This is a genomic window from Aquamicrobium defluvii, assembly GCF_004363725.1.
Classification (GTDB): domain Bacteria; phylum Pseudomonadota; class Alphaproteobacteria; order Rhizobiales; family Rhizobiaceae; genus Mesorhizobium; species Mesorhizobium defluvii.
This window is the reverse complement of the sequence record NZ_SNZF01000013.1, coordinates 1-54,041: the sequence shown is the minus strand read 5'-3', so window position 1 is coordinate 54,041 and position 54,041 is coordinate 1. Positions and strand designations below refer to the sequence as shown.

Annotated in this window: 62 protein-coding genes and 1 pseudogene (1 of these 63 running past the window's edge); 32 read left to right on the top strand and 31 right to left on the bottom strand. The window is 62.7% G+C overall.

What is annotated here, in order from left to right:
- Positions 1-1,036, top strand: partial view of an alanine--tRNA ligase gene (gene alaS / locus DES43_RS11560; protein ID WP_035025548.1) — the final stretch only. 1,625 nt of this gene lie to the left of the window's left edge; the window shows 1,036 of its 2,661 coding nt (coding positions 1,626-2,661); the start codon falls outside the window, past its left edge; the stop codon is at positions 1,034-1,036.
- 333 nt (positions 1,037-1,369) lie between these two features.
- Here the strand turns inward: alaS and aqpZ are convergent, their stop codons facing one another.
- Together aqpZ and DES43_RS11550 are read right to left on the bottom strand one after the other, a co-directional pair.
- Positions 1,370-2,056 carry an aquaporin Z gene (aqpZ, locus tag DES43_RS11555; RefSeq protein ID WP_035025547.1) on the bottom strand — a complete coding sequence of 229 codons (687 nt, stop codon included), beginning with the start codon at positions 2,054-2,056 and terminating at the stop codon, positions 1,370-1,372.
- 336 nt (positions 2,057-2,392) lie between these two features.
- A complete protein-coding gene (locus tag DES43_RS11550; protein WP_035025545.1) occupies positions 2,393-3,604 on the bottom strand; it encodes an NADP-dependent isocitrate dehydrogenase in 1,212 nt (403 codons plus the stop codon).
- A 224-nt stretch (positions 3,605-3,828) separates the two neighbouring features.
- Here DES43_RS11550 and DES43_RS11545 point away from each other — a divergent pair, with 224 nt between their 5' ends.
- Genes DES43_RS11545 through DES43_RS11535 form a run of 3 tightly spaced genes read left to right on the top strand, consistent with a single transcriptional unit; the run spans position 3,829 to position 5,721 of the window.
- Positions 3,829-4,689: an RNA methyltransferase gene (locus DES43_RS11545; RefSeq protein WP_051520495.1), complete on the top strand. Its 861-nt coding sequence runs from the start codon at positions 3,829-3,831 to the stop codon at positions 4,687-4,689.
- Entirely contained in the window at positions 4,682-5,482 is an 801-nt protein-coding gene (gene murI / locus DES43_RS11540; RefSeq protein WP_035025544.1) for a glutamate racemase, read from the top strand. Before DES43_RS11545 ends, murI begins: the two co-directional genes overlap by 8 nt.
- Before the next feature lie 50 nt (positions 5,483-5,532).
- Complete coding sequence (locus DES43_RS11535; protein ID WP_035025697.1) at positions 5,533-5,721, top strand: DUF3008 family protein; 189 nt, start codon at positions 5,533-5,535, stop codon at positions 5,719-5,721.
- Positions 5,722-5,763: 42 nt separating this feature from the next.
- Here the strand turns inward: DES43_RS11535 and DES43_RS11530 are convergent, their stop codons facing one another.
- Positions 5,764-6,669, bottom strand: coding sequence for an SDR family oxidoreductase (locus DES43_RS11530; RefSeq protein ID WP_035025543.1), 906 nt, complete (start codon positions 6,667-6,669; stop codon positions 5,764-5,766).
- A gap of 130 nt (positions 6,670-6,799) precedes the next feature.
- Here DES43_RS11530 and DES43_RS11525 point away from each other — a divergent pair, with 130 nt between their 5' ends.
- The 3 genes from DES43_RS11525 to ttcA all read left to right on the top strand — a co-directional run bounded on the left by DES43_RS11525 (position 6,800) and on the right by ttcA (position 9,190).
- Positions 6,800-7,249 carry a winged helix-turn-helix transcriptional regulator gene (locus tag DES43_RS11525; RefSeq protein WP_035025542.1) on the top strand — a complete coding sequence of 150 codons (450 nt, stop codon included), beginning with the start codon at positions 6,800-6,802 and terminating at the stop codon, positions 7,247-7,249.
- A 198-nt stretch (positions 7,250-7,447) separates the two neighbouring features.
- Positions 7,448-8,065, top strand: a complete 618-nt coding sequence (gene rpsD / locus DES43_RS11520; protein WP_035025541.1) for a 30S ribosomal protein S4 — start codon at positions 7,448-7,450, stop codon at positions 8,063-8,065.
- A 255-nt stretch (positions 8,066-8,320) separates the two neighbouring features.
- Positions 8,321-9,190 carry a tRNA 2-thiocytidine(32) synthetase TtcA gene (gene ttcA / locus DES43_RS11515; RefSeq protein WP_035025540.1) on the top strand — a complete coding sequence of 290 codons (870 nt, stop codon included), beginning with the start codon at positions 8,321-8,323 and terminating at the stop codon, positions 9,188-9,190.
- 7 nt (positions 9,191-9,197) lie between these two features.
- Here ttcA and DES43_RS11510 read toward each other — a convergent pair whose 3' ends face one another.
- Positions 9,198-10,397, bottom strand: coding sequence for a multidrug effflux MFS transporter (locus DES43_RS11510; protein WP_035025695.1), 1,200 nt, complete (start codon positions 10,395-10,397; stop codon positions 9,198-9,200).
- Here DES43_RS11510 and DES43_RS22690 point away from each other — a divergent pair.
- Positions 10,357-10,578, top strand: a complete 222-nt coding sequence (locus tag DES43_RS22690; RefSeq protein WP_208110840.1) for a hypothetical protein — start codon at positions 10,357-10,359, stop codon at positions 10,576-10,578. The two genes, DES43_RS11510 and DES43_RS22690, sit on opposite strands and share 41 nt — an antisense overlap.
- Before the next feature lie 17 nt (positions 10,579-10,595).
- Here the strand turns inward: DES43_RS22690 and grxD are convergent, their stop codons facing one another.
- Positions 10,596-10,931, bottom strand: a complete 336-nt coding sequence (gene grxD, locus DES43_RS11505; RefSeq protein WP_035025539.1) for a Grx4 family monothiol glutaredoxin — start codon at positions 10,929-10,931, stop codon at positions 10,596-10,598.
- Positions 10,932-11,070: 139 nt separating this feature from the next.
- Between grxD and DES43_RS11500 the strand changes: the two genes are divergently transcribed.
- Positions 11,071-11,871 (top strand): phosphodiester glycosidase family protein, encoded by an 801-nt coding sequence (locus DES43_RS11500; RefSeq protein WP_035025538.1) that lies wholly within the window; start codon positions 11,071-11,073, stop codon positions 11,869-11,871.
- 123 nt (positions 11,872-11,994) lie between these two features.
- Here DES43_RS11500 and DES43_RS11490 read toward each other — a convergent pair whose 3' ends face one another.
- The 6 genes from DES43_RS11490 to purC form a co-directional block, all read right to left on the bottom strand.
- A complete protein-coding gene (locus DES43_RS11490) occupies positions 11,995-12,228 on the bottom strand; it encodes a BolA family protein (protein WP_035025537.1) in 234 nt (77 codons plus the stop codon).
- A gap of 13 nt (positions 12,229-12,241) precedes the next feature.
- Positions 12,242-14,464 carry a phosphoribosylformylglycinamidine synthase subunit PurL gene (purL, locus tag DES43_RS11485; protein WP_035025536.1) on the bottom strand — a complete coding sequence of 741 codons (2,223 nt, stop codon included), beginning with the start codon at positions 14,462-14,464 and terminating at the stop codon, positions 12,242-12,244.
- A 103-nt stretch (positions 14,465-14,567) separates the two neighbouring features.
- Positions 14,568-14,984, bottom strand: a complete 417-nt coding sequence (locus DES43_RS11480) for a hypothetical protein (RefSeq protein WP_035025535.1) — start codon at positions 14,982-14,984, stop codon at positions 14,568-14,570.
- Positions 14,985-15,053: 69 nt separating this feature from the next.
- Positions 15,054-15,722 carry a phosphoribosylformylglycinamidine synthase subunit PurQ gene (gene purQ / locus DES43_RS11475; RefSeq protein WP_035025534.1) on the bottom strand — a complete coding sequence of 223 codons (669 nt, stop codon included), beginning with the start codon at positions 15,720-15,722 and terminating at the stop codon, positions 15,054-15,056.
- A gap of 1 nt (position 15,723) precedes the next feature.
- Positions 15,724-15,966: a phosphoribosylformylglycinamidine synthase subunit PurS gene (purS, locus tag DES43_RS11470; RefSeq protein ID WP_035025533.1), complete on the bottom strand. Its 243-nt coding sequence runs from the start codon at positions 15,964-15,966 to the stop codon at positions 15,724-15,726.
- A gap of 27 nt (positions 15,967-15,993) precedes the next feature.
- Positions 15,994-16,788 carry a phosphoribosylaminoimidazolesuccinocarboxamide synthase gene (gene purC, locus DES43_RS11465; protein WP_035025532.1) on the bottom strand — a complete coding sequence of 265 codons (795 nt, stop codon included), beginning with the start codon at positions 16,786-16,788 and terminating at the stop codon, positions 15,994-15,996.
- A gap of 279 nt (positions 16,789-17,067) precedes the next feature.
- Between purC and DES43_RS11460 the strand changes: the two genes are divergently transcribed.
- Both DES43_RS11460 and DES43_RS11455 read left to right on the top strand, forming a co-directional pair.
- Positions 17,068-17,388 carry a DUF1476 domain-containing protein gene (locus tag DES43_RS11460; protein ID WP_035025531.1) on the top strand — a complete coding sequence of 107 codons (321 nt, stop codon included), beginning with the start codon at positions 17,068-17,070 and terminating at the stop codon, positions 17,386-17,388.
- A 143-nt stretch (positions 17,389-17,531) separates the two neighbouring features.
- A complete protein-coding gene (locus tag DES43_RS11455; RefSeq protein WP_035025694.1) occupies positions 17,532-18,308 on the top strand; it encodes an HpcH/HpaI aldolase family protein in 777 nt (258 codons plus the stop codon).
- A 6-nt stretch (positions 18,309-18,314) separates the two neighbouring features.
- On the opposite strand, the gene DES43_RS11450 is transcribed toward DES43_RS11455, so the two are convergent.
- Positions 18,315-18,863 carry an RBBP9/YdeN family alpha/beta hydrolase gene (locus DES43_RS11450; protein WP_035025692.1) on the bottom strand — a complete coding sequence of 183 codons (549 nt, stop codon included), beginning with the start codon at positions 18,861-18,863 and terminating at the stop codon, positions 18,315-18,317.
- Between the two features lie 241 nt (positions 18,864-19,104).
- On the opposite strand from DES43_RS11450, the gene DES43_RS11445 reads away from it, so the two are divergent.
- Both DES43_RS11445 and DES43_RS11440 read left to right on the top strand, forming a co-directional pair.
- Positions 19,105-19,920: a VOC family protein gene (locus tag DES43_RS11445; RefSeq protein WP_035025530.1), complete on the top strand. Its 816-nt coding sequence runs from the start codon at positions 19,105-19,107 to the stop codon at positions 19,918-19,920.
- Positions 19,921-20,013: 93 nt separating this feature from the next.
- Entirely contained in the window at positions 20,014-20,304 is a 291-nt protein-coding gene (locus DES43_RS11440) for a putative quinol monooxygenase (RefSeq protein WP_035025690.1), read from the top strand.
- Positions 20,305-20,358: 54 nt separating this feature from the next.
- Here the strand turns inward: DES43_RS11440 and purB are convergent, their stop codons facing one another.
- The 4 genes from purB to DES43_RS11420 all read right to left on the bottom strand — a co-directional run bounded on the left by purB (position 20,359) and on the right by DES43_RS11420 (position 24,979).
- Entirely contained in the window at positions 20,359-21,666 is a 1,308-nt protein-coding gene (gene purB, locus DES43_RS11435) for an adenylosuccinate lyase (protein ID WP_035025529.1), read from the bottom strand.
- 142 nt (positions 21,667-21,808) lie between these two features.
- Complete coding sequence (locus DES43_RS11430; protein WP_051520498.1) at positions 21,809-22,489, bottom strand: DUF2259 domain-containing protein; 681 nt, start codon at positions 22,487-22,489, stop codon at positions 21,809-21,811.
- A gap of 421 nt (positions 22,490-22,910) precedes the next feature.
- A complete protein-coding gene (locus DES43_RS11425; RefSeq protein ID WP_035025525.1) occupies positions 22,911-23,918 on the bottom strand; it encodes a P1 family peptidase in 1,008 nt (335 codons plus the stop codon).
- Entirely contained in the window at positions 23,918-24,979 is a 1,062-nt protein-coding gene (locus DES43_RS11420) for a branched-chain amino acid ABC transporter substrate-binding protein (RefSeq protein ID WP_133675309.1), read from the bottom strand. The genes DES43_RS11425 and DES43_RS11420 overlap by 1 nt, the downstream gene beginning before the upstream one ends.
- A gap of 179 nt (positions 24,980-25,158) precedes the next feature.
- On the opposite strand from DES43_RS11420, the gene DES43_RS11415 reads away from it, so the two are divergent.
- From DES43_RS11415 to DES43_RS11405, 3 genes are read left to right on the top strand one after another with little or no spacing between them, the layout of a single operon-like run.
- The gene (locus DES43_RS11415) at positions 25,159-25,656 is read left to right on the top strand and encodes a flavin reductase (protein ID WP_035025520.1); all 498 of its coding nucleotides are present in this window, start codon (positions 25,159-25,161) and stop codon (positions 25,654-25,656) included.
- Between the two features lie 9 nt (positions 25,657-25,665).
- Positions 25,666-26,730: an XdhC family protein gene (locus DES43_RS11410; RefSeq protein ID WP_035025519.1), complete on the top strand. Its 1,065-nt coding sequence runs from the start codon at positions 25,666-25,668 to the stop codon at positions 26,728-26,730.
- Between the two features lie 32 nt (positions 26,731-26,762).
- Positions 26,763-27,638 (top strand): alpha/beta hydrolase, encoded by an 876-nt coding sequence (locus DES43_RS11405; RefSeq protein WP_035025517.1) that lies wholly within the window; start codon positions 26,763-26,765, stop codon positions 27,636-27,638.
- A gap of 18 nt (positions 27,639-27,656) precedes the next feature.
- On the opposite strand, the gene DES43_RS11400 is transcribed toward DES43_RS11405, so the two are convergent.
- On the bottom strand, positions 27,657-28,712 hold the full coding sequence (locus tag DES43_RS11400) for a DUF1176 domain-containing protein (protein ID WP_035025515.1): 1,056 nt from the start codon (positions 28,710-28,712) through the stop codon (positions 27,657-27,659).
- Between the two features lie 111 nt (positions 28,713-28,823).
- A complete protein-coding gene (locus DES43_RS11395) occupies positions 28,824-28,988 on the bottom strand; it encodes a DUF1127 domain-containing protein (RefSeq protein WP_133675307.1) in 165 nt (54 codons plus the stop codon).
- A gap of 269 nt (positions 28,989-29,257) precedes the next feature.
- Here DES43_RS11395 and DES43_RS11390 point away from each other — a divergent pair, with 269 nt between their 5' ends.
- The 4 genes from DES43_RS11390 (at position 29,258) to DES43_RS11375 (ending at position 31,573) form a co-directional block, all read left to right on the top strand.
- On the top strand, positions 29,258-29,668 hold the full coding sequence (locus DES43_RS11390) for a hypothetical protein (protein WP_342585380.1): 411 nt from the start codon (positions 29,258-29,260) through the stop codon (positions 29,666-29,668).
- A 111-nt stretch (positions 29,669-29,779) separates the two neighbouring features.
- Positions 29,780-30,028: a ParB N-terminal domain-containing protein gene (locus DES43_RS11385; RefSeq protein ID WP_035025511.1), complete on the top strand. Its 249-nt coding sequence runs from the start codon at positions 29,780-29,782 to the stop codon at positions 30,026-30,028.
- 134 nt (positions 30,029-30,162) lie between these two features.
- Positions 30,163-30,372: a hypothetical protein gene (locus DES43_RS11380; RefSeq protein ID WP_245514565.1), complete on the top strand. Its 210-nt coding sequence runs from the start codon at positions 30,163-30,165 to the stop codon at positions 30,370-30,372.
- Positions 30,373-30,547: 175 nt separating this feature from the next.
- Positions 30,548-31,573 (top strand): glycoside hydrolase family 25 protein, encoded by a 1,026-nt coding sequence (locus tag DES43_RS11375; RefSeq protein ID WP_035025507.1) that lies wholly within the window; start codon positions 30,548-30,550, stop codon positions 31,571-31,573.
- A gap of 124 nt (positions 31,574-31,697) precedes the next feature.
- Here DES43_RS11375 and DES43_RS11370 read toward each other — a convergent pair whose 3' ends face one another.
- The 5 genes from DES43_RS11370 to DES43_RS11350 form a co-directional block, all read right to left on the bottom strand.
- Positions 31,698-32,237: a DUF2076 domain-containing protein gene (locus DES43_RS11370; protein WP_035025506.1), complete on the bottom strand. Its 540-nt coding sequence runs from the start codon at positions 32,235-32,237 to the stop codon at positions 31,698-31,700.
- 33 nt (positions 32,238-32,270) lie between these two features.
- Positions 32,271-32,987 carry a Bax inhibitor-1/YccA family protein gene (locus DES43_RS11365; RefSeq protein WP_035025504.1) on the bottom strand — a complete coding sequence of 239 codons (717 nt, stop codon included), beginning with the start codon at positions 32,985-32,987 and terminating at the stop codon, positions 32,271-32,273.
- 34 nt (positions 32,988-33,021) lie between these two features.
- Entirely contained in the window at positions 33,022-33,795 is a 774-nt protein-coding gene (locus DES43_RS11360) for an anti-sigma factor family protein (RefSeq protein WP_035025503.1), read from the bottom strand.
- Positions 33,779-34,357 (bottom strand): sigma-70 family RNA polymerase sigma factor, encoded by a 579-nt coding sequence (locus DES43_RS11355; RefSeq protein ID WP_245264674.1) that lies wholly within the window; start codon positions 34,355-34,357, stop codon positions 33,779-33,781. Before DES43_RS11355 ends, DES43_RS11360 begins: the two co-directional genes overlap by 17 nt.
- Positions 34,358-34,541: 184 nt before the next feature.
- The gene (locus DES43_RS11350; RefSeq protein WP_035025501.1) at positions 34,542-38,324 is read right to left on the bottom strand and encodes a vitamin B12-dependent ribonucleotide reductase; all 3,783 of its coding nucleotides are present in this window, start codon (positions 38,322-38,324) and stop codon (positions 34,542-34,544) included.
- A gap of 783 nt (positions 38,325-39,107) precedes the next feature.
- On the opposite strand from DES43_RS11350, the gene cysE reads away from it, so the two are divergent.
- Together cysE and DES43_RS11340 are read left to right on the top strand one after the other, a co-directional pair.
- Positions 39,108-39,953, top strand: a complete 846-nt coding sequence (gene cysE / locus DES43_RS11345; protein WP_035025498.1) for a serine O-acetyltransferase — start codon at positions 39,108-39,110, stop codon at positions 39,951-39,953.
- Between the two features lie 115 nt (positions 39,954-40,068).
- Complete coding sequence (locus DES43_RS11340) at positions 40,069-40,272, top strand: DUF3126 family protein (RefSeq protein ID WP_035025495.1); 204 nt, start codon at positions 40,069-40,071, stop codon at positions 40,270-40,272.
- Positions 40,273-40,294: 22 nt separating this feature from the next.
- On the opposite strand, the gene DES43_RS11335 is transcribed toward DES43_RS11340, so the two are convergent.
- Complete coding sequence (locus tag DES43_RS11335) at positions 40,295-41,032, bottom strand: hypothetical protein (protein WP_035025492.1); 738 nt, start codon at positions 41,030-41,032, stop codon at positions 40,295-40,297.
- A 126-nt stretch (positions 41,033-41,158) separates the two neighbouring features.
- On the opposite strand from DES43_RS11335, the gene DES43_RS11330 reads away from it, so the two are divergent.
- A complete protein-coding gene (locus DES43_RS11330; protein ID WP_035025489.1) occupies positions 41,159-41,692 on the top strand; it encodes a gamma carbonic anhydrase family protein in 534 nt (177 codons plus the stop codon).
- Between the two features lie 136 nt (positions 41,693-41,828).
- Here DES43_RS11330 and DES43_RS11325 read toward each other — a convergent pair whose 3' ends face one another.
- The 3 genes from DES43_RS11325 to DES43_RS11315 all read right to left on the bottom strand — a co-directional run bounded on the left by DES43_RS11325 (position 41,829) and on the right by DES43_RS11315 (position 44,315).
- Positions 41,829-42,434, bottom strand: a complete 606-nt coding sequence (locus DES43_RS11325) for a transglutaminase-like cysteine peptidase (protein WP_035025485.1) — start codon at positions 42,432-42,434, stop codon at positions 41,829-41,831.
- 511 nt (positions 42,435-42,945) lie between these two features.
- The gene (locus tag DES43_RS11320; RefSeq protein ID WP_035025482.1) at positions 42,946-43,563 is read right to left on the bottom strand and encodes a PilZ domain-containing protein; all 618 of its coding nucleotides are present in this window, start codon (positions 43,561-43,563) and stop codon (positions 42,946-42,948) included.
- A gap of 110 nt (positions 43,564-43,673) precedes the next feature.
- Entirely contained in the window at positions 43,674-44,315 is a 642-nt protein-coding gene (locus DES43_RS11315; protein WP_035025481.1) for a PAS domain-containing protein, read from the bottom strand.
- 412 nt (positions 44,316-44,727) lie between these two features.
- Here DES43_RS11315 and DES43_RS11310 point away from each other — a divergent pair, with 412 nt between their 5' ends.
- The 4 genes from DES43_RS11310 (at position 44,728) to DES43_RS11295 (ending at position 48,228) form a co-directional block, all read left to right on the top strand.
- The gene (locus tag DES43_RS11310; RefSeq protein ID WP_035025475.1) at positions 44,728-45,462 is read left to right on the top strand and encodes a rhomboid family intramembrane serine protease; all 735 of its coding nucleotides are present in this window, start codon (positions 44,728-44,730) and stop codon (positions 45,460-45,462) included.
- 205 nt (positions 45,463-45,667) lie between these two features.
- A complete protein-coding gene (locus tag DES43_RS11305; protein WP_035025472.1) occupies positions 45,668-46,099 on the top strand; it encodes a CBS domain-containing protein in 432 nt (143 codons plus the stop codon).
- A 150-nt stretch (positions 46,100-46,249) separates the two neighbouring features.
- Positions 46,250-47,749 (top strand): Asp-tRNA(Asn)/Glu-tRNA(Gln) amidotransferase subunit GatB, encoded by a 1,500-nt coding sequence (gatB, locus tag DES43_RS11300; RefSeq protein ID WP_133675305.1) that lies wholly within the window; start codon positions 46,250-46,252, stop codon positions 47,747-47,749.
- Complete coding sequence (locus DES43_RS11295) at positions 47,749-48,228, top strand: GNAT family N-acetyltransferase (protein WP_035025467.1); 480 nt, start codon at positions 47,749-47,751, stop codon at positions 48,226-48,228. The genes gatB and DES43_RS11295 overlap by 1 nt, the downstream gene beginning before the upstream one ends.
- 5 nt (positions 48,229-48,233) lie before the next feature.
- Here DES43_RS11295 and panC read toward each other — a convergent pair whose 3' ends face one another.
- On the bottom strand, positions 48,234-49,088 hold the full coding sequence (panC, locus tag DES43_RS11290) for a pantoate--beta-alanine ligase (protein WP_035025464.1): 855 nt from the start codon (positions 49,086-49,088) through the stop codon (positions 48,234-48,236).
- Positions 49,089-49,101: 13 nt separating this feature from the next.
- Positions 49,102-49,935 carry a 3-methyl-2-oxobutanoate hydroxymethyltransferase gene (gene panB, locus DES43_RS11285; RefSeq protein WP_035025461.1) on the bottom strand — a complete coding sequence of 278 codons (834 nt, stop codon included), beginning with the start codon at positions 49,933-49,935 and terminating at the stop codon, positions 49,102-49,104.
- A gap of 179 nt (positions 49,936-50,114) precedes the next feature.
- Between panB and DES43_RS11280 the strand changes: the two genes are divergently transcribed.
- Entirely contained in the window at positions 50,115-50,513 is a 399-nt protein-coding gene (locus DES43_RS11280) for an NADH:ubiquinone oxidoreductase subunit NDUFA12 (protein ID WP_035025458.1), read from the top strand.
- A 157-nt stretch (positions 50,514-50,670) separates the two neighbouring features.
- On the top strand, positions 50,671-51,072 hold the full coding sequence (locus DES43_RS11275; RefSeq protein WP_245264676.1) for a DUF2155 domain-containing protein: 402 nt from the start codon (positions 50,671-50,673) through the stop codon (positions 51,070-51,072).
- An 18-nt stretch (positions 51,073-51,090) separates the two neighbouring features.
- Here DES43_RS11275 and DES43_RS11270 read toward each other — a convergent pair.
- Positions 51,091-51,252 (bottom strand): annotated as a pseudogene (locus tag DES43_RS11270) (JAB domain-containing protein); the annotation flags it as partial.
- 105 nt (positions 51,253-51,357) lie between these two features.
- Positions 51,358-51,591 (bottom strand): helix-turn-helix domain-containing protein, encoded by a 234-nt coding sequence (locus tag DES43_RS11265; protein WP_088233758.1) that lies wholly within the window; start codon positions 51,589-51,591, stop codon positions 51,358-51,360.
- Between the two features lie 490 nt (positions 51,592-52,081).
- Here DES43_RS11265 and DES43_RS11260 point away from each other — a divergent pair, with 490 nt between their 5' ends.
- The 3 genes from DES43_RS11260 to DES43_RS11250 all read left to right on the top strand — a co-directional run.
- Positions 52,082-53,041 (top strand): ArdC family protein, encoded by a 960-nt coding sequence (locus DES43_RS11260; protein WP_133675301.1) that lies wholly within the window; start codon positions 52,082-52,084, stop codon positions 53,039-53,041.
- Entirely contained in the window at positions 53,038-53,433 is a 396-nt protein-coding gene (locus tag DES43_RS11255) for a DUF2958 domain-containing protein (RefSeq protein ID WP_058097005.1), read from the top strand. Before DES43_RS11260 ends, DES43_RS11255 begins: the two co-directional genes overlap by 4 nt.
- 123 nt (positions 53,434-53,556) lie before the next feature.
- On the top strand, positions 53,557-54,041 hold a 485-nt coding region (locus DES43_RS11250; protein ID WP_483458040.1), incomplete at its 3' end, for a ParB N-terminal domain-containing protein.

Sequence of the window (54,041 nt, the reverse complement as noted above, 5' to 3'; positions counted from 1 at the left end):
GAAGCCGGGGGCTGCGGTCGAACTCAGGGTCGACCATGCCCGCCGCAGCAAATTGCGCTCCAACCACTCGGCCACTCACCTCATTCATGAGGCGCTGCGCGAGGTTCTGGGCACTCATGTCGCACAGAAGGGCTCACTGGTTGCCCCGGACCGCCTGCGTTTCGATATCTCCCACAACAAGGCCGTTTCGCCCGCGGAGATCGAGCAGGTCGAGCGCATGGCCAACGAGATCGTGGTCCAGAACGGCCCGGTCACGACGCGGCTGATGTCGGTCGATGATGCGCGCGCCGAAGGCGCCATGGCGCTGTTCGGCGAGAAATACGGCGACGAGGTGCGCGTTGTCTCGATGGGGACGGCCCTGCATGGTGAAAAGGCCAACCGCCCCTATTCGATCGAACTGTGCGGCGGCACCCATGTCGGGGCCACCGGCGATATCGGGCTGATCCGCATCGTCTCCGACAGCCCGGTGGCTGCCGGCGTGCGCCGTATCGAGGCGCTGACGGGAGAGGCCGCGCGACGGTATCTGGACGAGCAGGAGCGGCGGCTGAAATCCGCCGCGGCTGTGCTGAAAGTGTCGCCCTCCGACGTCCCGGCTCGCGTCGAGGCGCTGGTGGAAGAGCGCCGCAAGCTGGAACGCGAGCTTGCCGAGGCGCGGCGCAAGCTGGCCCTGGGCGGCGGATCGGGCGGAGAAGCTGTTTCCGAAGTGCAGGACGTCGCGGGGACGAAATTTCTCGGCAAGGTGGTCGAGGGTGTTTCTCCGCGCGATCTCAAGTCGCTGGCCGATGAAGGCAAGAAGTCGGTCGGTTCCGGCGTGGTGACGTTCGTCGGCGTGGCCGAGGATGGCAAGGCAAGCGTCGTGGTGGCAGTTACCGACGATCTCACGGCGCGCTTTTCCGCTGTCGATCTGGTGCGGAAAGCCTCGTCGGCGCTTGGCGGGCAGGGCGGCGGCGGCCGTTCCGACATGGCGCAGGCCGGCGGACCGGACGGCACTCAGGCGCAAGCCGCCTTGCAGGCAGTCGCGCAGGCGCTGCAATAGAGAGCTGAACTCAAGCAAGCCTGAAACTCAGGGCGGGTCGCCTCTTTTAAAGCGTGTCGCGATCTTTCAGATTCGCTCCTTACGCTTTAAGTTCTTGTTTTGAAGCATGTCGTTATCCCGAAACCGGTTCCCACTTTCGGGCGACATGCTTTAGAGCGCCGTGCGTCCTTTCGGACGCACAAAGGATGCTCTAACATTTTGTTTGAGCATCGGAAAAATCCGAAAACCGAGTACACTTTTCGGTCCGATGCTTTAGTTCCGCTCTGTGTGTTTCGGGAGCTTCATAAAGGAAAGGCGGCCATTGGCCGCCTTTCCCAATTCATGGAAGCGCTTTTACTCGTCGGCGTAGATCGCCTTCCAGATAACGGCCCCGATTGCTGCCCCAACGATCGGGGCAACCCAGAACAGCCAGAGTTGGCCGAGTGCGCCGGTTTCCGCGAACAGGGCGACGCCTGTGGAACGCGCCGGATTGACCGAGGTGTTGGTGACGGGGATCGACACGAGGTGGATCAGCGTCAGCGTCAGGCCGATGGCGAGCGGGGCGAAGCCGGCAGAAGCCTTTGCCGAGGTCGTGGCAAGGATGATGAAGATGAAGAAAGCGGTGAACACCACTTCGATCAGCAGGCCGGCCAGCAGCGAATATTTTCCGGGCGACAGTTCGCCATAGCCGTTGGAGGCGAAACCGCCGGCGGAGAAGCCCGGCTGCCCGGAGGCGATCACATAGAGCACCGCGCCCGCGACGATGCCGCCGACCACCTGTGCGATGATATATCCAACCAGATCGCTGGCCGGCATACGCCCGCCGACGACCATGCCGACGGAAACCGCGGGGTTGAAATGGCCGCCTGAAAAGCGGCCAACGGCATAGGCCATGGTCACCACGGTGAGGCCGAATGCCAGCGCCACTCCCAGTAGACCGATGCCGACTTCAGGAAACGCGGCGGCAAGCACGGCCGAGCCGCATCCGCAAAAAACCAGCCAGAATGTGCCGAAGAATTCGGCCGCGAGTTTCTGAGGCATTGTCCCTCTCCTTGGGGTTGGGAGCATCGGCCGGAGGAAATTTCCGGTTCTACCCCGATGCTCGAACGAACACTGAAAAGCAAAGCTGTATGCGTCGTCCCCCACAACACAACCCGACCGGGTAATAAACTACCGTGAGTCGTGCCGGGGAGAAAGCCGGGCGGGGCAGAAGCCGCGTAAGGCGCGGCAGTTTCCGCCAGCCGCAAACCGCAAGCTTGCAACGGAGCCGATTTCATGTCCCGGGAGGATCGGCAAAGAAAAAGGGGCGGTTCCCGTTTCCGGAAACCGCCCCTTTTTCTTTGCCGGCTTGCGAAGGCAAGCCGGAGGTCATTCGTGTCAGGCCATCGCCTTCTGGAGGTTCTCGTCGACCTTGTCGAGGAAGCCGGTGGTCGACAGCCACGGCTGGTCGGGGCCGATCAGCAGCGACAGGTCCTTGGTCATGAAGCCGCTCTCGACGGTCTGGATGCAGACGCGCTCCAGCGTCTCGGCGAAGCGCTTGAGGTCGGCGTTGTCGTCCAGCTTGGCGCGGTGCGCGAGACCGCGCGTCCATGCGAAGATGGAGGCGATGGAGTTGGTCGAGGTCTGCTCGCCCTTCTGGTGCTGGCGGTAGTGGCGGGTCACGGTGCCGTGGGCGGCTTCCGCTTCGACGGTCTTGCCGTCCGGCGTCATCAGCACCGAGGTCATCAGGCCGAGCGAGCCGAAGCCCTGCGCGACGGTGTCGGACTGGACGTCGCCATCATAGTTCTTGCAGGCCCACACATAGCCGCCGGACCACTTCAGCGAGGAGGCGACCATGTCGTCGATCAGGCGGTGCTCGTACCAGATCTTGCGCTCCTTGAACTGCGCCTCGAACTCCTTCTCGTAGACTTCCTGGAAGATGTCCTTGAAGCGGCCGTCATAGGCCTTGAGGATGGTGTTCTTGGTCGACAGGTAGACCGGATAGTTGCGCAGCAGGCCGTAATTCAGCGAGGCGCGGGCGAATTCGCGGATCGACTCGTCGAGGTTGTACATGGCCATGGCCACGCCCGAGCCGGGCGCGTCGAACACTTCATGCTCGATGGTCTGGCCGTCTTCGCCCACGAACTTGATGGTCAGCTTGCCCTTGCCGGGGAAGCGGAAGTCGGTTGCGCGGTACTGGTCGCCGAAGGCATGGCGGCCGACGACGATCGGCTGGGTCCAGCCGGGCACCAGGCGCGGCACGTTCTTCATGATGATCGGCTCGCGGAAGATAGTGCCGCCGAGGATGTTGCGGATCGTGCCGTTCGGCGACTTCCACATCTTCTTGAGCTTGAATTCCTCGACGCGCGCCTCGTCCGGCGTGATGGTGGCGCATTTCACGCCGACGCCGTGCTTCTTGATGGCGTTCGCGGCGTCGATGGTTACCTGATCGTCGGTGGCGTCGCGGTGCTCGATGCCGAGGTCGTAATATTCGAGATCGATGTCGAGATAGGGGTGAATCAGCTTGTCTTTGATGAACTGCCAGATGATGCGGGTCATCTCGTCGCCGTCGAGCTCGACGACCGGGTTCGCCACCTTGATCTTCGCCATGAAAACTGCCTCGTCTTGGAAAAGGGCCTTGCCGGAACGGCAGGGCGTTAAGGATGCGCCCCTATATCAAAGCAAGCGATGGGGCGCAAATCGTGCAGGGCTTTATCAGGAGTGCGCCGGTCTCGTCCTTTGGTCGGGTCGGTCGGCGTGAAATGCCTTCATTTTGCCGGGCGGATATGGCAGGGACGGCTACTGCCCTCCCTGCATTCAATCGCCGGACCTCCATGCCTTCAGCGAACGCCCCAGTCGAAGCAACGCCCCCCACGGGACCGGTGATCATTCTGGTCGAGCCGCAGCTCGGCGAGAACATCGGCATGGTGGCGCGTGCCATGGCCAACTTCGGGCTGACCGAGCTGCGGCTGGTCAATCCGCGTGACGGCTGGCCAAGCGAGAAGGCAAGGGCGGCGGCCAGCAAGGCCGACCATGTGATCGATGCCGTGCGCGTGTTCGGCGACCTGCCGTCTGCAATTGCCGATCTGAATTTCATCTTCGCCACCACGGCGCGCGAGCGCGATGGCTTCAAGCCGGTGCGCGGGCCGGTGGAGGCGGGCAGGGCGCTCAGGGCACGTTGTGAAGCGGGGCAGCGCACAGGCATCTTCTTCGGGCGCGAGCGCTTCGGTCTCAACAATGACGAGGTCGGCCTCGCCGACGAGATCGTGACCTTCCCGGTCGATCCGGGCTTTGCGTCCCTCAACATCGCGCAGGCGGTGCTGCTGATGTCCTATGAATGGATGAAGTCGGGCTTCGGGGACGAAACGCGGACCAATTTCCGCGGCCCCGACATGGAGCCGGCAACCAAGGAGGAACTGCTGGGCCTGTTCGACCATCTGGAAGAGGCGCTGGAAGCGCGCGGCTATTTCCGTCCGCCCGAGAAGAAGGCGAAGATGGTGGACAATCTGCGTTCCGTTCTGACGCGGGCCGGGTTTGCCGGTGCGGAACTGCGCGTGCTGCGTGGCGTCGTCACGTCTCTGGACCGCTTCACCCGCGGTTCGCCGCGCGGCGCGGCATACACCCGCCCGTCAGGTCTTGCCGCATCGCCTTCCCAACGATCCACAGGCGCGGCAGAGGAGCCAGACGGTGACTGAACAGCCGATCCTGATGTTCGATTCCGGTGTCGGCGGTCTTACCGTGCTGCGCGAGGCGCGGGTGCTGATGCCGGATCGCCGCTTCATCTACGTTGCCGACGATGCGGGGTTTCCGTACGGGGCATGGGAGGAACCGGCACTGCGGGCTCACATTCTGGAGCTTTTCGCCACGCTGCTTGAGCGCTACCGGCCCGAAATCTCGGTCATCGCCTGCAATACGGCTTCGACGCTGGTGATCGACGATCTGCGCCGGCGCTTTCCCGGGCATCCCTTCGTGGGCACCGTTCCGGCGATCAAGCCCGCTGCCGAACGCACCCGGTCCGGGCTCGTTTCGGTGCTGGCGACACCCGGAACGGTGAAGCGGCAATATACGCGCGACCTTATCCATCAGTGGGCGAGCAAATGCCATGTGCGGCTCGTGGGCTCGGAGCGGCTGGCATCGCTTGCCGAAGTCTACATGCGCGACGGCTTCGTCGACGAGGAGCAGGTAAAGGCGGAAATTACGCCCTGTTTCGTGGAGCAGGACGGAAAGCGCACCGACATTGTCGTGCTCGCCTGCACGCATTACCCGTTTCTGGCGAACCGCATGCGCAAGACTGCGCCCTGGCCGGTGGACTGGCTCGATCCGGCCGAAGCCATCGCCCGGCGCGCGCTGTCCTTGCTGGGGAGCAACGCGCGCCCTCAGCAGGACGCAACCGACGCGGAGCCCGATATGGCCGTGTTCACTTCCGGCAATCCGGATTTCGCCACACGGCGCCTGATGCAGGGGTTCGGCCTGACGATTCCGATGTGATGGAACATGCACAGAAGGCGGGCGTTTTATCTTGGAAGGAGAACGCCGTCATGCCAGCAAGATCCAAAGCCCAGCAGAAGGCCGCAGGGGCGGCCCTCTCCGCCAAACGCGGTGAAACGCCCAAGAGCAAGCTCAGGGGCGCTTCAAGGGAAATGTACGAGTCTATGAGCGAAAAAGAGCTCGAGGAATTCGCCGAGACCAGGCACAAGGGTTTACCTGAGCACAAGCAAGGCGGGTGAGGGCAAAAAACGCCCCCACCCTGAAAGGTCAGGCGGGAAAAGTCAGCCGGCCTGCGTCAGCACCGGGACGGCGTTGCCAGCGAACCAGTCTTCGAAAGACTGCGGATCGCGACCGGTCAGCGCCTTGAAATCTGCCGGAGAGCCGGCAAGGTTACCGGCAGCGGCGGCCGCATCGAAGGAAGCGAACACGCGGGCTACGGGCCCGGGTAGTCCGGCTCCGATCATCCCCTGAACCAGCCCCTCGACCGGAACCTGCACGACTTCAAGCGGCTTGCCGGTCGCTTTGCGCGCAAGTTCTGCAACCTCGTCGACCGTCCACGGCTTCGCGCCATAGAGGCTGAGCGTGCGTTTGCCGGAAAAATCCGACACGAGCGCAGTCGCCGCAGCAAGGCCAAGATCGTCGCGGGTGATGTAGGAGGTGCCGCCCTTGCCAGATGCGGTGAACCATTTGCCGGTCTCCAGTGCATGGGGAAGCGCGTGGAGGACGTTTTCGCAGTACCAGCTGTTGCGCAGCAGGGTGTGGCCTTCGATGCCGCTTGCCTTTATGGCGGCTTCCGTGCCGGCATGATCGGGCGCGAACGACACCAGCGAGGTCTCTGCATCGGGCAGGGACGTGTAGACGATGCGCGATACACCCGCCTTGTCCGCAGCCTCGATTGCGGCCTTGTGCTGGCGCAGGCGCTTGCCGGGCTCGTCGAGCGCGTCGGTGCTGATGAGCAGGAGGCGCCTGATGCCCGCGAACGCATCGTCAAGCCCGGACGGGTCGTCGTAATCCGCCTTGCGGACGGTAACGCCGCGCGCCGCCCAGTCGCCGAGGTCCTGCGGCTTGCGGCTGGTGGCGACGATGCGGCCGGCCGGCACGTTCAGCGTCTCGATGAGGTGGGTGAGCACGGCTTTTCCGAGGTGGCCGGAAGCGCCGGTAACAAGAAGGTCTGCGGTCTGGGTCATGTTCTCTCCTGATGCCCTGCTATTTGGGAACATTGCATAATCTGGTTATTATAAGTAACTATGTAGCAGGGGGCGATGACCCTTGTAAGAACGCATGATTTCGTGCCCAGGTTACACGGAAGGAACCGCCATGAATGCCATTGTCGGAAAGGTTGCTTCAGGCACGCCCGAAAGCAAGACGCCCGCGCCGCTGCTGAATGCCTCTCCGGGCTTTGCAGAGGACGGCAATGGCAATTGCCCCATCCGTGATGTGCTGGACCGTGTTGGCGACACATGGAGCCTGCTTGTCATCATCAACCTCCAGCCGGCCCCGATGCGGTTCAACGCGTTGCGGCGGTCCATCGAGCGCATATCGCAACGCATGCTGACGGTGACCCTGCGTTCTCTCGAACGTGACGGGCTGGTCAGTCGCACTGTGAGACCCACCACTCCGCCGGAAGTGGAATACGCGCTTACCGCACTTGGCCGTTCCATCGCCGTTCCCATCGGTGCGCTGGGAGACTGGGCCGCGCAGAACCGCGACCGGTTGCGGGAGGCGCGGGCGGCCTTCGATGCCGCTGCAAACGGCACGGGCGCTTGACAGCGCAGGCCGATCCCTCTAGTGGGAACCGCGAAGCACCGGGCCGCAAGCCCGGTTGTTTCGTTTGACGTGTCCCGTGGATAGTCCGTCGCTTGGCGCGGACAATCCTGTCAGGTCTCGAAAAAGGAGGCCAGAGGAGGGCGCGTTTCCTTCCCCGCGGCCATGGGGCCGAGGGTATTTTGTTTGAAAGGGAATGCGATGAGCAAGCGCGAATCCGCAAAGTACAAGATCGACCGCCGTCTTGGCGAAAACATCTGGGGCCGCCCGAAGTCCCCGGTCAACCGTCGTGAATATGGTCCGGGCCAGCATGGCCAGCGCCGCAAGGGCAAGCTGTCCGACTTCGGCCTCCAGCTCCGCGCCAAGCAGAAGCTGAAGGGTCACTACGGCGACATTTCCGAAAAGCAGTTCCGCAAGACCTATGAGGAAGCCAATCGCCGCAAGGGCGATACCTCCGAGACCCTGATCGGTCTGCTGGAATCGCGCCTCGACGCCATCGTCTACCGCGCCAAGTTCGTTCCGACGATCTTCGCCGCTCGCCAGTTCGTCAATCACGGCCACGTCAACGTCAATGGCCGCCGCGTGAACATCGGTTCCTACCGCTGCAAGCCGGGTGACGTTATCGAGGTGCGCGAGAAGTCGAAGCAGCTCACCATCGTTCTGGAAGCTGTTGGCCTCGCCGAGCGCGACGTGCCGGATTACATCGAAGCCGACCACAACAAGATGGTCGCCACCTATGCTCGCGTGCCGAACCTGTCGGACGTGCCTTACGCCGTCCAGATGGAGCCGAACCTGGTGGTCGAGTTCTACTCGCGCTGATCGGACCGGGATACGGTATTGGAAAGGCCGCCTTCGAGGCGGCCTTTTCTTTTGCCCCTCTTGTCAGGAGGAGCGATAAAAACCTGTTTCCACTTGTCCGCCCGATGTTCTATTGCGGGCGTCTGTCAGTGCATTTTGCAGTCGGACGGAATCGTCTGACATCGCATAAATGCGGCCAGTAAAAGAAGCCGGAGCAGGGGAGGCAGCATTCGCTGGAACGCCCGCTGTTCCAGAAAGATTGAAGGCACGCTCGTCATGCATATGCCGTTGCTCACCGAGGATACCGCACCGCAGGCCGACAGTGGCTGTCATCCCATGTTCGCATCGGTGCCGTCTTCCGTTGAGTTCAACAAGCTGCGCAAGCGCCTTCTGCGGCAGACAAGGCAGGCGATCGAGGATTTCGCCATGGTCAGGCCGGGCGAGCGGTGGCTGGTGGCGCTTTCCGGCGGCAAGGATTCCTACGGGCTTCTGGCCCTGCTGCTCGATCTGAAATGGCGCGGGCTTCTGCCTGTGGACCTGATCGCCTGCAATCTCGACCAGGGCCAGCCGAATTTCCCCAAGCATATCCTGCCGGATTATCTCAACGCCAACGGCATTTCCCATCGCATCGAGTATCAGGATACCTATTCGATCGTCACCGACAAGCTGCCGGAATCGAGCACCTACTGCTCGTTATGCTCGCGTCTGCGGCGCGGCCATCTTTATCGTGTCGCGCGGGAGGAGGGGTGCTCGGCGCTGGTTCTGGGCCACCACCGCGAGGACATCCTCGAGACCTTCTTCATGAACCTGTTCCATGGCGGTCGCCTTGCGGCCATGCCGCCCAAGCTGCTCAACGACGAAGGCGATGTGATGGTGCTGCGGCCGCTGAGCTTCTGCGCCGAAGCGGATCTGGCGAAATTCGCCGCCGCCATGCGTTTTCCCATCATCCCCTGCGACCTGTGCGGCAGTCAGGACGGGCTCCAGCGCAACCTGATGAAGGCGATGCTCGACGATATCGAAAGGAAGATGCCGGGCCGCAAGGATACGATGATCCGTGCGCTGGCCAATGTGCGCCCCTCGCATTTGCTCGACCGGAAGCTGTTCGACTTTGCGGGGCTGAAGCTCGGTGGTACAGCCCCGCATTGACGGAATATCAGACCGGCTTGTGGTGAGCCTGGAACAGCTTGCCGCGCTCCGCAATCAGAACGAACGCCATTCCGATCACCGAAACGCTGAGGAAGCCCAGCGCCAGCGGTGTCGTGGTTCCGTCGAATGCCTGTCCGATCAATGCGCCGATCGTGCCGCCGCCCGCCGTTCCCATGAAACCGAGAACGGAGGATGCGGTGCCGGCTACGTGGCCGAGCGGCTCCATGGCCAGCGAGTTGAAATTCGAACCGATGAGGCCGAACTGGAACATCGCCAGCGCAAACAGGGTCAGGAACAGCGGGAAGGCGATCGTGCCGAACAGCGATAGGACGAACCAGATGGCGCTGACAGCGGTAAAGCCGATCAGTGCCGCATGGGACAGGCGACGCATTCCGAAGCGCCCTACAAGCCGCGAATTCAGATAGGACGACAGGGCCATGAAGGCCGCCACGGCGGCAAACACCACAGGGAACATCGTGCCGAGATCGTAGATTCCTACATAGACCTGCTGGGCGGAATTGATGAAGCCGAACAGGGAGCCGAAGATAAAGGTGCTGGCAAGCGTGTAGCACAGCGCAACGCGGTTCGTGAGCACCACGCGGAAAGCCTGAAAGATCGAACGCAGGTTGAAGGGGCGCTGGTCCGCGGGGTCCAGCGTTTCGGGCAGGCGCATTGCCATCCATATGGTGACGACGATGCCCGCCAGGCCCATGAACACGAAGATCATGTGCCATTCGGCGAACAGCATGATGATCTGGCCGGTGCCCGGCGCGATCACCGGCACGATCATGAAGACCATCATCACCAGAGACATGACCTCGGCCATCTGGCGGCCGCCGAACACGTCGCGGATGATGGAGACGGTGATGACGCGCGTCGCCGCCGAGCCGATGCCGTGTAGAAACCGCATCAGGAGCAGGCTGGTGAAAGTTGGCGCAATCGCGCCGGCAAAGGCCGCCACGATGTAGATGCCAAGCCCCACAAGCATCGGTGTGCGTCTGCCGAACCGGTCCGCGAGCGGCCCATAAGCCAGCTGCGCCACGGCGAAGCCGAGCAGATAGGCGGATATGACGTACTGCCGGTGGTTTTCGCTTTCGACACCGAGGGTCGCGCCGATTTCCTGAAGCCCCGGAAGCATGATGTCGATGGCCAGCGCATTGAGCGCCATGAGCATCGCCATCATGGCGATGAACTCCATTTTGCCCATGCCGAGCAGCCGGGGCGGATCCGTTTTGGCGGTCGCGTCCATAGAAAAAACCTTCAAATCTGTCAGGCGCTTCCTGGCTTGGGAGCGAGCGAAAACTCACCCGGAAACGCATAATTCCAAAGAGCAGCAAAGGCGCCGGGAGCACCAGCGCCTTTGTCCAGAATATGCGGCGCTGCCGTGACAGCGCGAAAAATCAGATCAGGCCGCGCCTTTGACCTTGATGCCCTTCTCGTTGAAGAAGGATTGCAATTCACCGGCCTGGAACATCTCGCGCACGATGTCGCAGCCTCCCACGAACTCGCCCTTGACGTAGAGCTGGGGAATGGTCGGCCAGTTGGAGTAATCCTTGATGCCCTGGCGCAATTCGCTGGAGTCGAGCACGTTGATGCCCTTGTAGTCCACGCCGACATAGTCGAGAATCTGCACGACCTGTCCGGAGAAACCGCACTGCGGGAACCCCGGCGTGCCCTTCATGAACAGGACGACGTCGTTGTTCTTGACTTCGCTGTCGATGTAATCGTTGATTCCGCTCATGGCCAATCCTTTCAGGCCTGCAGGAAATCAGGCCACAAATTCACCAATCAAATAGCCCCGAGTGCGCTTCGAAACAAGTCCGCTATAGCCAGGGTGTCCGGCGCAGCGCATGTCTGCTGTCAGATTTCGTCATGAACGCATGAGAATAGTGTCGCTTTTCCTGTTTGCCGCCGTGCTGATCGTCGCCGGATTTGCCGCGACCTGGTGGATGCGCCCGGTAACGCCCCCGCAGGCGCCGCAATCCCTTGCCGTGCCTTTGCCTGAACCCTGCCGCGATGTGGCTTTCGAGGGCAGGACGCATATCGTGTGCGAGCTCGATCCCGCCGCCCATGACATCCGCATCGTGCACGAGGATGTGAACGGCAAGCCGTTCGGCTCCCTCCTTGCGTTCGATGCTGAAATGGCAGGGCAGGGAAACACGCCCCTGCTGTCCATGAACGCCGGCATGTATCACAAGGACCTGTCGCCCGTCGGGATCCTTGTCGACGATGGGCGCGAGAAGACACCGCTCAATCTTGACGATGGCGAGGGCAATTTCTTCATGAAGCCGAATGGCGTCTTCATGGTCGGCCGGGATGGGCGCGCGGCCGTGATGGAATCTTCGGTTTATGCGCAAACCCTGCCGGATACGCTTTATGCCACGCAATCCGGCCCCATGCTCGTCATCGACGGCAAGATACATCCGCGCTTCGAGCCTGACGGAACGTCGCGTTACATCCGCAACGGAGTCGGCATCGACATGCAAGGCCGCGTCGTTGTCGCCATATCGCGCAAGCCCGTAAGCCTTGGGAGCTTCGCCCGCCTCTTCCGCGATGAACTGGGGTGCCGCAACGCGCTTTTTCTGGATGGCGCCATATCGACGCTGACCAGCGCCGGCAAGGTCGTCATCGGCGGCAAGCATCCAGCCGGCCCCATCCTGACGGTCCTTGAGAAAAGGTAGGGCATCGGACCGGAAAGTAGAATCCGGTTTTCGGTGATTCCGATGCTCTATCGATAATTCAGATCGTCCTTTGTGCATCCGGATGGACGCACGGCGATCCGGCCCGCAGCCGCCCGTCCGGCGTCAATCCGGCGCGCTGGTCTGGAGCGCGAGCGCGTGCAGCGCGCCGCCCATATTGCCTTTAAGGGCATCGTAGACCATCTGGTGCTGCTGAACGCGGCTCTTGCCACGGAAGCTCTCGGCGACCACTTCGGCTGCATAATGGTCGCCATCGCCGGCAAGGTCGCGGATCGTGACCTGAGCGTCAGGAATTCCTTCCTTGATCAGCCTCTCGATCTCGCGTGCATCCATTGCCATGTCGTTTTCCCTGTCAGGTACCCATGAAGCGCGGGAACCACGATTCGTGCGTGGTCACCAGTTTCTCAACCGATATGGCATGGGCCTGCCCAAGTTTCAATTCGGCCCCGCCTGTGGTGCCGATGAGGGCTGCGGCGACGCCAAGCTTCTGCTGTTCGGCACGCAGGGCTTCCCATTCGGCGCTGTCCGGCCGGATCGACAGGGTCAGCAGATAGCGGCCCTGATCCTCGCCGAAGAAAGCCGGGATCGGGTCTGCGGAAGGGGTGTCGATGGCAGCACCGATGCCGGATGCCATCGCCATTTCGGCCAGCCCCACGGCGAGGCCGCCATCGGAAAGGTCGTGGCAGGCGGTGACGATGCCCGAGACGATCAGGGCGCGCACATGGTCGCCGACGCGCTTTTCATGGGCGAGATCCACCGGCGGGGGCGGACCGTCCGTGCGGCCATGCACGTCGCGCAGGTAGATCGATTGCCCCAGATGCGTACCCCAGTTCTGCGCCGCGCCGACAAGCAGGATCGGCTCTCCTTCGGCGGCGAAGCCGATGCGGACCATCTTGCGCCAGTCGCCGAGCAGGCCGACGCCGCCGATGGTGGGGGTCGGCAGGATGCCTTGCCCGTTGGTCTCGTTGTAGAGCGAGACATTGCCGGAAACGATCGGGAAGTTGAGCTCGCGGCAGGCTTCGCCGATGCCTTTGATGGCATGGACGAACTGGCCCATGATCTCGGGCCGCTCGGGATTGCCGAAATTGAGGTTGTCGGTCGCGGCCAGCGGCAGCGCGCCGGTCGCGGTCAGGTTGCGCCAGCATTCGGCCACGGCCTGCTTGCCGCCTTCATACGGATCGGCCTCGCAATAGCGCGGCGTCACGTCGGAGGAGAAGGCGAGCGCCTTGCTTTCATGGCCATCGATGCGCACCACGCCCGCATCGCCACCCGGCCGTTGCAACGAATTGCCCTGGATCATGGTGTCGTACTGCTCCCACACCCAGCGGCGCGACGACAGATCGGGCCCGCCAAGCATCGTGAGCAGCGAATCGGCAATGTCAGCCTGCGGAACATCGCTTTCGGCGAGCGCGGCGGGCTTTGCGGGCTCCACCCACGGACGGTCGTACTCGGGCGCCTGATCCCCAAGCTCCTTGATCGGGAGGTTGGCGACCTCGTCGCCCTGATGAAGAATGCGGAAGCGCAGGTCGTCCGTGGTCTTGCCGACGATGGCGAAGTCGAGGCCCCATTTGGTGAAGATCGCCTCGGCTTGCCTTTCCTTTTCGGGCCGCAGCACCATAAGCATGCGCTCCTGGCTCTCCGAAAGCATCATCTCGTAGGCCGACATGTGCTCCTCGCGCACCGGAACCTTGTCGAGGTCGAGTTCGATGCCGAGATCGCCCTTGGCGCCCATCTCGACGGCGGAGCAGGTGAGGCCGGCGGCCCCCATGTCCTGAATGGCGATGACCGCGCCGGACGCCATCAGCTCAAGGCAGGCTTCCAGCAGGCACTTTTCGGTGAAGGGGTCGCCTACCTGCACGGTGGGGCGCTTTTCCTCGATGGAATCGTCGAACTCGGCCGATGCCATGGTTGCGCCGCCGACGCCGTCGCGGCCTGTCTTGGCGCCGAGATAGACGACCGGCAGGCCGACGCCCTTCGCCTCCGAGAGGAAGATGCCGTCGGTCTTCGCGAGGCCGGCTGCGAAGGCGTTGACGAGGATGTTGCCGTTGTAGCGGGCGTCGAAATTCACCTCGCCGCCAACGGTCGGCACGCCGAAGGAGTTGCCGTAGCCCCCGACACCGGAAACCACGCCGGCCACCAGATGCCGTGTCTTGGGATGGTCGGGCTCGCCGAAGCGCAGCGCGTTCATGGCAGCGATGGGCCGCGCGCCCATGGTGAACACGTCGCGCAGGATGCCGCCGACGCCGGTCGCTGCACCCTGATAGGGCTCGATATAGGAGGGGTGGTTGTGGCTTTCCATCTTGAAGACCACGCAATCGCCGTCGCCGATGTCGACCACGCCCGCATTCTCGCCCGGACCCTGAATGACGACATCGCCCTTGGTCGGCAGCGTGCGCAGCCACTTCTTCGAGGATTTGTAGGAACAATGCTCGTTCCACATGGCCGAGAAGATGCCAAGTTCGGTAAAGGTCGGCTCGCGCCCGATAAGGTCGAGGATGCGCTGATATTCGTCCGGCTTCAGCCCATGGGCGGCAATCAGTTCCGGGGTGATCGGGCGGGTGTTCGAAATGGTCATCGTTCCCTGGCTCGGCTATCGGGCTGCGATCTCCGGCGAACCGGGATCATGGCGGCAGTTTTGTGTTGGCACCGGATCGGGTCAGGTGCGGCGGTAAATCCAGTCAGGCTGCTGACGAGCAGGACGGATTGCCGCCCTGCCAGCGGGTGATGTCCGCGCTGATGCGCGAACCCAGCGCCTCGCCCATCAGCGGGCCGAAAACGTCCACGCGGCTCGAATTGCCGGTTGCCTGCACCACCAGCAGCGGCTTGCCGCCATAGTGCCTGGCGGGAACCAGCAGGAAGCGCGGAGTGCCGCCGAAATTGTTCAGCTCGTTGGCCATCTGGTAGGGGCGGAAAGCGGGGTCCTTGCTGGCGATCCAGCATTTGTGCGCGGCGCTCGCCACCTGTTCCATCGTGCGCAGCGCGGCGCTCTTGCCGGTGGGCTGGGTCGGAGCCCTGGAGGCGGACTGGCAGGAAACGAGGGCGAGCAAGGTTGTCGCGAGAACCGCAAAGCTGACGATCTTGGAGGTAGCTGTCATTCGCCCGCCCGTCTCGAAGCTGCAAACCGTGTCAGTCTTTTCCTCGCCGGTCAGGGCGAGCTGGCCTCGTCATGCGGCTATGCCAAGCGCACTTTCGAACAGGGCGCGCCCGTCGGTGCCGCCATGGGCCGCCTCGATGAGGTTTTCCGGGTGAGGCATCATGCCGAGCACATTGCCCTTGTCGTTGACGATTCCGGCGATGTCGTTGATCGAGCCGTTGGGATTGGTGCCCTCGGCATAGCGGAACACGACCTGGCCGTTGCCTTCCAGCCGGGCCAGCGTCTCTGCATCGGCAAAATAGTTGCCGTCGTGATGCGCGACCGGGCAGCGGATGATCTGGCCGGGCCGATAGTTACGGGTGAAGGCGGTGTTGGCGTTGGCCACCTCGAGCTTCACCTCGCGGCAGACGAACTTCAGCGAGGTGTTGCGCATCAGCGCTCCCGGCAGCAGGCCGGCCTCGACGAGGATCTGGAAGCCGTTGCACACGCCGATGACCATCACGCCCTGCGCGGCCTTCTCGGCCACGGCGCGAAGGGCGGGCATGCGCGCCGCGATCGCACCGCAGCGCAGATAGTCGCCATAGGAGAAGCCGCCGGGGATGACGATGAGATCGACATCGGGGATAGCCGTGTCGGTTTCCCACACGGTCGCCGGCGGCTGGCCGGAAATCCTGGTCAGCGCCGCGATCATGTCGCGGTCGCGGTTGAGGCCGGGGAGGAGGACGACGGCTGACTTCACCTCAGGCGATCTCCACCGCGTAGTTCTCGATCACCGTATTGGCGAGCAGCTTTTCGCACATGGCCTTGAGGTCGGCTTCCGCTCTGGCCTTGTCGCTGTGGCCGAGCTCCACATCGAACACCTTGCCCTGGCGCACCTGGCCGACGCCGTCGAAGCCGAGCCCGCCGAGCGCATGTTCGATGGCCTTGCCCTGCGGGTCGAGCACGCCGTTCTTGAGAGTTACGATAACGCGGGCCTTGATCACGGCTTCAGTCGCTCCTGTCGGAAAAGATCAATGCGGCTTGGAGCCCTTGGGCAGGCCGGAGGCGACCAGCACCGGCCCCGTGGGGCGGGGCGGCTCGTTTTCGTTCATGATGCCGAGCCGGCGCGCCACTTCCTGATAAGCCTCGACCAGCCCGCCCATGTCGCGGCGGAAACGATCCTTGTCGAGCTTGTCCTGGGTGGCGACGTCCCACAGGCGGCAGGAGTCCGGCGAAATCTCGTCGGCGACGACGATGCGCATCATGTCGCCTTCGAACAGGCGGCCGCACTCCATCTTGAAGTCGACGAGCTGGATACCGACGCCGAGGAACAGGCCGGAGAGGAAGTCGTTGACGCGGATGGCCAGCGCCATGATGTCGTCGATTTCCTGCGGGCTCGCCCAGCCGAAAGCGGTGATGTGCTCTTCCGACACCATCGGGTCGTCCAGCGCATCGGCCTTGTAGTAGAATTCGATGATCGAGCGCGGCAGCACGGTGCCTTCCTCGATGCCGAGGCGCTTGGCCAGCGAGCCGGCGGCAACGTTGCGCACCACCACCTCAAGGGGGATGATCTCCACTTCCTTGATGAGCTGCTCGCGCATGTTCAGGCGGCGGATGAAATGGGTAGGGATGCCCATGCGATTGAGATGGGTGAAGATGTGCTCGGAAATGCGGTTGTTGAGCACGCCCTTGCCGTCCACCACCTCGTGCTTCTTGGCGTTGAAGGCGGTGGCGTCATCCTTGAAGAACTGGATCAGCGTGCCAGGCTCCGGTCCTTCATAGAGGATCTTGGCCTTGCCTTCGTAGATGCGGCGGCGTGACTTCATATCGGTGTTTTCTCTGGCTCGAAGGACGGGCCACGGTGACCGTCCCTTTCAGGCCGCTTGTCGCGGCAACCATGGGCTCAGCCGGGTCTCTAGCGCAAACGAACCATTTCCTCAATTGGAATCGCGGTCATGCACCGCTTTAGATACGCGATGCCGCAGGCCGATGCGGCATCGCGACCTGCAACAACACATATTGACCGCAGGCCGGCCTTTTGGTTTGTGCGTTCGCATTCCATATTCATGGTAAAATCGAATCGCTTGCACCCGGAGGGTAACGCCATGACCAACATGAAGGACCGGCAGGAGGGCTTCGAGCGCAAGTTCGCGCTGGACGAAGAACAGAAGTTCCGGGCGATTGCCCGCCGCAACAAGCTGCTTGGCCTCTGGGCCGCCGAGAAGCTCGGCAAGAGCGGCGCCGATGCCGATGCCTACGCCACCGAAGTGGTGAAGGCCGATTTTGAGGAAGTGGGCGACGAGGACGTGTTCCGCAAGATCCGCAAGGATTTCGATGCCGCCGGCGTCGAGCAGTCCGACCACCAGATCCGCCGCACGATGGAAGAGCTGCTGGCCACCGCTGCCGAGCAGGTCAAGAACGGCTGAGGCAGAGGTGTCGCGCGAGGCTGTCCGCTTCGCCGCATCCCTGAACCGTCGCCGAGAAATGAAGCCGCCCGGTCATGTCGGGCGGCTTTTTCTTTGAAATCAGATGTTTCCCGTCTTTTCCGGAATCAGATTGCGAGAAGGTCATGTCGCTCAAACAACGTCTTGAAGCCGATGAAGTGGTGCTGACGAGCTGGTCCGGCGTTCCCGATGCGCTGACCGTCGAGATCATGGCGGCGCAGGGCTTCGATGCCGTTACGCTCGACATGCAGCATGGCGGCCACAACGAAGACAGCGTTCTGCGCTGTCTCGCCCCGGTTCTGTCCGCCGGAAAAGCGGCCATCGTGCGCGTGCCTGTGGGCCGCTTCGACATGGCCAGCCGTGCGCTGGATTTCGGAGCGGAAGCGATCATCGCGCCGATGATCAACTCGCTTGCCGATGCGCAGGCTTTTGCCGCCGCAACGAAGTATCCGCCGCTCGGCCAGCGGTCCTGGGGGCCGACATATGCGTTTCCCCGCTACGGACAGGGTGATCATCAGGAATGGCTGCGCACCAGCAACGAGCGCATTTTGTCCTTTGCGATGATCGAAACGCGCGAAGCGCTCGACGTTCTGGACGATATTCTGGCAGTGCCCGGCATCGACGCCATCTTCCTTGGACCCGGCGACCTGTCGATTGCATGGACCGGGGGCCGCCAGATAAATTCGACGCTTGAAGAGATGATGGACGCTGTCGCTTCCGTGGCGGCGAAGGCGAGGGCAGCCGGCAAGCATGCCGGCATCTACGTTACCGACACGGCCATCGCCGGCCGTTTCGTGGAGATGGGCTACCGGCTGCTCGCCACCGGCTCGGAACAGCAGCTCATCGCACAGGGAGCCGCCGGCCTGCTGTCGGGCCTGAGGCAGTCCATCGGCGCAAGATAGGCCGCCTTAAAGGCGGCTCATGAAATGGGCGAAGGTCATCGACCCTTCCGGCCATGGACCATGGCCGGAGGCAGCGTTGATATGTCCCGATTCTCCTGCGTCGATGAACAGCGAGCCCCACGCGGATGCAATGTCCTCGGCGACCTCGAAGGCGCAGTAGGGATCGTTGCGGCTCGCCACCGTGATCGACGGAAAGGGCAGCGGATCGCGCGGATAGGGCCCGAATGTCATCAGATGCTTCGGCTTGATCGCCGGGTTGGCGACATCCGGCGGGGCTACCAGAAACGCGCCGGCCACCGGCCGCGTGAAAAGCGGAAGCGCATGCATGACGGTGGGCACGCCGAGCGAGTGGGCGACAAGAACCACCGGCTTTTCAGCCGCATTGACCGCGTTGGCGAGCGTATTCGTCCAGTCCTCGCGCACAGGTTTCGACCATTCCGCCTGTTCCACGCGGCGCGCGCTCGACAGCCTGGCTTCCCAGCGGGATTGCCAGTGATCGGGACCGGAATTGGTGTAGCCGGGAACGATGAGGAGTTCTGCGTCTTTGACTTTCATGCGCCGCATGTAGCGATGGAACGAGGCTCCTGCAACGGATGCCAGATTGTTTTGCTTTGGTGAACGATATGTTCCACGTTTGCGGTATTGTGTGAACGAATACGCCTGACGATATTGGCGGGGAACAATGAACCGGAGGCGTGCCTTGAACCTCACACGACGCAGCTTTGCAGGTGCGGTCTGTGCCCTGCCGCTCACCATGGTGAAATCGCGGGCGCAACCGGTCGGAACGGAGATGAACATGAGTGGACTTCCCTTTGCCGCCACGACGCCGATAAGCGTTTCCCGCGTCGGCCTGCGCGCCTGCGATGCCGAAGCGCTGGCCGCCTACTACCGCACGACCGTCGGCCTGCAGGAACTGTCGCGCGACGGCGAGACCATCACGCTGGGCGCTGCCGGCCGGCCTTTGCTGGTGATCGAATCCGACAAGGCCGCAAAGCCCGACGATCCGCGTTCGGCCGGCCTGTTCCATACGGCCTTCCTGCTGCCGTCACGCGCCGACCTTGGGCGCTGGATCAACCATGCCATAGCCGACAAGATCAGGATCGACGGCGCATCCGACCACATCGTGTCCGAGGCTCTCTACCTGACCGACCCGGAAGGCAACGGCATCGAGATCTATGCCGACCGGCCGCATGAAGGCTGGAAATGGCATGACGGGCAGGTGGAGATGGCCACCGCACGCATGGATGTCGAGGGTGTCATCGGTTCCGTCCCGGCCGGAGACGCCGGCTGGCAGGGTGCGCCGGAGAACACGGTTGTCGGCCATGTCCATCTGCGTGTCGGCGACCCCGCGCAGGCGGAAAACTGGTGGCAGAAGGAATTCGGCTTCGACACCGTGGCGCACTATGGCGACAAGGCCGTGTTCATGTCGTCCGGCGGCTATCATCACCACATCGCCGGCAACATCTGGCAGAGCCCCGGCGCGGGCCGCCGCGACCCCGGCCGCAGCGGTTTGTCATGGGTGGAGATGCGTTCGGCGGAAGCCTCTGCCGCGGCCAGCCGCGAGGATCCCTGGGGCACGGTGATCAGGACCGTTCCCGGAAAGGCAGCGTGAGCGCCATCCTGCTGACAGGTTTCGGCATCGGCGCCTGCTAACAGACGGAGACGGAGCGCTTCGCTTCGTATCCATCTCAGGACAGGAATGCGCATGCTCAAGGTCATCGCCGAAGATTTCATCGACCCGGATCACATCGGCACCGTCACGCCGCTTTATGCGGAACTGGTCGGGAAGACGCGGCTTGAACCGCTTTGCATCGCCTACGATCTGTTCGTAGACCAGAAGGATGCCGGCCACTTCGTGTTTGTCGAAAAGTGGCCGGATCGTGCCGCGCTGGACGCGCATTGCCGTAGCGAACATTTCCGGCGGCTGGTGCCGCTCATCAATCGGCACCAGCGCAGGGAGGGAACCGTCATTCTCATGGACGCTTTCGTGCCCTGAAGCTCCTGACCGCCTGCTGGTCGTGAGACGGGCAGGCGGTCAATCACGCCGCGTTCAGCTCTTCCCGAACACCCGCCTGAAGATCGTGTCGACATGCTTGGTGTGGTAGCCGAGGTCGAACTTCTCGCGGATTTCTTCTTCGGAAAGAGCTGCCGTCACTTCCGCGTCGGCCAGCAGTTCCTCAAGAAAATCCTTGCCCTGTTCCCACACCTTCATGGCGTTGCGCTGCACCAGGCGGTAGGAATCCTCGCGCGACACACCGGCCTGCGTCAGCGCCAGCAGAACACGCTGCGAATGCACCAGCCCGCGGAACCTGTTGAGGTTGCGCTCCATGTTTTCGGGATAGACCAGCAGCTTGTCGATGACGTTGGTAAGCCGCGCCAGCGCGAAGTCCAGCGTGACGGTGGCGTCCGGGCCGATCATGCGCTCCACCGAGGAGTGCGAGATATCGCGCTCGTGCCACAGCGCTACGTTTTCCATGGCCGGGTAGGCGTAGGAGCGCACCATGCGGGCAAGGCCGGTGAGGTTCTCGGTCAGCACCGGGTTGCGCTTGTGCGGCATGGCCGACGAGCCCTTCTGGCCCGGCGAGAAATATTCCTCCGCCTCCAGCACTTCGGTGCGTTGCAGATGGCGGATTTCAATGGCGAGGCGCTCGATGGACGAGGCGATGACGCCGAGCGTTGCGAAGAACATGGCGTGGCGGTCGCGCGGAATGACCTGCGTGGAAACCGGCTCCGGCTTGAGGCCGAGCTTCTTCGCCACATGCTCTTCGACGTAAGGATCGATATTGGCGAAGGTGCCGACCGCGCCGGAAATGGCGCAGGTGGCGATGTCCTCTCGCGCATGCACCAGCCGCTCGCGCGCTCTGGAAAATTCGGCATAGGCTTCCGCCAGCTTCACGCCGAAGGTGGTCGGCTCGGCATGGATGCCGTGGCTGCGGCCTATGGTAACGGTGTCCTTGTGCTCGAACGCGCGGCGCCTGAGGGCGTCCAGCAGAGCGTCGATGTCAGCCAGCAACAGGTCGGCGGCACGAGTGAGCTGCACTGCAAGGCAGGTGTCCAGAACGTCCGACGAGGTCATGCCCTGATGGATGAAACGAGAATCGGGGCCGACGAACTCGGCCAGGTGGGTAAGGAAGGCGATGACGTCATGCTTGGTGACGCGCTCGATCTCGTCGATGCGCTCGACGTCGAAGGTGGCGCTGCCGCCCTTTTCCCAGATCGTCCTCGCGGCTTCCTTCGGGATCACGCCAAGTTCGGCCAGCGCGTCGCAGGCATGGGCCTCGATCTCGAACCAGATGCGGAAGCGGGTCTCAGGCGACCAGATGGCGACCATTTCCGGCCGGGAATAACGGGGGATCATCTCAGGGCCCTCAGCTTTATCGGGGAAGTCGCCCGCGTCCTAACAGACAGAGGGCCGATGCTCAACGCACGATGACCTGTGCCGGCAGCGAAAAGGCCGGACAGATGCCCGGCCTCGTGAAAATTCGATCTGCTTTTCGGGTTCAGAATTTCCCGGTGACCGCCATCCAGCGGTAATCCGGCCCCTCGAAGCCGATCTTCTGCACGGCGATCAGCACGGCATAGTGGCTGACGCTGCCTTCGCTGGCGAAGGTCTGGATCGCGCCGATCGAATAGCCGGTCGGGCAGCCACGGCTTTGCGGCACGGACTTGTCCTCATGAACGATCCGGGTGCTGCCGCCATCGGTGGCGTCGATGCGCAGCAGGCGGAACCCCCTGGCCTCGCCCATGCCATGGCATTGCTCAAGCTCGCCGAAGGGAATGGCCTCCAGACGAAATTCCAGCGGTTTGTCGATGGCTGGAAAAACGGGGCGCGGGTTGACGGCCATGCGAAGCGGATCGGCCGAAAGCTCCGTTACCGCATTGCTGCCGGCCGTATAGCCGCGATGGGCGGAAAGCTCCGATTGCGTGACGATGGCCTCGCCCTGTTCGCGTGCCTTGTCGCGCGCGGCCTGCAAGCTGGCGTTCTCGTCGTCGATGCGCACCCGGACCGGCGTTCCCTTCATATAGCTGTCGGTCGCGGTGTCGATGTAATAGCGGTTAGCATAGGGGAAGCCGGAGCCGTCCTGCACGCCATATTCCTCGAAGGCGAAAATGCTTCCGTTCTGGCTGAAGCCGAGGATGGCCAGTTCCGCCACATCACCGGCGCGGACGCCCGTGGCCATGGTGCAGGCAAGGATCAGAAGGGAAGAAAGTCTGGCGAATCGCAAGGCAGGCTCCTGTTGGAATGAAAGCATGATCATAGCCCATGCCTTCGCTGAAAATCAGGCTTTATAAAGGGAAATCCGATGGCCCGGAGGGAACGTGACAATCGCTCAGGCAGCGGGAACGATAGCCCTGATTGACCCGCCTTCGCCGCGCTCGATACGGATTTTGCCGTTGTCTGGCACAGGCGGCGCACTGACAGCCGTGGGCTTTTCGGCGTCGACCCTGTCGGCAGAAAGAAGCTCCCTGCCTCTCGCGGTCTTCTGCCGTTCAAGTTGATCGAAATGGAACATCATGTCATTCCGATGCCGGGTTCGGGATCAGGATAGGTCGGTCCGCACTCCGCGTCCAGCCATCCTGCCCCGGCATCGCTCAGCGCGCTTACCACACAGGGGCCGACCATACGGGGAAGGGGTCGTTTTGCGCTGCCGTGGCCGCATACACACCGCGCGCAATGGCCCGCGCCATGGTGGCGCCGGCTGCCGCGCCGAGCACGATGGCTTCTTCTGGAGAGACGGCGATGCCGCTGCGCGCTGTCGCAAGCGCGAAGACCAGATCGCCGTCGAACGGTGTGTGGCTGGGCCATATTGCGCGGGTGAAGCCATCGTGGGCGGCGATGGCCAGCCGCTTGGCGGAAGCCTTGGTAAGCACCGCGTCGGTTGCGATGACGGCGATGGTGGTGCTGGCCCCTTGCGGTTTCTCGCTGAATTTCAGCCGCAGCTTACGCGCCTCGAACGGCATGGGGAAGGGCAGGCCGAGCCCGCCGAACTCGTCGCCGATCTCGAAGGGGGCGGCCCAGAAATGACGGCTGCGTCCCACCGTCACCGATCCCAGCGGGTTGACCGCCACCAGCGCTCCCACGGTGATCCCATTGTCCAGAACGGTCGAGGCCGAGCCGAGCCCGCCCTTCAGGCCGGCGGTCAGCGCGCCCGCGCCGGCCCCTTGCGTGCCGATGGCGAAATCCGTGCTGGCGATGCTGGCGGCTTCATATCCAAGCTCGCGATAGGGCGGATAGCGCCCCCAGTCCTTGTTTCCGCCATTGGTGAGGTCGAACAGGATGGCGGCCGGCACGATGGGCACGATCTGGTCCTGCACGGCAAAGCCGATGCCCTGTTCGCGCAGCCACGCCTGAGTGCCGGCGGCGGCATCGAGCCCGAAGGCCGAGCCCCCGGAAAGCACCACGGCATTGACGGTCTCGACCGTGTTGTGGGGCTCAAGAAGATCGGTTTCGCGGGTGCCGGGCGCGCCGCCCAGCACCTGCACCGCCGCGGTTGCCGGCTCGTCGCACAGCACGGCGGTGACGCCCGATTTGATATGGGCGTTGGCGGCGTTGCCGACCCGCAGTCCGGGAACATCGGTAATGAGGTTGCGCGGGCCTGTCCGGAACATCACTGCACCTCCGCCAGCAGGAAGCGCTGTCCGTCGAAATGGAACAGGCGATAGGGGTTTTGTGTCAGGTCGCCTTTGGCGTCGAAACGGATCGGTCCGATGGCGGTGGCGAACCCCCGGCCGGAAAGCGCTTCCTCAAGGGGCTGGCTGCCTCCCGCCGCAGCCCGGGCCACCTGAACCGCCGCATAGGCGGGCAATGCGTATCCTTCGGCTATCGCGCCATTCGCGCGAAACGCCTCCAAACTCCTCGGGTCCGCCACCTCGGCCCATTCCGGCAGGGCAATCATCAGCGTACCGGTCGTGAGCGCCACATCGCCGTAAGGGGCGCGCAGCGCCTCTCCGCCGGCAAATGTTATGCCGGCTTCCAGCGTCGCGGCATCGCGGCCCATGATGGCGATGTCTTCGGCATCGCCGCCGACGAAGACATGCGTCGCGCCGGATCTCTTCAGGCGCCCGACAAGTGCGGTCTGGTTCTCCAGTCCCGGCCGGAACGTGTCGACGAAAACCGGCTTGAGTGCTGCCTGTTCGGCCTGCGCCCGGAAGGTTTCAGCCAGCTCGCGCCCGTAGATGGTTCCGTCGTCGACGATCGCGAAATGTGCATCCTTCCAGAGCCGGGTCAGGATGGAAGCCACCGCATTGCGTTCGTCGTCGCCGCGTGGGCCGAGCCGGAACACCGGCCAGCCCGTGCGCTCGCGGCGGTCGGTCAGGCTGTCGTTGCGCACGCCGATGGCGATCACGGGAATGCCTGCATTCTTGAGAATGGGCGCTGCCGCCTCCAGCGATTCCATGCAGAGAAAGCCGACGACGGCCTGTGCACGGGCTTGCGCGAAGCGTCTGGCCGCAGCCTCACCGCCGGCGGCCGTGCACCCGTCGTCGGCAATTGTCAGTTCGGCTTCAAGGGCATGGGCCGCGAGTTTCGCTCCGGCCTCGATCTGCCGGCCCAGCAATTCCGCCCCGCCCGAAAGAGGCGCCGCGACGCCGACTGCGAGCGGATCGGCATGAGCGCCGAAGGCAAGCAAATGGCCGACAAGGGCTGCTGCTATGGCCTGTGCGATGCGCATCGGTGAGCGAGTATGTCCTTCAGCTTCTTTGCCGGTTCGTCCTGCTGTAGAGGCTGGCGACGTGTTGCGCAACACGGCAGATCGCAAGGCAGGATCGCCTTGCCTTTGCGGCATGTGTTGCTTGTGACCCGTGCAAGCCCGTCTTATATAACGGTAAAATTGCAATTGGATCGCTGCCGGTGCTCAAGAAGAACGATATCGGACCTCAGGCCTATCGCGATGCGATGGCCAAATTCGCCGGCCACGTCCATATCGTGACCACTGACGGACCCGGCGGCCTGCGCGGCGCGACCGTGACCGCGACCTGCTCGGTATCGGACACGCCGCCCATCGTTCTGGTGTGCCTCAACCGCGAGAATGCCCGGAACGAAGCTTATCTCGTCAATGGCAAGTTTGCGCTCAATACGCTGGGAGAGCGGCATCGGCCGCTGGCTGCGGCCATTTCAGGCCAGACCGGGTTGCCGACCATGGCCGAACGCTTCAGGGCAGGCGAGTGGGACACCATCGAAACTGGTGCGCCGACGCTCGTTGACGCGGTCGCGGTGTTCGATTGCGAGATCATCGACACCAGGGACATCGCGACCCATCGCGTGCTTTTCGGGCGCGTCACCGGGCTTCGCATCGGGCAGGACCAGCGGCCGCTGATGTACCATGACCGCCGCTATGAGATTCTCTGACCGAAGGGCATGAGCGAACCGGTCGACACGAGCCTGCCCCGCGATCCGCTGGAAATTGCGGAAAAATGGCTGGCCGAAGGGCGCAAGGTTGCACTGGCCACCGTCGTGGACACATGGGGGTCGGCGCCGCGGCCGGCCGGAAGCCATCTCGTCATCGATGCGGACGGCAATTTTCAGGGTTCGGTGTCCGGTGGTTGTGTCGAGGGAACGGTGATAACGGAAGCGCTCGACGCGATCGGTTCGGGAACGGCGCGGACACTCGATTTCGGGGTGGCCGACGAAACCGCCTGGAAGGTTGGCCTGTCCTGCGGCGGCCGCATCCGCGTTCATGTCGGGAGGCTGGAAGGCGGGCAGCCGTCCGCACATCCGCAAAGCCTTGGCGGCCTTCTCACACTTTTGAATGCGGCGCGCCGCGCGCGCCGCCCTGTCGTCGTCGCGACAGACCTTCGTGACGGAACCGCCCAGCTCATCCGCCGGGAAGATGAAGCGCCCCGGGGAATCTGCGAAGCGGTCCGGGTCGCCTTCGAGACCGGTCGCTCCCGCCATGTGGAGGCGGCAGGACAAAGCCTGTTCCTCAACGCCTATCTGCCGCAGCCCCGCCTTGTACTGATTGGCGCGGTCCACATCAGCCAGGCGCTGGTGCCGATGGCCCGTATCGCTGGCTTTCCGGTGGAGATCATCGATCCGCGCACCGCCTTCGCCACGCCGGAACGCTTTCCGGATGTGACGCTGCATGCAAGCTGGCCGCAGGAGGTGTTTGCCGCACAGCCGCTCGATGCCCGCACGGCGCTTGCCGCGCTGACCCACGATCCGAGGATCGACGATCTGCCGCTTCAGGCTGCGCTGGAGGCTGGCTGCTTCTATGTGGGCGTTCTGGGAAGCCGCAAGCTGCGCGAACAACGCAATGAGCGTCTGCGCGCCGCCGGTGTCAGCCGCGATCTGCTCGGGCGGATCCGGTCGCCTATCGGCCTGAACATTTCGGCTGCCAATCCCGCCGAAATCGCGGTCGCTGTCCTCGCCGAGGTCATCTCGGCCTCTCGCTCACGCAGCCTCACATCGCCGGTGCACCGTTGACAGGTGCCGCGCCTCCGGTGCAATCGCACGGGATGCACGGTTTCATCGCCTTTCTGTCGATCCTGCTGCTGGCCGCTCCGGCCGGCGCGCAGTCGCCTGCGCTCAAGCCTTACAGGGACGATCTGTTCGCCTATCCCGCGATCCTGTCGTCCGAGCCGGGCGATGTCTACAGGGTGGTTGATTATCGCGAGATGCGCGACATCAACGGGCGCGACCAGATTCCCGAGCGCCGGGTGAAGGGCGCTTACGTTTCGACGGGCGTGCGCAAGGTTCAGAAAGATCTGACGCTGAAGACGGATGTCGGTGCGATACGGCATTTTGCCGTAGGGCGAACGGAAAGCGCCAGCGTTATCGTGCTTTACCTGCACGGGCAGGGCGGCAGCCGTCGTCAGGGGGTGGACGATTTCACCTTCGGCGGCAACTTCAACCGCATCAAGAACCTGATGGCGCAAAACGGCGGGCTCTACCTGTCACCGGATTTCTCCGATTTCGGAGAGCGCGGCGCATCAGAGATTGCGGCGCTCATCGGCCATTACGCCGGGCGTTCACCGGGAGCGAAGGTGTTTGTCGCCTGCGGCTCCATGGGCGGTGCGCTCTGCTGGAGGCTGGCGGCAGGCAAGGACACCGGCGCGGAGGTCGACGGGCTTCTGCTGCTCGGCTCCCTGTGGGACGAGGGCTTTCTGGCCAGTCCCGCCTTCAAGCGGCGCATCCCCGTTTTCTTCGGGCAGGGCAGCAAGGACCCGGTATTCCCGGTCGGGAAGCAGGAAGCCTTCTTCCGCGCAATTCTGAGCAAGTCGAAAAACTATCCTGCCCGTTTCGTGCGCTTCGAGACGGGCACGCACGGCACGCCGATCCGGATGACGGACTGGCGCGAGACGCTCAACTGGATGCTTTCCGTAGCCAGATAGGCTCGTCATACAAGCCCATCAGGGTGCCGTATTGTAGTCCAGAACGGTCTCGGGGTTGATCTGGCCGTCATAGGATGCATCGACCTCGTACTGAACCAGCGAGAACCGGCCATTGCGGAAAAGCCATGTGCCGGTGGAGGAGGCATCGCCCGCACCGCGCCATCTGGAATGCGAGACGATCGAGTGGGTGGCCTCGTCGTAATCGGCATTCACCAGCTGGTCGGCCGTGTTGTATCCGATGACGTTGACAGCCTCCAGCTTCCCTTCGGGATCGTCATTCGCGTAATGAATGTCGAGTTCCGGCTCGGCAAACTGAAGCTGACGCACGCCACCCTCGTCATCCGTCAGGTAAAAGGCGAAAGTCTCGTTGTAGGCGCCACGCATGCACAGGAAACGGAACAGCCGCGCTTCCTTTTCGGCGTCGTCGTTCCTGGTGTGGTAGCGGATCGTATAATCGGCGATGCCCGTGGCCTCGTCGTCCCCGGACAGGGAAGCATCGCACCGCTCGCCATAGCTGGCGGCAAAGGCGGCCGTCGCTTTTTCCAGAGCCGTATCGCGCTGGGGCGGCATCGGGCCGTCGCCGCAGCTTGCCGGCAATGCATGCTCGAAGGCCGATGTGCTTGGCTTCAGCTCGCCCTTTTCGATGTGCAGCGGCCTGAAAGGCGGTTCCTGCGTCTGGGCGCTGAGCTGACGCAGCGTATAGCAGCCTGCGAAAATCTTCTCGCTGCCGTCCTGCTGCCCGGCACGGATCGCAACCGGTATGGTGTAGTAAATGCTGCCTGCCGCCCCTTCCTCCGAAATGCCGCCGGTTTCGACCTCCACCGAGGTCGTGCCTTCATAGCCTTTGGCGAAGCTTTCGAAGTCCGCCGCAGGCTTGGTCTCGCCGAAATAGTCCCACGCCCTTGCGTATTCGTGACGGTTTATGGCGCTGTAGAGCGACCGGATCAGCGCCGCCGGATCGGACCGGTCGTCGATATAGGAAGCGTCCGTGTCAGCGCGCGCTGTGATGGAAGCCGCAGCAACAAGGCAGCCCGAAAAGACCGTCGCGAGGGTTCGCGCCAATGCTCTGTTCATGTGTCCGTCTCCTGCCATGTCCGCGACCTGACGCGTGAATGCGGCACAGTGGAGGAGAAGACTATGCGAGGCGGCATCGATTCGCCACACGCGCGCATTGCATCTTGCCGGTCAGCGCATCGACATTTCGCGGGCTATGCGCGGAAAATCCGCCGGCTTGATGCCGATGTCGGCGCGATCGGAATTGCTCATGGCGTTGAGCAGAGCCAATGCCGTGCGATAACGCACTTCTTCCTGGGGACGGGGGCGGGCGAACAGTTCTGTGACAAAACCCATGACCGGGCTCCTGAATTGTCCTCCCATCTTCATTCTTATACGTCATTTGTGACGATTGTGCGCTGCAACATAGGCATGGCTGCCATGAATTCAGGCAGGTTTGGAGCCTGGGAATTAAATTTGTAACCGTGGATTCCACCCAATCTTAACGGACCGCGCCTAGGCTGTGTGCGTTCCAATACGGGGAGGCGGACATAGCCAGTGGCGCAGCAAAGGATTTCGCGTCCCTGCTGGACGATCTTTTCGTCTCGGCCGGCGAGGATCAGCCGTTGCCGGCAAATCCGACAATACCGTTCGACTATCTTGCCGTGGTGGAGGAGTTGCACTGCGGGCGCATAAAGGTGTCGGAAGACGCGCTGGCTGCGCAGTATCGTGACAGCGGTGTCGATCTCGGTGTTGAGTTCGCCGCCTTGCTGGATCAGGCGAGGGCCGCGCTGGGCGAGGCGGATATCGCTCTACAGCCGATCCCCCCGGAACTCGCGCCAGTCGACCCCGAATCGATCGCAGCCGAACTCGGCCTTGGACAACCGGGCGTCGATTTGCGGGCGGTGCGCCGCCGCTTCGCCCTCGTGAACCACCCCGACCGGGTACCGCCGCATCTGCGCCAGCGCGCGATGATCCGCATGCAGATCGCCAACATGCTTATCGATGAAGCTGCCGGAGCCGTAAAGAAGCGCTGACATCCGGGCGGGGCATGATAATCGCGACGGCCTGCAACAATACCCTGTTACCCTATATAGTGATGGTGGCAGCGGGCCGGTTTGCGGTCAGCGAAGCAGGTGGGAGTCGGCATGCTCAGGGTCCAGAAAGTTGCGGTGGACGAGATTTACGTGCCTGCGGCACGCCGCAAGACGCTTCATCCCGAAACGGTGCGCCATCTTGCCGAGAACATCGTCGAAAACGGCATGACGACACCTATCCAGGTGCGCCACGACGGCAAGCGCTACGTGCTTGTCGAAGGGCTGCACCGGCTGGAAGCCATGAAATGGCTGGGCGAGCAGGCGATCGACGCCTATCTCGTTCAGGCCCGGAAACATTGATCCTGTCCGGATGCCGCTGAAAGCAGGGCAATGCCCGCAGCGAAATTTCACGCATTTGCCATAGCTTAGTCGTCTCAGTGCCATTGGCGCGTCAAGATTCGGTACCTATCTATGCCGCACCGGCGCAGGGCTGAATGAAGAGGCACGACATGAGCGAGGAAAAGAGCAGGCTCGATGAATTGCTGGACGATCCGATGGTTCAGCTCGTCATGCAACGCGACCGCGTGAATCCGAAAGGGTTGCGCTGGATGCTCGAACGCGCCCGCGCCCGTGTCGAGGACCCCTCGCTGCCTCCCGCCTACATGGTGGCGCGCGAATGCCGCGAGCAGGGGATTTGCCCCTGAACCTTCGATCAGCGCTTTCCGTCCGGGGTCGAACCGGGCGGAACGTGCCGATTCGCGCCAAACGTTAAAAAATTGATTCAAACTTTCTTGGTAATTCATCCTTCATAATTGTCCCGGGTTCCGGAGTGGCATCAGTCTGCCGGCCGGCCGATGTGGTTTTGCGTACAGGTCCCGGATGCGTTCTTCAGCTTTGCCAGCGCTTGTCATTCTCGGTCTCGTTGCATCCGGCTGCTCACGCGTCGGCATCGAGGATATCGTCCCGCGCCCCTCGCAGGAGACGACCAGCTCGATCGAGCGGCCGGTAACGCCCTCTGTCAGGGTGGGCGCAAGCGCCCCGGCCCAGACCTCGGCCCCTGCCGAAAAGGTGGAGGACCAGATCGCGGCGCTGAGCGGAGGCGAGACCGATTCCGGTTTCGCCATGCCGGCGCTGGAAACCGCGGCCCTCGTTCCCACGCCGCGCCCCGCGACCAGATCGCAGAAGGCGATCGATGCGGTCATCCATCCGCAACGCTTCCGCGACGCCAAGCCGATCAACTTCGGCAAGGTGGCGCCGCGCCACTACGCGGTTCACGGTGTGGACGTTTCACGCTGGCAGGGCGAGATCGACTGGCCGAAACTGCGCAGCCAGGGCGCAAATTTCGCCTTCATCAAGGCAACGGACGGTGGCGACCACCTCGACCCGATGTTCATGAAGAACTGGACCGGCGCGGCCGCCGCAGGGATCAGGCGCGGCGCCTATCATTTCTTCTACTGGTGCCGGCCGGCGAGCGAGCAGGCCGACTGGTTCATCCGCAACGTGCCCAAGGTGGCCGGCGCTCTGCCGCCTGTCATCGATGTGGAATGGAATGGCGAGTCGCGCTGCCGCAAGCGCCCGTCGCCGGCGCAGGTGCGCGAGAAGATGCAGGTCTTCATGGACAGGCTGGAGCGTCACTATGGCCAGCGGCCCATCATCTACACCGCCCCCGATTTCTATGCCGACAACCTGAAAGGCGCTTTCACGGACTATCCGTTCTGGCTGCGTGCCGTGGCCCAGCACCCGTCCAGGGTCTATCCCGGCCGCAAATGGGTATTCTGGCAATATTCGGGATCGGGCCTGTCGCACGGTGTGAAGGGCAACATCGACCTCAACGTCTTCAACGGAACCGAAGCGCAGTGGCGCAACTGGCTGGGTGGACGGCAACTGATGGCCGAGGCTGACTGACGCTCTGGAAGGAGGCGGTCTTCTTCAGCCGAAGACGCTCTCCCCGTGAAGTCTTGTTATCGGCGCTGCTTGCAGAAAAACAAAGGGGTCGGAGATACCGGCCCCTTTGTGAGCGAAATTCCGGTCAGAAGCCGATGTCGTCGAAGCCGCCGTCGAATCCTTCGTCGGCGGCTCCGGCGTCGTCATCCGCTGCATGTGCCTCGCCGCCGCCGAACATGCCGGCAATGGCATTGCCAAGAAGCACGCCGCCCGCAACGCCCATGGCGGTCTGGGCCGCGCCCGCGAGGAAGCCTCCCCCTGCGCCGGCGCGCGCATTATTGGTCACGCCGGCCGGCAGGGGCGACCGGGGCGCGGCTGTGCCGGCCCGGCCGATGCGCGGCACGGTTCGCTGCGGCGGGCGGCTGTTGCCGAAAAGCCCGCCCAAGATGCCGCCGGAGTGCTGTTGGGCCTGCGCCTCCAGTTCCTCTATGCGGGCTCGCGCCGCTTCCAGCGCCTGTTCCTGCACGATGATGGTCTGCGCCATATAGTATGGCGCGCCGGGCTGGGAGGCGATGCGGTCCCGGATATAGGCTTCCGCTTCACCGTCGCGGGGCGGCGCCTGACGCTCGACGGCATCGAGCTTGCTGAAAAGCTGCTCGATCGCCTGGCTGTCGTTTCGATCCATCCTGTCGTCCTTTTCTGGTTGGGGATCCGGCGGCTACTCGCGCTCGCCGGTAAAATTGAGCAGCAACTGGAAGATGTTGACGAAATTCAGGTACAGCGAGAACGCGCCCCAGACGGCCAGCTTCTGCCTGGATTCGGAATCGAAATTTTCCGCATACTGCTCCTTGATCGTCTGCGTGTCCCATGCGGTCAGGCCGAGGAACACGAAGATACCGATCACCGAGATGGCGAATTGCAGCGCCGAGGACTGCATGAACAGGTTGACCAGCGCTGCGATCAGAACGCCGATCAGGCCCATGATGAGGAAGGACGAGAACTTCGTCAGGTCCGTCTTTGTCGTATAGCCGTAGAGGCTCATGGCACCGAACATGGTGGCTGCGATGAAGAAGGTGCGCGCGATCGAGGCGCCCGTGAAGACGAGGAATACCGAGGCGAGCGAAAGGCCCATGAGCCCGCAGAAGACCCAGAACATGGCCTGTGCGCCCACTGCCGTCATGGTCTGTATGCGAAACGAGAACAGGAACACGAAGGCGAGGGGGGCGAGCATCACCACCCACTTGAGCGGTGTCGAGAAGATCGGCACGTAGAGTGCCGGAACGGATGACACGATGAAGGCGACAGCGCCCGTCAGCACCAGCCCGAGCGCCATATAGTTGTAGACGCGCAGCATGTGCTGGCGCAGGCCCTCGTCGAACAGGGCCGCGCTTTGCTGGCCGAAGCCTGCACGATAGCCGTAATTCGGGGTGTTCATTCAATAACCTCCTGAAGGTGTGGGTTGATTGCTTTCAATAGAGCGTGTCGACGAGGCGTTCCGCGGCCCGGTTCAGTTCGTCGGTTCCGCCGCGCGTGACGAGCGCGTAGGCCACCTCGCCGATCTGCCAGTGCGCGGCGGAAAGATCGTCCTGCCGCGAGAGCGTTGCGGGTACGACGTCGAAGGTTCCGGGGCGCGCGGCAAACAGCGAAACCGTGCCGGTGGAACTGGTCCGGATGGTCATCTCCACGCTTGGGCCGAAGGTGGATGGAAATATCTGAACATCGGTGACGGTCCAGTCGTCCGGCAGGGTGGGAAGAACGATCGCCGTCGCGGAGCGGATTTCGGCCGGATCGTAACGGGGGGCCACCGGTTGCGAATGCATCGCGGCCCGGATGAGCGTCGTCCTGTGAGCCCTGACGGCATCTGCGACATAGGCCGGGGGCATGGTCGATGCCACGACCTCGCCCACGCCGAGGGGGCCGAACTGCGAATGCGCGAGCCAGCCAAGCCCTACCAGCATCGCGACAGCCGCCACCTGTCGAAACCGGCGCGCCAGCCTCGACGTGGCCAGCCCCCGTTCCAGGCGCCGTGCGGCTTTCGTCGTGGCGATGCTTCCCATGCGCGGCATCTCGCCAAGGGCAAGGCGCAATTCGTCACGGATCCTGAGATCGGCGATGACGCGCATGGCAGCACCGATGTCGTGGCAAAGATGGGCCTCGACCTCGATGCGGCGCGTCATGGGCAGGCGATCCTCGACATAGGCTTGCAGGTCGGCTTCGGTGACCGGGTCAACGGGATGACTCATTCGATCCTCCTACGATCCTGAGGTGCGGCGGGCCATCGTCGTCCACGCGGGTGCCCGGTGCATCCTCCATCGCCCTGAGTGCGGCTCGCGCCCGCGCCAGCCGCGACATAAGCGTTCCGGAGGGGATGCCCAGAGCATCCGCAGCCTCGCTGAAGCTCATTCCCTCCACCGCAACCAGGTGCAGCGCGGCGCGCTGTTCCTCCGGAAGCGCCATGAAGGCGCGCCGGACCTGGTTGAGACGCAACTGATGGTCCTGGACCGGCGCAAGGTGCGGTTCGGAAAGCTCCGCTGCCTTCTCGATGCGGAGATTTTCGGCCTGCCGCGCCCTGCGTCCGTCGATGAAGACATTGTGCAGGATCGACAGCAGCCAGGCCCGCAGATTGCCGCTCTCCCTGAAGCTGCCGCGCTTCTCATAGGCGCGGACGAGGGCGTCGTGCACGAGGTCTTCGGCCTGCACGTCGTCGCGCGTCAGTGAGCGGGCATAGCGCCGCATGGCGCCCAGCTGGCCGGTGATGTCGAAGCGGGACGTGCCTGAACTCATGATGCGTTTACGAAGCCGCATCTCTTATTAGTCCCGGAATTTGAATTTTTTTTGGGACCGGATATGGCTGGCAAGCGACCTCGGGGCCATGGCAATCCTTTTTCGCAGGCAGGCGCTCTGCCATGAGCCATCGGGCATTGAGATCCCCTTATAAAAAAGCCGCCGGAACATGGCGTTCCGGCGGCTTTTTCCCGTTTCCGGAATATCAGCTGCAGCCGCTGGTCGCGCCGCAGGTGTCGCACTTCTCGCAGGTGCCGTTCCGCACCATGGTGAAGTTGTGGCATTCCGAGCACTCGTTGCCGGTATAGCCCTGCATCAGCGACTGCTGGCGGCGCGCGGCGGCGAGCTTCTTGGCGTCAGCCGCTTCCTTCGCGGCGGCGTCCGTGAACAATGCCTCGGCGGCTGCTTCGGGCGCTTCCTCGACCATCTCCTTCGCCCGCTCCTCATAGTCGCGCTTGAAGGCGACAGCGCCATCCGTTGCCGGCTGTTCGGCCTTCAGCGCCGTGGCGCCGGCCGAGATCGGGTGCACGTTGGAGGCATAGGCCGTGGGCGCGGAACGCTGCGGCGCGGACTTGTCCGCCGGGCCGCCGGCCATGCCCTTCGGCTCGCCGGTCGGGGTGACCAGCTTCACCGGCGAGGCGCCGCGCGTCAGACCCCTGGAGAAGGGCAGGGCCTTGCCCTCGGTGATGCCCTTGCCGAGCGAGGTGTTGGAGAAGTCGGTATCGACATGCGCAAGGTCGTTGCGCCCGAGATAGGAGATCGCCAGCTCGCGGAATACATAGTCGATGATCGACGTGGCGCTCTTGATGGCGTCGTTGCCCTGCACCATGCCGGCCGGCTCGAACTTCACGAAGGTGAATGCCTCGACATATTCCTCGAGCGGCACGCCATATTGCAGGCCGAGAGAGATCGCGATGGCGAAATTGTTCATCATGGCGCGGAAGGCGGCGCCTTCCTTGTGCATGTCGATGAAGATTTCGCCCAGACGTCCGTCGTCGAACTCACCGGTGCGCAAGTAGACCTTATGCCCGCCAACCACGGCCTTCTGGGTGTAGCCCTTGCGGCGGTTGGGCAGCTTCTCGCGGTCGCGCACCACCTTTTCCACCACGCGCTCGATGATCTTCTCCGTCACCTCGACCGCCCTTGCGGCAGCGGGAGCGGCGACCAGCGCCTCGATGGCATCGTCCTCGTCGTCCTCCTCGTCGGAGATCAGCGAGGCATTGAGCGGCTGCGAGAGCTTGGAGCCGTCGCGATAGAGCGCATTGGCCTTCAGCGCCAGCTTCCAGGACAGCATGTAGGCGTTCTTGGCGTCCTCGACCGTCGCCTCGTTGGGCATGTTGATGGTCTTAGAAATGGCGCCCGAGATGAAGGGCTGGGCCGCCGCCATCATGCGGATGTGGCTTTCCACCGACAGGTAGCGCTTGCCGATCTTGCCGCACGGATTGGCGCAGTCGAAAACGGCCAGGTGCTCGTCCTTGAGGAAGGGCGCGCCTTCAAGCGTCATCGCCCCGCAGACATGGATATTGGCGGCCTCGATCTCCTTCCTCGAGAAGCCGAGCGCGGGCAGCATCTCGAAGGAGAAGTCGTTGAGCTGCTCGTCGGTGAAGCCGAAGGTTTCCTTCAGCCAGTCCGCGCCCAGCGTCCACTGGTTGAACACGAACTTGACGTCGAAGGCCGACTTCAGCGCGCCGTTCAGCGCCTCGATCTTCTCGTCGGTGAAGCCTTTTGCCCTGAGCGTTGAAGGGTTTACGCCCGGAGCCTGATTCAGGTTGCCATGACCGACGGCATAAGCCTCGATCTCGGCGATCTGGCTTTCGGAGTAGCCCAGCGTGCGCAGCGCTTCCGGCACGGCGCGGTTGATGATCTTGAAGTAGCCGCCGCCGGCCAGCTTCTTGAACTTCACCAGCGCGAAGTCCGGTTCGATGCCGGTGGTGTCGCAATCCATCACCAGACCGATGGTGCCGGTCGGCGCGATCACGGTCGCCTGCGCGTTGCGGTAGCCATGCTCCTCACCAAGCTCGATGGCGCGGTCCCAGGCGGCACGGGCGTGCTCGACCAGTTCTTTCTGCCACACATGTTCGGCTTCGAGCGGAACCGGGTTGACGGCAAGCTTCTCGTAGCCGTCCTTCTCGCCATAGGCGGCACGGCGGTGGTTGCGCATCACCCGCAGCATGTTGTCGGCGTTGCGCGGATAGTCGGCGAAGGCGCCCAGCTCGCCCGCCATCTCGGCCGAGGTGGCGTAGGAAACGCCGGTCATCAACGCGGTCAGCACGCCGCACAGCGCGCGGCCTTCGTCGGAGTCGTAGGGGATGCCGGCGGTCATCAGCAGGCCGCCGATATTGGCGTAGCCGAGACCCAGCGTGCGGTACTTGTAGGACAGTTCGGCGATCTCCCGCGACGGGAACTGCGCCATCATCACCGAGACTTCCAGCACCATGGTCCACAGCCGCACGGTGTGCTCATAGGCGGCGATGTCGATGGTGCCGTCGGCGTTCCGATACGGCAGCAGGTTGACCGAGGCGAGGTTGCAGGCCGTGTCGTCGAGGAACATGTATTCCGAGCACGGATTGGAAGCGCGGATCGGGCCGGCGGCCGGGCAGGTGTGCCAGTCGTTCATCGTGGTGTTGAAATGCAGGCCCGGATCGGCCGAGGCCCATGCGGCATAGCCGATCTTCTCCCACAGGTCGCGGGCCTTGAGGGTCTTGTGGACTTTGCCGTCGATGCGGCGGATCAGGTTCCAGTCGCCGTCTTTTTCCACCGCGCGCAGGAAATCGTCCTTCAGCGACACGGAGTTGTTCGAGTTCTGGCCGGAAACGGTGAGGTAGGCTTCCGAATCCCAGTCGGTGTCGTAGGTCTTGAACTCGATCGAGGTGTAGCCCTGCCGCGCGAACTGGATGACGCGCTGGATGTAATTCTCCGGCACGGCGTTCTTCTTGGCTGCCTTGATCTCGCGCTTGAGCGCGGTGTTGATCGAGGGGTCGAAGCAGTCGTCGTCCTGGCCCTCGCAGTTGACGCAGGCTTTCATGATCGCGTCGAGATGCTTGCGCACGATCTTGGAGCCGGTGACGAGGGCGGCGACCTTCTGCTCCTCCTTCACCTTCCAGTCGATGAAGGATTCGATATCGGGATGGTCGGCATCGACGATCACCATCTTGGCGGCGCGGCGGGTGGTGCCGCCCGACTTGATGGCGCCGGCGGCGCGGTCGCCGATCTTGAGGAAGCTCATCAGGCCCGAAGACTTGCCGCCACCGGAAAGCTTCTCGCCTTCGCCACGCAGATGCGAGAAGTTGGAACCGGTGCCGGAGCCGTATTTGAACAGGCGCGCCTCGCGCACCCACAGGTCCATGATGCCGCCCTCGTTGACGAGATCGTCACCCACCGACTGGATGAAGCAGGCGTGCGGCTGCGGATGCTCGTAGGCCGACTTCGAGCGGGTCATCTTGCCAGTGAAGGGGTCGACGTAGAAATGGCCCTGTCCGGGACCGTCGATGCCATAGGCCCAGTGCAGGCCGGTGTTGAACCATTGCGGCGAGTTGGGCGCCACGCGCTGGGTGGCGAGCATGTAGGACAATTCGTCCTTGAACGCCTGCGCATCTTCCTCGCTGTCGAAATATTTGCCCTTCCAGCCCCAATACGCCCAGGTGCCGGCCAGACGGTCGAACACCTGACGCGCATCGGTCTCGGAACCGTAGCGTTCGCCTTCGGGCAGTTCGGCAAGGGCCGCTTCATCGGCGACAGAACGCCAGAGGAAGGAAGGAACGTCGTTTTCCTCTATCCTTTTCAGGCGCGCGGGCACGCCGGCCTTGCGGAAATACTTCTGGGCGAGAATGTCGGCCGCGACCTGCGAGAACTGAGCCGGCACGTCGATATTGTCGAGCCGGAAGACGATGGAACCGTCAGGGTTCTTGATCTCCGACAGCGCCTTGCGGAATTCGATTTCCGCATAGGGGGACTGGCCCGCCTTGGTGAAGTGCCTTTCGATGCGCATCTCGTTTGTCCCTTCGTCTACATATAGCGCTTTTCGGGGCGTCCGCCCAACCCGTTCCCCGAAAAACGGCATCTGATCCGGACAAGACGTCGGAGTGGCGGGCCGAGCCTGCCTTTCCGATGTGACCGGCAACCGGCTCCACGACAATTGCGGAAGCGCCAGAGGCCATCCGCCTGTCGGGATCAAAAATCACTGCAATCCCTCCGTATGGAGGAGTGCGCCACACTATCTAGCCGGAAGGGTGATCGCAAACACTAAATATAGTATTAAACGACAAAAATTTCGAGCCTTTCATCTGCTTCCAGACGCAAAAAGACGTTTCCGCAGCCTTCCGTTCTGAACGAAAACATGCGGACCAAACGCGCTTTATCCGGGAAAAAGACCGGGCTCGAAACTCTCCGGCCGCGTCCGCAACACCGAACGCATGGCCAATAAAAGGCGACTCGAAGGGCATTCGTCAAGGGCTCGTTTTGCAAGTTTTATGACCCCCAACATCTTGTATGCCGCTTATGTGGATATCGGGGAGAAGCGACAGCCCCACTTGCCTGTGGCCAATGCCCGCGACCGCGCGGTTTTTCGTCGTCAGGTTGACTTCGTGGCAAGGCAACCCAATTGAAGCCATGATCAGGAAAATTGAGTTCACCGGTTGCCGGAACTGCTTTATAGCTGTGGGAAATTGGCCGGGCGGCGACCTGGCCCGTTGTGTATGGCCGTGAAGCCTGTGCTCCGGCCTGCGATATTCAAGCGCGCCGTGCCTGGGGCCGGGGCGGCGGAGACAAGTAGATGAACACGCTCTTGCGCCACAATGCGCTGCAACCGGTCGATCCGATCTGGCGTTCCATCCGCGACGAAGCGATGGCTGCCGTCAATCGCGATCCCCTGCTGGCGGCATTCCTGTATTCCACCATCCTCAACCAGGCGAGCCTTGAGGATGCGGTGATCCACCGGCTGGCGGAGCGGCTCGCGCATCAGGATATTGGCGCGGACCTGATCCGCCAGACCTTCGATGCGATGCGCGAGGACGATCCGGAGTGGTCGACGGTCGTGCGCGTCGACATTCAGGCCTACTACGACCGGGATCCGGCCTGCGAGCGTTTTCTTGAACCCGTGCTGTACTTCAAGGGTTTCCATGCCATCCAGACGCACCGCCTTGCGCACTGGCTGTGGAACCGCGGCCGCAGGGACTTCGCGCTCTATCTGCAAAGCCGGTCGTCCTCGGTGTTTCAGACCGACATCAACCCGGCCGCGCGTATCGGCAAGGGTGTGTTCCTCGACCATGCCACCGGCCTCGTGGTCGGCCAGACCGCGGTCATCGAGGATGATGTGTCGATTCTGCACAATGTGACGCTGGGCGGCACCGGCAAGGCAAGCGGCGATCGTCATCCCAAGATTCGTCGCGGTGTGCTGATCGGGGCGGGGGCCAAGATTCTGGGCAATATCGAAATAGGCCACTGCTCGAAAGTCGCGGCCGGTTCGGTGGTTCTGTCACATGTTCCGCACAACAAGACGGTGGCGGGCGTGCCGGCACGCATTGTCGGCGAGACGAGTTGCGAGGACCAGCCGTCGCGCGAAATGGATCAGCTTCTGCCTTCTCAGGTGATGGACCAGGTCATCAGCTTCGATATCTGAGGCCGACGGTCGCCGGGAAATTTTGGCAGGGCGCAACCTGTTGCCTTGCCTTTACAGAGGAATGAGTGCGTGCAAGAAGCGCGTCTCATATCCAGCCCGTTAGCGGAGAGAATCCTTGAAACCCGACGAAATCCGAAAGCTCGACGCCTATTTCAAGCGCGTCTTCCAGAATCCGCGCCTCGAAGTGAAGGCCCGTCCGCGCAAGGACGACTCGGCTGAAGTCTATATCGGCGACGAATTCCTCGGCATCGTTTTCAAGGACGAGGACGACGGCGACTACAATTTCTCGATGGCCATTCTGGACATCGACCTCGGCTGATCCGTCGGCGCGAGACGGGATTTCAGCGCGATTGCGCGGCTGAGGCGCCCAGCATGGATGCGGCAAAATTTTCCACCGCCGCATCCAGCGCCTGCCATTCGTCGAGGAAACGCTGCGGGAAGCGGTAGGTGAGGCTGAGACGGTCGCCCACCACAATGTCCCGTTCGCATGGCGCGAGCGATTTTTCGGCGGCGGGCCCGGTGAGGCAACGGGCCACGAACGGGTCGCGACCCGGCCGTTCGGCCACGGCGAGCATCTCGCCCAGATAGCCGGAGTTTTCCGGAAACTCGTGGAACGTGATGCCGGCTGGCCCCGGCTTTCCGGGGCTGACGATCAGTGAACTGTAGATCGGCCCAAAGCGCCCACTCATATCGCGTGACATGATCTGTTCCGAAAAGCCCAGAAACAGGATGGAGTCGCTTGCGTCCGCGTGGTTGAAGGCATCGCGCGCCGCGCTGCTGTAACCTTCCATGGCCGGGTAGCGTACATAGAGGTCGAGCCGTTCGGCATTGCCGTTGCGCCTCGCCTGCTCGAACCGGATCATGTTGGCCGGAACCGCCAGCAGATTGTCACCCACGACGATGGCGTGGATCGTCGTATCGTCGGTATGACCGCCCATTGCGATGCGCTCGCCGAGCCATTTGCCGGCCACCGTCACAGCAAGCGACAGGATCGCCAGCGCGACAAGGCCGTAGAAGACCCTGGTCATCAGCGGCGAATCGACAATCCTGAATTGCTGCGTTGCAGCTGCCTCTTTCATCGTGCACCCGGACACGTGGTTTGCGACAGGGCGACCGTCGCCCATCAGGTGCGACTGTGGAGATTTATGGTAAAGGGAGCGTAAAGGTACGGTCCCGATACCGGGTCAGTTTAATCAGGAGATGACATGCCGACCTACGCAATCGATGGAATTGAACCGCGTTTCGACGACAGGCAGACGAACTGGGTGGCGCCCGACGCGACCCTGATCGGAAATATTTCGGTCGGCCGCAATGTCGGGATCTGGTTCGGCGCCGTCCTTCGCGGCGACAACGATCCCATTGCCATTGGCGAGGACACGAATGTGCAGGAGCATACGATCATGCACACGGATCCCGGCTTTCCCCTGACGATCGGCAAGGGATGCACCATCGGGCACCGCGCGCTTCTTCATGGCTGCACCATCGGTGACAACAGCCTGATCGGCATGGGCGCGATCGTTCTGAACGGGGCGAAGATCGGCAGGAACTCGCTGGTAGGCGCCGGTGCGCTGGTTACCGAGGGCAAGGAATTCCCGGACAATTCCCTTATCGTCGGTTCTCCGGCCAGGGTCGCGCGAACCCTCGACGATGCCGCGGTTGAGAAATTGCGGCAGTCGGCGGCGCACTATGTCGAGAACGGCAAGCGGTTCAACGCCGGCCTCACACCGCTTGAGGATTGATCCGGTCAGGGCCGCTTTAAAAAGTGGAGCCGGCCCTCGGGGAGGGGCCGGCTCCTGAAACCCGGTCACGGGACGGGGATGGGGGACTCGACCGGGTTTGTCCTGTGAAGCTGAACTGCCGGTTCCGGCCGGGGGGCTACCGGACGCTGGCCACGGCGTCGGCACGACCGTCGCTGATGGAGACCCAGACGCCGGAGTGCTGCACAGACTGGCGCTTGAGATAGGTGTAGGGCGTTTCCGACCAGGGCAGGACCTTGCCTTCCAGATTGTCGAGAATGAAATCGCCCATGCTGGTGTGAACGGTAAGCACCGCATGGCCTTCGCCGTTCGGCTGGCGCACCACGGTGATGAGCAGGTTGCCCGCGGGCACACCTGCCTGCATCAGGCGGCGGCGCTTCTCCAGAACATAGTCCTCGCAATCGCCTTCGCCGTTGACCGGATAGGACCACACTTCCTCGCGGCCCCATATTTCCATATCGGTGAGCGGCATGACGCTGGTGTTGACGTCATTGTTGACCGCGATGATCGTGGCCCACAGCTTGCGCGACAGCTCGACGGGACCTCTCTTCGGGGTTTTCTGGCGGCACTCCTGCGGAAGCCCCTGGCAGAATTCATAATGCCCGACCGGCTGCGTCGTGCGCCCTCCGGTGTGCATATGGCTGCCGCCCGCATTGGCCATGCCGAGCGAGGCGAGCAGCAGTGTCAGAGCCGTGATGAGCGAAGCGCCCCGGTTGAAAGTCATTATGATGTCTCCCCGTTTGAGAAGACAATGACAGGTGCGGATTTATTTGACGCAAAGTACGGAAGAAGATATTGAGTAAAACGTAGATCGTTTTAATATAAAACAAGAATAAAATTTAAAACAGAATTGATTCAAATTTTATCTTTCCAACGAGGTCCGAGCCGGCAAGGGGCGGGGGAAGGCTGGCGGGAAATGTGCCTTGCTTTTCCCCATGACCATGCATTCCGGAAGGCCATGCGGACTGGCTGATCGGTGCCGGACCATCGGGAATGTCCGGCCGGGTTCAGATATGGCCTGATGATCGTCGCCTCCCGCATGCCTTTTCAGGCGAGGCGTCGTATCGGACGTGGCGGCCACAACGCATCCATCTCGTTCGTGCTGCACAGGCCGAAGGAAGGGCGGGTATGGCGCTAGATCATTTACAGTCGGACGGAATCGTCTGACGTTGCATAAATGCGGTGAAAGCAAGCAGATTGGGCGGCAGCCGGGATATGCCCGGGCGCCCGCTGCTCTAGCTGCGGGGAGCGTTGAATTCCGCGTCGAGCGTTTCCGGGCGCTGGACAATCGCGAATTCGATCGCCACGCCTTCCTCGAAGTGGCGTACGATCTGTCCGCGCATGGTGCCGAGTGTCACCTGAACCCCCACTGCCGGCTTCACCTCGATCTCTATTGCCGCACCGGACAGCGACAGGTCGATGATTCGGCAGGGATACTGGCGCCCGTCCAGCAGATGCAGCACGCTGATCGGGTTACGCGGAGCCACGCGCTCATGGCGGCGGTCTTCCGGCAGATCGAGTTCGTGACGGTTGGCAAGCCATGTAAGCTGCGCGGCGAGTTTCTCGCGTTTGCGCTCGGAGGCCAGAACCGTCATGGCGAAGCCGCTCTGGAAGGTGCGCACGATCACACCCTCGACGCGGCCGATGTGATCTATATAGGCGATCACCCGCTCACCCGGTTCGCCGATGCGATCCGTGCGCAGAGCCATGTTTCCGGGCGACATTTCGATGACCTGGCAGGGATGCTCGGATTTGTCTTCCAGCATGAAACGACCGTAGACCTTGATCCGGACGCGCTGGAAACTGCGCCTTTCGGACTGGGACGGCGTCTGCACATTCGCCGCTGAATTCATAACCGCCTGCACCCCGTTGGCCGTCCCGCCCTTGGCCGGACGGATTCTTGCCACAATTATGACCAGAGAAGGTTAACAAGCAGCAAATGAACCGGGTGCAGCGACGGGCGTTACCGGTCCTCGCGGCCGCCATCGAGCACCAGAAGATGCCGGATTCTGCGGACCCTGCCATACTCCGCCAGCGTGCTTGCAGCATCGAGGTCGTCGGGAGCAAGGGCAGGGGTTCCGATTGCAGGCCGTTCGGGTCTCGCGATCGGCTCGGCTTGCGGGTCGACGATCCGCATATTGTCGATGGTCGCATCGACAACCGGGTCGGCCCCGAGCCAGAATGGCTTGTGGGCGGGCGCGGCGACACCGAGGCAACGCTGGCTTTCGGCTCCGCCATCAAGCGGCAGCGCCAGCAATTCGAATGGCACCTTGCGACCGCTTCGGCTGATCGCCTGATAGGCGACGAGCATGACGGTGTGTTTCTGGAAGACGCCGTCCACGAGCCGGGAAATCAGCCGCTGGTCCTTCGCGCGCCACAGGGAAGGAAAGCTGAATCCTTTCAGTTCCCGTCCATAGGCGGCGCACAGCCGTGTTCCGGCGAGGCGAAAGACAGCTTCGCCGCGCGAATCCTTTTCGAGGATGAACGTGTCGGCCAGCAGCTTCCTGATGTCCGCCGGCTCGATTTCCGTACGCTTCGGCGCAGAGCGTCCGTCGCGCAGCCGATTCCAATAATGGAACAGTGCGATGGATCCTGCGAGTTTCATGTTCACTCCGCTCTGTGCAATCTGAAGTCTGATTGTCCCAACGATGAACAGGAGGACATTTCCGACGACCTACATGCGGTGCGCAGCATGAACCGTGCCAGTCTTGCGAAGGCTTGTGCACGGCTCGAGGCCGTTAAGGTTAACAAAGGGTTTAGATTGCGAACGCCCGTTTCCTGTGAGACGTTGAAATCACTTTGGAAAACGGCCCGCCTGACGAAGGCGGCGGTGTTCCGGTCAAAGGTCCAGGGGAGCCGAGGGGCTCGATCGGCCGTTCGGGGGAAACCCTGAACGGCCACTTTTTTGATTCGATTTGCCTGTTCCGAGCCGTGATTCGCCGGGGAAGTGACGATTCGCCGTTTGGAAAACGGCCCGACCTCGCCTACATGGCAACCTTCGAACAGGATGATCCTCCATGAGCGAACCCGACCGCGCGCCCGAACCCTGGGACACGGCGCCACGCACCGCCCCCCGCCGGGAGCCTGTCTTCAATCTTCCCGGTATCGTGCTGGTGCTGCTGGTTCTGTGCACCGGCATTCATCTTGTGCGCACCTATCTTCTGTCGCCGGATCAGGATTTCGATCTGATCATCCGCACGGCTTTCGTGCCCATTCGTTATTCCGGCGACTATGTTCTGGATGTCTATGCGTTCACCAGTCCGTTCACCTATGCTTTGCTGCATGGCAGTTTCGCCCATCTTGCCGTGAACATGGTTTGGATGGCGGCCTTCGGCTCGCCGCTCGCCAACCGGCTCGGCGCAATCCGCTTCGCTGTATTCTTCGCCGTTACGGGTCTGGCCGCGGCATTTTTCTTTTACGCCATCCACCCTTTGGGGCAGGCGCCGCTTGTCGGAGCGTCGGGCGCCATTTCCGGCATGATGGGCGCCGCCGCCAGATTCGCCTTCCGCATCGACCGCTCGACCGGGAAAGGGGCCTTCGCCGGACGCCCTTTGCCGATGGGGGAAATCGTCCGTTCGCGCAGTGTCATCACCTTCCTGGCGGTATGGATGGTGATCAACCTCGTCACCGGGCTTGTCGGCATGGTTCCGGGCGAGGAAGCCCAGATCGCGTGGGAGGCGCATATCGGCGGTTTCCTTGCCGGCTTCTTCGGGCTGAGGCTTTTCGAAGCCGGTCTGCCGCGGCGGTACTAAAGCATGCCGCCCGAAAGTGGGAACCGGTTCGGGACAACATCCGTAAAAGCAGGAATTTGAAGTGTAAGGAGCGAATCTGGAAGATCGCGACAGGCTTCAGGGCAATCGCCCGCGGCGCTTGAAAATGCGGCAACGAGAGCGCACCATGCCCCAGCGAACGTGATGGCCGGTTGAAGCGGGCCGGCTGAACGCAGAGGAGGACGCAATGACGGTTAAAGCCATTCTCGCACAAAAGGGCTATGACGTTCTTACCCTTGGCCCCAACGAGAAGCTCGCAGAGGCGATCCGCATACTGGCCGAGCATCGGGTGGGCGCACTGGTGGTGACCAATTCCGAGGGCAAGATCGTCGGCATCATTTCCGAACGCGACATCGTGCGGGTGACGGCGAAGCATGGGGCAGCGGCGCTCGATATGCCGGTACGCGACACGATGACGCCGAAGGTCAAGATCTGCAACGAGAACCACACGGTCAACGAGATCATGGAGATCATGACGGCGGGGCGTTTCCGCCATCTGCCGGTGGAGAAGGACGGCAGACTGCATGGAATCATCTCGATCGGAGATGTGGTGAAGCGCCGCATCGAGGATGTCGAACGCGAGGCCGAGGAAATCAGGGCCTATATCGCCACGGCATAGCACCGGGCCTTCCGCCCAAGATTGCCAGAGCCGGCCCAGTGCCGGCTTTGCGCTTGTCTGGCCGCGCGGTTTGCACTAGCGAAGCGATACGATCTATACCGGCCGGATAAAGAACCCATCCGGTCCATCCGAACAGACGACAGGCCGCACATGACCCTCGTAGATACACGCACGCCCGAGCCCAAACGCCTTATTCCCGGCGCAACCGGAGACTGGGAGGTGGTCATCGGCATGGAGGTCCATGCGCAGGTGACATCGGAATCGAAGCTGTTCTCCGGCGCCTCCACGGCATTCGGCGCCGCCCCCAACGCGAATGTGTCGCTTGTGGATGCGGCCATGCCCGGCATGCTGCCGGTCATCAACGAGGAATGCGTCAGGCAGGCGATCCGTACCGGGCTCGGCCTGAAGGCGCAGATCAACCTGAAATCGGTCTTCGACCGCAAGAACTATTTCTATCCCGACTTGCCGCAGGGCTACCAGATCTCGCAGTTCAAGCAGCCCATCGTCGGCGAGGGCAAGATCATCGTCTCTGTCGGTCCCGACAAGAAGGGCGAGTTCGAGGACATCGAGATCGGCATCGAGCGGCTGCATCTGGAGCAGGATGCGGGCAAGTCCATGCACGACCAGCACCCGACCATGTCCTATGTCGACCTCAACCGTTCCGGCGTGGCGCTGATGGAGATCGTGTCGAAGCCCGACATGCGCTCCTCCGACGAGGCGAAGGCATATCTCACCAAGCTGCGCACCATCGTGCGCTATCTCGGCACCTGCGACGGCAACATGGACGAGGGCTCCATGCGCGCCGACGTCAACGTGTCGGTGCGCCGGCCGGGGGAAGCCTTCGGCACGCGTTGCGAGATCAAGAACGTGAACTCCATCCGTTTTGTCGGCCAGGCCATCGAATATGAGGCGCGTCGCCAGATCGCCATTCTGGAGGACGGCGGCAAGATCGATCAGGAAACCCGACTGTTCGACGCCAACAAGGGCGAGACGCGCTCCATGCGCTCCAAGGAGGAGGCGCATGACTACCGCTACTTCCCCGATCCGGACCTTTTGCCGCTGGAGTTCGATCAGGCCTATGTCGACGCGCTCGCCGCCGATCTGACCGAGCTGCCGGATGACAAGAAGGCGCGCTTCGTCGAGAAGCTCGGCCTGTCCGCCTACGATGCCTCGATCCTGGTTTCGGAAAAGGCGATTGCCGACTATTTCGAGCAGGTGACGGCAGGCAGGGATGGCAAGCTGGCGGCCAACTGGGTCATCAACGACCTGCTGGGCGCTCTTAACAAAGCCGGCAAGGGCATTGAAGAGACTCCGGTTTCGCCCGCTCAGCTCGGCGCCATTCTGGATCTTATCAGGGAAGGCACCATTTCCGGCAAGATCGCCAAGGACCTGTTCGAGATCGTCTGGAACGAGGGCGGCGATCCGCGCGCGATTGTGGAAAAGCGCGGCATGAAGCAGGTTACCGATACCGGGGCTATCGAAAAGGCGGTTGATGAAATCATCGCAGCCAACCCGGACAAGGTCGAGCAGGCGAAGGCCAAGCCGACGCTGGCCGGCTGGTTCGTCGGGCAGGTGATGAAGGCGACCGGCGGCAAGGCCAATCCGCAGGCCGTCAACGATCTCGTCAAGGCGAAGCTGGGTATCGAATAGTGTTCGTGCGCACGGCCGGCGAGCGCGATCTTGAGGCGATCAGGGGGCTGCTCGCCGACACATGGCACGCCACTTACGATGCGATCTACGGCCCGCAACGGGTGGACGAGATTACCGGCGAGTGGCATTCCATGGCCTCGCTGCGCGCAAGGCTGACACATCCGCATTCGGAATTTCTCGTGGCCGATGATGGCAAGGCGATTGCCGGCATGGCATTCGCCGCAGCGGTCGATGAGGGAAAGCTCGTCATTCTGCGCCAGCTTTATGTTCTGCCGCAAAATCAGCGGGCCGGCATTGGCACCATGTTGCTGGAGGAACTCGGGCAATGTTTTCCCGAGGCGCGCAAGCTGCGGGTCGAAGTGGAAGCCGAAAACGCAGCGGCGGTTTCCTTCTATTGCTCGCACGGGTTTTCGGTCACTGACAGTTCAGCGCAAATGCACGCGGACGTGTCCATCGTGGTGATGGAAAAGCCGCTCTGACAGGCTCAGGAGCGTGCGGCTATCGCGACATTATCGATAAGCCGGGTGCTGCCAAGCCATGCGGCGGCAAGCAGCCGGCCTTCCGTTTCAGGCTGCCAGGGCCCCAGCGAACCGCTTTCGCGCACGGCCACATAGTCGACGTTGCTGAAACCGGCATCGAGCAGCGCACGGCTGGCGCTGGCGGTCTCCTTGTCGGGATCGGCGCCTTCGGCGATAGCCGCCGCCGCGCTGTACAGGATGACGTTCATCTGACGCGCGATGGCGAGTTGCCCGGCATCCAGATAGGCATTGCGCGAGGACATGGCCAGACCATGCGCGTCGCGCACGGTCGGCGCGCCGATGATCTCGACGGGAATATCGAGATCGCGGCACATCCGGCGCACCACGCAAAGCTGTTGATAGTCCTTTTGCCCGAACACGGCGCAATCGGGCGTGGCCTGAAGGAACAGCTTGCTGACAACGGTGGCCACGCCTTCGAAGAAGTGCGGACGGAAATCGGTTTCCAGCCCGGCTGACGGGCCGCCAACCACCACTTTCGTGGCGAAACCTTCAGGATAGACCTCGTCAGGAGAGGGCGTGAAGGCGAGCTGCACACCAACTTCGGCCAGACGTTCAAGATCGCGCTCGAGCTGGCGCGGATATTTGTCAAGGTCCTCGGTCGGCGCGAATTGCGTCGGGTTCACGAAGATGGAGACGATGCAGCGGTCGGCGCGCGACAGTGCCTCGCGCATCAGCGAAAGGTGGCCGTCGTGCAGGGCGCCCATGGTCGGCACCATGGCGACGCTCAGTCCCTGCCGTCGCCATTCCTTCACCTGCGCGCGCAGGTCGGCGATGGTGCGCGAAATATGCGGTCCGCTCATGTCAGCCCTTTGGTCAGCCCTTTGGCTCCTGCTTGCGGAACACATGGTCCGCTGTGGGGAAGGCGCGTGCGCGCACTTCCGCGGCATAGCTCATCGCCGCCTTGGCCACTTCGTTGCGCAGATCGGCATATTCCTTGACGAATTTCGGAACCCGGTCGACGGTCAGGCCCACCGCGTCGTCGATCACCAGTATCTGGCCGTCGCAGGCGGCGCTGGCACCGATGCCGATGGTGGGAATCGCCAGCTCGCGCGTGATTTGCGCCGCAACCGGTTCCAGCGTTCCCTCGATCACCAGCGAGAACGCGCCCGCCTGTTCGACTGCGCGCGCATCGTCGAGAAGTCTGGCGACGCTTTCGTCGGTCCTGCCCTTGATCTTGTAGCCGCCTTCCTTTTCCACCGATTGCGGCTGGAGGCCGATATGGCCCATAAGGGGAATGCCGGCCCCGACGATGGCGGCAATCCGATCGGCCATGTCCGCTCCGCCTTCGAGTTTCACGGCATGGCAATGCGTTTCCTCGAAAATACGCCGCGCGGAGGCCAGAGCCTGTTCCGGAGACTCCTCGTAGCTGCCTGCCGGCATGTCGATCACGACACAGGCGTTGCGCACCCCGCGCATGACTGCCTGTCCATGGAGGATCATCATGTCCATGGTGGCGCCCAGCGTGTTTTCATGTCCGTGCAGAACCATGGCCACGCTGTCGCCGACCAGCAGAAGGTCGACATGCGGCTCCAGCAGGCGTGCGATGGGATAGGTATAGGCTGTCAGGCAAACGATCGGCTCTCCACCCTTGCGGGCACGGATGGCTTCCGTTCTGGCGTGCGATTGCGCCGATAAGACAGGTGCCATTCTCTCCCTCCGGTATTTTGCCGCATGGCCCCGATGGGCAGGGAGCATTAGAAATATGAAGACGGCTTGGCAAGGCGCATTGTGCACCGCAACAGCAAAAGGCTTGCCCAAAACGCTTGTCATTGCCATATGGCGGGGTCATAAGCAGCTGGCAGGCAGGTTTGCCCGGCGAGGATTGGATGAAAAAGTTTCTGCTGCAGGTTTTCACCTGGTGGAATGGCCAGAATTTGAACACACGCTTCCATACCTGGCGTAAGGGCAAGCGCGTCGGTGAGGACGAGTTCGGCAATGTCTACTATGAAGGCGGAGTCGACTCTGAAGGCCGCACACGCCGCTGGGTGATCTACAATGGCTATTCGGAAGCCTCGGCGATCCCTCCCGGCTGGCATGGCTGGATTCATCATCGCGTCGACGTGCCGCCGACCGGGGAAGACTACAAGCCCTACGAATGGCAGAAGCCGTACCAGCCGAACCTGACCGGAACACCGGCCGCCTATCGCCCCAAGGGGTCGATCCTGGGCACCGGCCACCGTCCGCAGGTGACCGGCGACTACGATGCCTGGACGCCCGGTTCCTGAACGAATCGGCTCTGTCACGGCATTTCTTGCCACATTTTGCGTTTAGCTGGTTGCCTCGTCCGCAACGCCCGCTAGCCTTTCGAATCAACGCTGGCGCAACATTCGGTGTTTCTGCATGAGGGTAATGGGCCGTATATCGATCCGCGCGGCGGCGGCAATGGCCGTCATATGTGCGCTTGCCGGCGTTTCCCATGCGCAGGAAAAAGGCGCGGGCGAACGCGTGTCCAATGCTGTGGCGGAGTTTGCAGGGCTGGACAAGATCACCGGCCGCATCATCTCCTTCGATGTCTATATCGACGAGACCGTGCAGTTCGGCGCGTTGCAGGTGACGCCGCGGGTTTGCTACTCGCGCCCCGGTGCAGAAGCGCCAAAGACCGATTCCTTCGTCGAGGTCGACGAGATCACGCTGGATCGCAAGATCAGGCGCATCTTCACGGGCTGGATGTTTGCGGAGAGCCCCGGCCTCAACGCTGTCGAGCACGCAGTCTATGACGTGTGGCTGAAGGATTGCAAGCAGAAGTCGGAAGTGCCGGCTCCGGACACGGCCGGGAAGAACTGACCCGGACTGGCCGAACCGTCAGATCAGCAGCAGCCCCTTCATCGAAGTATAACCCTTCTTGCCGATGATCAGATGGTCATGCACGGCTATGCCGAGCCGCTTGCCGCTCTCGATGATTTCCTTCGTCATGTCGATGTCGGCGCGCGACGGTGTCGGATCGCCCGACGGATGGTTGTGGAGCTCCCCACTAAATTGATGGAACATATTGATAGATAATATGTTTTTGTATTCCTCTTACCCGCATGGGGGCGGCAATTGGGGGCGGTAACAAATGCTCATCTGTGCTCAGCCCGCTGCCTCATCGATATCCATGCAGCGACCCGGAGATGCACGGCAGGTCACGACGTTGGACTTGTCCCATGCCTCCAACGAATCCACCGGATAGAGGACCGCTTTCCCGATCTTAACGAAGGATGGGCCGATTCGCATCCCGCGCCAGTTTCGCAAGGTTCCCACGCTGATGCTTCCGCGATAGCGCTCGGACACCTCCTCGGGCGTCAAGAATTTCGATTCCAGCATGGCGGTCTCCCTACGATGCGGGACGGCAATGCGCTCGCGGGCGCGTCGTCCCGTTCTTGATGAACGACGGGCCTGCCAAAGGTGTGTGCATCTAGCATGTGCCTTCACGAGAACGCAGGACCTGTCACGCTTTCTCACGTTCAGAAATACGCACGCCGCATCTGCTGGGAAGACCTCACATAGGCCAGTCGTAAACATAGGATACTCTGGCGTGCGTATGGGCCGGTTGGTGGCCGGGCTAAAGGCTTACCCGCCAGGAACGCCTTCGCGGCAGACAGCGATTGCTGTCTGACACCTGAGATCTGTATTTGCGGATTTGTGTTTTTTGCGGGGGAAAGCCTTCCCCCTGGTCGACACTGCGTTGCCGACGCACCCCCTTCAGCGGGGAGACCCCGCAACGCCCCCTGAGAGTTCGAGTGCGGACGTGGTTTCCGCGACGGGTTGAGGGCTGGAGAAGAGGTCTCCGGCGCCCGTCGCGGAGATCATCCCGATGGCCAGACAGGACCGCGCCCGCCCAGGCGGCGCCCGCAGCAATCTCTATGACGACATCACCGACAAGATCATCGCCGAGCTGGAGGATGGCCGGCTTCCCTGGGTCCAGCCCTGGGGGACGGCGGCGGCGAAGGCGCCGCTCGCCATGCCGAGAAACGCCGCGACCGCGCGGCAATATTCCGGGATCAATGTCCTGATCCTCTGGGGCGCCGTGGTCCACCACGGCTATCCCAGCCAACATTGGCTCACTTTCCGCCAGGCGCTCTCGCTCGGCGGAAATGTCCGCAAGGGCGAGCGCGGCACCACCGTCGTCTATGCCGACCGCTTCACCCCCGAGGACGAGAAGCGCCGCGCCCAGGAGACGGGAGAGGAAGCAGGCAGCATTCCTTTCCTGAAGCGCTTCACCGTGTTCAACGCGGCGCAATGCGAGGGCTTGCCCGAGGACATCGCCATCGAGGCCCCGCCATCGCCGCCCGGCATGATCGAGCCAAGGGTCGAGGCACTGATCCGGGCCACGGGTATCGAGTTCCGCATCGGCGGAGATCGCGCCTTCTATGTTCCGGCGCTCGACTACGTCCAGGTGCCGCCACCGCAAGCCTATTTCGAGCCGATCAACTGGCACCGGACGGCGTTGCATGAGCTCGGTCACGCCACAGGCCATGCCTCGCGCCTGGGGCGGGATTTCTCGGGCAGTTTCGGCACGAAGAAATACGCATTCGAGGAGTTGGTGGCGGAGATGAACGCGGCATTCTGCTGCGCCTCGCTTGGTATCGCGCCGACCGTGCGCCATGCCGACTATATCGGCTCCTGGCTGGAGGTGCTGCGCGAGGACAACCGCGCCATCGTCCGCGCAGCTTCTCAGGCCAGCAAGGCGGCCGACTGGCTGCTGTCGCATCTGCCGGCCGAAGATGCCGGGGAGCCGGTTCCGGCTGCAATCGAAGGGAGGGTCGCGGCATGATCCTCCTGACCGGAACACAGCGCGACCGGCTTCTGGCCAATGGTCGCCAACGTGATGTGGATCACATCCCCGTCGTGAAATTCTTCAACCCCTTTGGCGCGGGTGTCTGGCTCGCCACCGAGCTGGATCAGGGCGGCGACATCATGTTCGGCCTGGCCGATATCGGCTACCCCGAACTTTGCTCGTGGAGCATGGAAGAGCTGCGCGAGGTCCGATTGCCCTTCGGCATGGGGATCGAGCGGGATCTGCTCTTCGCCGGGGATGTCCCGATCTCGGTCTGGGCGGAGGCTGCGCGCGAGACCGGCAGCATCCGTGCGGCCGAACGTGTTCTCTACCGCGCCGGTGCGGCATTCACCCGCACATCCGTAGATACGGAAAGCCGGGAGTCCTGATTTCCGGCTGCCGGCTTTGTGGCCTGGCGTCGCACTCTTCAGAGGAAGAGGGCGGCGCTTCGCTTCGTGACGGGTTGGAGGTCGAGAGAGTGGCTCCCGGCCGCCCGTCGCGGAGAAACCACCATGGCCAAAGCTGCCAGGAAGAAGCCCGTCGCCCCGATGATCGTCTTTTCACGGGCGCGCGACATTCCGTTCAACCGGATCAGGCTGTCGGACAGCAATGTCCGCGAGACCGACGTCGAGGCGGGTCTGGACGAACTTACCCATGACATCGACCGGCGCGAGGATCTCGTGCAGGGTCTCAACGTCCGCGCCATCCTCGACGAGGACGGCAACGAGACCGGTGATTTCGAGACGCCGGCCGGCGGCCGCCGCTACAGGTCCATCGCGCGCCTTGTCGAGGCCGGTCGCTTCCCGGCCGACGGCCTCGTCCCCTGCATCGTCAAGAAGGCCGATGCCAAGACCTCGGCCGTCGACGACTCGCTGGCCGAGAACCTGCTGCGCCTCGCCCTGTTAGGTTCTGTGTCGCGACTGTCCTGTTGGATTCGTACAGCCGTCATGGTTGTGGGCGATATTCGCGGGGCATACCGAGGAAGGCACACAGACGT

Bases quoted from the DNA above. Each gene is read 5' to 3' on its own strand.
- aqpZ (WP_035025547.1), bottom strand. From the start codon at position 2,056: ATGCCTCAGAAACTCGCGGCCGAATTCTTCGGCACATTCTGGCTGGTT.
- DES43_RS11550 (WP_035025545.1), bottom strand. From the start codon at position 3,604: ATGGCGAAGATCAAGGTGGCGAACCCGGTCGTCGAGCTCGACGGCGAC.
- DES43_RS11545 (WP_051520495.1), top strand. From the start codon at position 3,829: ATGCCTTCAGCGAACGCCCCAGTCGAAGCAACGCCCCCCACGGGACCG.
- DES43_RS11535 (WP_035025697.1), top strand. From the start codon at position 5,533: ATGCCAGCAAGATCCAAAGCCCAGCAGAAGGCCGCAGGGGCGGCCCTC.
- DES43_RS11530 (WP_035025543.1), bottom strand. From the start codon at position 6,669: ATGACCCAGACCGCAGACCTTCTTGTTACCGGCGCTTCCGGCCACCTC.
- DES43_RS11525 (WP_035025542.1), top strand. From the start codon at position 6,800: ATGAATGCCATTGTCGGAAAGGTTGCTTCAGGCACGCCCGAAAGCAAG.
- rpsD (WP_035025541.1), top strand. From the start codon at position 7,448: ATGAGCAAGCGCGAATCCGCAAAGTACAAGATCGACCGCCGTCTTGGC.
- ttcA (WP_035025540.1), top strand. From the start codon at position 8,321: ATGCATATGCCGTTGCTCACCGAGGATACCGCACCGCAGGCCGACAGT.
- DES43_RS22690 (WP_208110840.1), top strand. From the start codon at position 10,357: ATGAGCATCGCCATCATGGCGATGAACTCCATTTTGCCCATGCCGAGC.
- DES43_RS11510 (WP_035025695.1), bottom strand. From the start codon at position 10,397: ATGGGCAAAATGGAGTTCATCGCCATGATGGCGATGCTCATGGCGCTC.
- grxD (WP_035025539.1), bottom strand. From the start codon at position 10,931: ATGAGCGGAATCAACGATTACATCGACAGCGAAGTCAAGAACAACGAC.
- DES43_RS11500 (WP_035025538.1), top strand. From the start codon at position 11,071: ATGAGAATAGTGTCGCTTTTCCTGTTTGCCGCCGTGCTGATCGTCGCC.
- DES43_RS11490 (WP_035025537.1), bottom strand. From the start codon at position 12,228: ATGGCAATGGATGCACGCGAGATCGAGAGGCTGATCAAGGAAGGAATT.
- purL (WP_035025536.1), bottom strand. From the start codon at position 14,464: ATGACCATTTCGAACACCCGCCCGATCACCCCGGAACTGATTGCCGCC.
- DES43_RS11480 (WP_035025535.1), bottom strand. From the start codon at position 14,984: ATGACAGCTACCTCCAAGATCGTCAGCTTTGCGGTTCTCGCGACAACC.
- purC (WP_035025532.1), bottom strand. From the start codon at position 16,788: ATGAAGTCACGCCGCCGCATCTACGAAGGCAAGGCCAAGATCCTCTAT.
- DES43_RS11460 (WP_035025531.1), top strand. From the start codon at position 17,068: ATGACCAACATGAAGGACCGGCAGGAGGGCTTCGAGCGCAAGTTCGCG.
- DES43_RS11455 (WP_035025694.1), top strand. From the start codon at position 17,532: ATGTCGCTCAAACAACGTCTTGAAGCCGATGAAGTGGTGCTGACGAGC.
- DES43_RS11450 (WP_035025692.1), bottom strand. From the start codon at position 18,863: ATGAAAGTCAAAGACGCAGAACTCCTCATCGTTCCCGGCTACACCAAT.
- DES43_RS11445 (WP_035025530.1), top strand. From the start codon at position 19,105: ATGAGTGGACTTCCCTTTGCCGCCACGACGCCGATAAGCGTTTCCCGC.
- DES43_RS11440 (WP_035025690.1), top strand. From the start codon at position 20,014: ATGCTCAAGGTCATCGCCGAAGATTTCATCGACCCGGATCACATCGGC.
- purB (WP_035025529.1), bottom strand. From the start codon at position 21,666: ATGATCCCCCGTTATTCCCGGCCGGAAATGGTCGCCATCTGGTCGCCT.
- DES43_RS11430 (WP_051520498.1), bottom strand. From the start codon at position 22,489: ATGGCCACGGGCGTCCGCGCCGGTGATGTGGCGGAACTGGCCATCCTC.
- DES43_RS11425 (WP_035025525.1), bottom strand. From the start codon at position 23,918: ATGTTCCGGACAGGCCCGCGCAACCTCATTACCGATGTTCCCGGACTG.
- DES43_RS11420 (WP_133675309.1), bottom strand. From the start codon at position 24,979: ATGCGCATCGCACAGGCCATAGCAGCAGCCCTTGTCGGCCATTTGCTT.
- DES43_RS11410 (WP_035025519.1), top strand. From the start codon at position 25,666: ATGAGCGAACCGGTCGACACGAGCCTGCCCCGCGATCCGCTGGAAATT.
- DES43_RS11405 (WP_035025517.1), top strand. From the start codon at position 26,763: ATGCACGGTTTCATCGCCTTTCTGTCGATCCTGCTGCTGGCCGCTCCG.
- DES43_RS11400 (WP_035025515.1), bottom strand. From the start codon at position 28,712: ATGAACAGAGCATTGGCGCGAACCCTCGCGACGGTCTTTTCGGGCTGC.
- DES43_RS11395 (WP_133675307.1), bottom strand. From the start codon at position 28,988: ATGGGTTTTGTCACAGAACTGTTCGCCCGCCCCCGTCCCCAGGAAGAA.
- DES43_RS11385 (WP_035025511.1), top strand. From the start codon at position 29,780: ATGCTCAGGGTCCAGAAAGTTGCGGTGGACGAGATTTACGTGCCTGCG.
- DES43_RS11380 (WP_245514565.1), top strand. From the start codon at position 30,163: ATGAAGAGGCACGACATGAGCGAGGAAAAGAGCAGGCTCGATGAATTG.
- DES43_RS11375 (WP_035025507.1), top strand. From the start codon at position 30,548: ATGCGTTCTTCAGCTTTGCCAGCGCTTGTCATTCTCGGTCTCGTTGCA.
- DES43_RS11370 (WP_035025506.1), bottom strand. From the start codon at position 32,237: ATGGATCGAAACGACAGCCAGGCGATCGAGCAGCTTTTCAGCAAGCTC.
- DES43_RS11365 (WP_035025504.1), bottom strand. From the start codon at position 32,987: ATGAACACCCCGAATTACGGCTATCGTGCAGGCTTCGGCCAGCAAAGC.
- DES43_RS11360 (WP_035025503.1), bottom strand. From the start codon at position 33,795: ATGAGTCATCCCGTTGACCCGGTCACCGAAGCCGACCTGCAAGCCTAT.
- DES43_RS11355 (WP_245264674.1), bottom strand. From the start codon at position 34,357: ATGCGGCTTCGTAAACGCATCATGAGTTCAGGCACGTCCCGCTTCGAC.
- DES43_RS11350 (WP_035025501.1), bottom strand. From the start codon at position 38,324: ATGCGCATCGAAAGGCACTTCACCAAGGCGGGCCAGTCCCCCTATGCG.
- cysE (WP_035025498.1), top strand. From the start codon at position 39,108: ATGAACACGCTCTTGCGCCACAATGCGCTGCAACCGGTCGATCCGATC.
- DES43_RS11335 (WP_035025492.1), bottom strand. From the start codon at position 41,032: ATGAAAGAGGCAGCTGCAACGCAGCAATTCAGGATTGTCGATTCGCCG.
- DES43_RS11330 (WP_035025489.1), top strand. From the start codon at position 41,159: ATGCCGACCTACGCAATCGATGGAATTGAACCGCGTTTCGACGACAGG.
- DES43_RS11325 (WP_035025485.1), bottom strand. From the start codon at position 42,434: ATGACTTTCAACCGGGGCGCTTCGCTCATCACGGCTCTGACACTGCTG.
- DES43_RS11320 (WP_035025482.1), bottom strand. From the start codon at position 43,563: ATGAATTCAGCGGCGAATGTGCAGACGCCGTCCCAGTCCGAAAGGCGC.
- DES43_RS11315 (WP_035025481.1), bottom strand. From the start codon at position 44,315: ATGAAACTCGCAGGATCCATCGCACTGTTCCATTATTGGAATCGGCTG.
- DES43_RS11310 (WP_035025475.1), top strand. From the start codon at position 44,728: ATGAGCGAACCCGACCGCGCGCCCGAACCCTGGGACACGGCGCCACGC.
- DES43_RS11305 (WP_035025472.1), top strand. From the start codon at position 45,668: ATGACGGTTAAAGCCATTCTCGCACAAAAGGGCTATGACGTTCTTACC.
- gatB (WP_133675305.1), top strand. From the start codon at position 46,250: ATGACCCTCGTAGATACACGCACGCCCGAGCCCAAACGCCTTATTCCC.
- panC (WP_035025464.1), bottom strand. From the start codon at position 49,088: ATGAGCGGACCGCATATTTCGCGCACCATCGCCGACCTGCGCGCGCAG.
- panB (WP_035025461.1), bottom strand. From the start codon at position 49,935: ATGGCACCTGTCTTATCGGCGCAATCGCACGCCAGAACGGAAGCCATC.
- DES43_RS11280 (WP_035025458.1), top strand. From the start codon at position 50,115: ATGAAAAAGTTTCTGCTGCAGGTTTTCACCTGGTGGAATGGCCAGAAT.
- DES43_RS11275 (WP_245264676.1), top strand. From the start codon at position 50,671: ATGGCCGTCATATGTGCGCTTGCCGGCGTTTCCCATGCGCAGGAAAAA.
- DES43_RS11265 (WP_088233758.1), bottom strand. From the start codon at position 51,591: ATGCTGGAATCGAAATTCTTGACGCCCGAGGAGGTGTCCGAGCGCTAT.
- DES43_RS11260 (WP_133675301.1), top strand. From the start codon at position 52,082: ATGGCCAGACAGGACCGCGCCCGCCCAGGCGGCGCCCGCAGCAATCTC.
- DES43_RS11255 (WP_058097005.1), top strand. From the start codon at position 53,038: ATGATCCTCCTGACCGGAACACAGCGCGACCGGCTTCTGGCCAATGGT.